A 56,541-nucleotide genomic window follows, 5' to 3' on the forward strand; every position below is an offset into this window, starting at 1 on the left:
GAGGGTATCCTTTGAAAAAAACATCGATTAAGAGTAACTCAAGAGTGATGAAAAATAAAAGCTCTAGTACAAATGATAATTATAATAGTATTCATAAAATTAGAAAAAAAATTGAAGATATATTGTTAGAACGAGAAGAAAAAAAACTTTGGGATTTATAAGGTAAGTAGTTATATGAGAAAACCAGTAAGAAAGAAATCGATCAAAAAAACGCAGAAAAACAACTTCGAAGAACGATTTTCTATGATGGTAAAAGAATACCAAGAAGCTAAAGAAACGCTAGAATCTATGGAAGAAGGTTCAAAAGAATATATGGTTCAAAATAAGTTATGCGATAAATTATTTTCAAATGCTGAACGATACATTAATAAAAACTAACCATTTGAAATAGTTTCTTTTACTCTATATCAAATTTACCCAAACTTTTTCTAATAATAATTACGATCTATCTTACCTCATTTGGTATCGTGTCTTCAGTGTTACATTGTGTTGAACATAGAGTTGGCTTTGTTACTAATTTATAAAGAAGGGTTGTTGCCTCATCAGTGCAGGTTACTTAATCGGCGGGGTCTACCACGTTTGTCTTGCTTCCAGTTAGTTATTTAATAACCGGAGGTTAATGAGTGTAGTCGATCACAGAGTAGCTTCTTGATTGAGATCCATCAATTTAAATAACAAAGTCTTGCGATACTTACAATAATTAATAATGTGCTAATTTAACTAGTGCCGTTACTCACTTTTGTCTATTTTATGCTGACCTATGTAGTATCATCGTCTCTTTCATAGTCAGCATGGATAAGGTGCGAAATTTAGTTAACCATCAAAATAGGATTATATATGAGTAAGCTATCCAAACCGATACAAAAGCAGAAAAAACCTGTTCTTAATCCGAAAGGAAAAAGGGCTAAGGAACAAAAGAAGTGGGATAAGGAATGGTGATTGTGAGTTCAAGAAACCTTTCTGAACTTATAAATACGACACTCCTCATACATTCTGAAAAACTGAGTAACTTGGACAGAGATATGCTTTCAGGTTTACTCGATCAACTTAACCGTAAACAGGCTTTGACAGACAAACAAATTAAACTGTGTCAAAGGCTAATACGAAAAACTAATCAAGCCTGTGTATTTATTGATACATCTCAAACGAACTTTGATTGTTAGGCAATATCAGTTTTCAATGTTATCAAGCCAGCTTTCATCTAACGTTAATCGAGTTAGGACTTGATCCATTAAATCTTTGATTTCAATTTGGTCAGTCCCCTTTGGCGCATGATGCTCTGCCGAGCGTTTAGCGTTGGTTAGGTTTTTCATAAATATCGTTTCTTTATCTATCACGGTATGTTTCTCGTTGAAGTAAGTAACCAGGTAGGGTGGCATAGTGTTATTCCTTCTGTGGAGGAATGATGATATGAGGCTTTCAATATAGCATTTTTTCAGTGCTACTTCTTTGAGATAAGAAAAAGTGAGACTTTTCTAACATTTCTTATACTATCGGCTTAATAGCAACATAAAAAAGATGGCTAAATAGTTCTACTAATTATGGCAGTAGGTGACGAATATTTTCAAGGCAAGCGAGCACCTCTTGCTTATCATATGAAGTATCTGCTTTTTCACTTGTACTTTGTCTGACGACTAAATTGACGGGCAGCACCTCAGAGATTGTTCCCTCTGGTTTTTCCATTTGACTGAGCATTAATTTAACGGCTTTACGGCCCAACTTGTCGAAGTCTTGTTTGATCGTGGTTAAAGGCGGTGAAAAATATTGACTGTCCTGAATACCATCAAACCCAATGACAGAAACCGTCTTTGGCACATTGATGCCTGCTTCAGACAGAGCGCATAAAACACCGAGTGCCATTTGATCATTGGCGACTAGCACCGCATTAAAGTCTATACCTTTTAGAACAAGGTCTTTAATCGCTTTGTGGCCACTGGCTGCTTGCCAATCACCTTCATAACAAGCAACTTCTTTGGCTCCATGTTTTTGGAGTTGTGTTTGCCACGCGTCGTAACGAATTTTAGAGGCGGTCGATTCAGATGGGCCAGAAATACACACGAAGGAATCGCGTTTTTGTTCAATCAAATGTAATACCGCTAAGTTTGCTCCTGTATGATGATCACACCTAACATGATTGACAGGGGTCCCTTCAGGAACATCAATGAATACCAATGTTAGTTGACTGAACTGCTCAATCAGACACTGTGCGATGTCTTGATTTACGGGGGCGTTGATAATAATAGCATCGACTTGTTGTGCAATAAGCTCTCGAATCGCATCGCGAAATTCATCAATAGAGTTGTTTGCTAGCACGGTTAACGCTGTCCCGTAGCCCATCTCATGCGCTTGGTTACGAATTCCGTTGGCAATCAGAGCCACACCGTGCAGAGAGATATCCAAGGAAACAATACCGATGATCCGAGACTTAGCTCGACTCAGCATTTGTGCACCTTTGTTTGGTACATAGCCAAGCTTTTTTATCGCATCGTTGACGCGTTTTCGCGTTGCTTCCGCGACGTTATCTGCGCCATTGGTTACGCGGGATACGGTTTGAGTTGAGACCCCAGCTAACCGCGCAACATCTTTAAACGTGACTGCCACTGCATTCTCCTATCCAGATTTGCTATTCATTCTACCATATTCATTCAAATTTCCTCGTGATTAATGTCGTAAAAACATAAAAAAATGTTTCCGAAAACACAAGATCGACCACACAAAAAATACCTCTTTAACATGATTGGAGTCACATTTGTTAGGCTTTTTTGTCGTAATAAAGCTGAATGTGCGCATCATTATTTATAGATTAAATGTTTGCGAAAACAGAGAAGCAGAATGCAAAAATTTGTTCACTTAAAGTCTAAGAATCACAGCATGATCATTAAAGTGGATCGTGTTCCTGAAATCCTTCATTGGGGAGCGAAAATAGCTCAGATTGACCCTGATTTAATCCTCTCGACCGAGCGGCCTATTTCTCAGGCTCGTCTTGATGTCGACGTGCCGTTATCACTATGCCCAGAGCTTGGTAGTGGTCACTTTAATGCGCCTGGTATTGAAGGACACCGAAATGGCGATAATTGGGCGCCCGTGTTCATAACCCAATCTATTGAGCAAAATGATGGTAGTGCAACATTTATACTTCAAGACGACATCGCTGGGCTTGAGTTGGTCATTGAGCTGCACCTTGATTTCAATAGCGACGTGGTGCAAAAACGCATCTCAATAAAGAACATCGCGTCAAGCGAGTATTGTTTAGATAAGCTTTCTTCCACTTTACCATTACCTAATCATGCCAACGAATTAATGACATTTCACGGACGTTGGTGTCATGAATTTCAAACTCAACGCTTGCGCTTTGAACATGGTGGCTTTATGCAAGAAAACCGCCGTGGCCGAACCTCTCATGAAAATTTCCCTGGTCTGTTCGCTGGCACGAATGGCTTTGGCGAGCAATTGGGTCACGTATGGGGCTTTCATCTTGGTTGGAGTGGTAATCATCAACTGCGCGCTGATGTTCGTAGTGATGGTCGCCGCTTTGTTCAAGCCGGCGAGTTGTTACTCTCTGGTGAAAAGCGTTTAAAAAGTGGTGAGACATACCAGTCCCCGTGGCTTTACGCAACATACAGCAACTCGGGTTTGAACGGTATTTCACAACGATTCCATGAGTTTGTTCGCACCAATATTATCCAGTTTCCAAGCAGTAAACCCCGCCCGGTTCACTTAAACACATGGGAAGGTATCTATTTTGATCATAACCCTGAGTACATCATGCAGATGGCAACCGAAGCCGCTGAGATGGGGGTCGAGCGCTTCATTATTGATGATGGTTGGTTCGTTGGTCGTGATGGCGAACGTGCCGCGCTTGGTGACTGGTATTTGGATGAAACGAAGTACCCAAATGGTCTTGAACCAGTGATTGAGCACGTAAACAACAAAGGTATGGAATTTGGTCTTTGGGTTGAACCCGAGATGGTCAGCCAAGACTCAAATCTATATCGCCAACACCCCGATTGGGTGTTGAGTCTGCAAGGCTACCACCAGCCTTCAGGTCGTTGGCAATACGTGTTGGATTTGCAAAACAAAGATTGCTTCAACTACCTGTTTGATCGTTTGAATGACTTACTAACTCGCTACAACATTGGCTACCTAAAGTGGGATATGAACCGTGAACTGGTGCAGCCAGGTCATCAAGGTAAGCCAGCTGTACATGGTCAAACTAAAGCGCTTTATCGTCTGTTAGATGAACTTTATGCGGCACATCCTGAGGTCGAGATTGAGTCTTGTTCTTCAGGTGGTGGTCGTATTGATTTTGAAATCCTTAAACGCACTCATCGCTTCTGGGCTTCTGATTGTAACGATGCGCTAGAACGTCAAGCTATTCAGCGCGGTATGAGTTATTTCTTTCCGCCTGAAGTAATGGGTGCACACATTGGCCCTGCGGAATGTCATTCAACTAACCGTCGCCATGCCATCAATATGCGTGGAGTGACGGCGTTAAGTGGTCACATGGGCGTTGAACTCGATCCAGTAAAAGAGAGTGCTGAAGAAAAACAAGCCTTCGCCCATTATATTCAATTGCACAAACAGTATCGCGACTTGCTTCACTCTGGGCGTGCTTTCCGTATTGACCCAGCAGATCATAGCCAGAACATCTATGGTGTTGAAAACGGGAAAGAAATGCTGATTACGGTCTGCCAGTTGGCCATGCCAAATCACGCGCTACCATCTCCACTTCGGGTGAGTTGTGCGGATGAAAAGGCCAGTTACGAAATCAAGATTGTGGAAATGCCACAGACCAGTTTTCAATTGATGAAACAACGTCCGAAATGGCTAGACAAAACTCTGACTCTAAGTGGTGATAACTTAAAAGAAATTGGGGTGACACTCCCGATCCTCGATCCCGAATCAGCGCTTATTGTTCATCTTAAAAAACGTTAAACCTCTACCTGCCTCCTCTAGCGACCAGTTTCAACTTACGTTGTTCCTGATAAAACACTCCTATACTCGCTAGAGGGGCACCCTACAACCAACAAGCAAGTTGAATTGCTTAACTTGTTAAGGAAACAAAATGTCTATTACAGTATTACTTTCGTTTTTGCTGTTTACGGGCTTTGTTGTGGTGTTCACTTACAGCAAAGTTAAAAATGATAAACACACCTCTCAAGATGGTTTCTTCCTTGGAGGACGAAGTTTGACGGGCGGACTGATTGCCAGCTCGCTAATTCTTACCAATTTGAGTGCAACCAGTTTTGTCGGTATGAGTGCTCAAGCCTACACCCACAATATGAGTGTGATGGGGTGGGAAGTTGCCTCTGGCGTTACTCTGGTTGTCATTGCGCTGCTGCTTGTACCGCGTTACCTCAAGCAAGGTATCACCACCATTCCAGATTTCTTAGAAAGCCGTTATGACATGTCGGTGAAGAAGTTCGTTACTTTGTTGTTCTTGTGTCAATACGTCATCAACATTCTTCCTACTACTCTTTACGCTGGCGCAGTGGTACTAGGCGAAATCTTCGATGTACAAGGTTTATTGGGTATTTCTGAATTTAGCTCCATCGCACTGATCTCTGCCACGATAGGTTTGTTAGGTTTCTTTTACGCTATTTATGGTGGTCTAAAAGCTGTCGTTATTGCTGATACCTTCAATGGTGTAGGATTGATTCTTGGTGGCCTAATGATCCCTGTATTTGGCCTGATGGCATTAGGCGGCGGTAACTTTATAGAAGGTTTGGACGTGTTGCTCACTGCCGCACCAGAGAAGCTGCAATCCGTAGGTAAAGAAACGGATCCACTGCCATTTTCTACTCTGTTCACGGGCCTATTATTGGTGAACTTGTATTATTGGGGCACCGACCAATCCATCATTCAGCGTGCGCTTGGCGCAAAGAACCTGAAAGAAGGTCAAAAGGGTGTCATTCTCGCAGGTGCAATTAAGGTTATCTCTCCATTATTCCTTATCATTCCCGGCATCATTGCCTTCCACATGTTTGGCTCTGATGCAGGTAATCCCGACACAATGTATACGCGCTTAGTGAATGAAGTGTTACCCAAGCCTCTTGTTGGCTTCTTTGTTGCGGTTATGTTTGGTGCCATATTAAGTACGTTTAATGGTGTGTTAAACAGTTCTACGACACTATTTGCATTGAACGTTTATAAGCCATTATTTGGTAAAGATAAGTCCGATGAAGAGTTAGTCGGTAAGGGGCGCCTATTCGGAGTCATCATTGCCATTATCTCTGTTTGTATTGCACCGTTTATCCTATATGCACCAGAAGGTTTATTCCAATATTTACAAATGGTTGCTGGCTTTTTCAGTGTGCCTATCTTCACCATTGTGTTCGTTGGTTACATTTCAAAACGTGTACCAGCTATTGCAGCCAAAGTTGCACTAACGATTTTTGTGAGCTCCTATGCTGCGATGCAATTGATCTTTGACACCCCAATCCACTTCTTACATCAATTAGCGATTTTATTTGTAGTTTGTACTTTACTGATGTTTGCGATTGGTCATTTTATGCCACGTGATACGGATTATGTGATGCCAGTTAATGAAAGCATCGATGTGACGCCATGGTCTTTCCGCTTTGAGGCGTCCGCAGTCATTCTCTATATGGTGCTAGGTGCATATGTAATGTTTTCGGACGTAGGTTTTGTTTCAAACGACCCAACGGTCATGCAAGTGTATGGTTTTTGCGGTGTTATCTTAATGCTTGGTGTGACCTTTAACTATTTATTGAAACGTAGGAAAAGCAAACAGGTAACCAAGCTGAATGATATGTACATGCCGTAATCAAACCACACTAATTATTTAATCATTAAAAACGGACAGCAAGTAGATAGATCGGTATGCCCGAATATGCGCATGATGCGGGTATACCTGATCTAGAGATTTTTACGTTGAAAGGTGGAAAAGTATTTATGGCAGTTCTTGTCACAGGCGGAATGGGGTATATCGGTAGTCACACATGTGTGCAGATGATCAAAGCTGGTATGGAACCAATCATCGTAGACAACCTATGTAATTCCAAAATAGAGGTATTAAATCGTATAGAGGCACTAACAGGGCAGCAACCAGCTTTCTATCAAGGCGACATTCGAGATGAAGACTTTTTAGACTCAGTATTTAATAAACATGATATTCAAGCTGTGATTCATTTTGCAGGTCTAAAAGCCGTTGGCGAATCCGTTATAAAACCATTGGAGTATTACGATAATAACGTTAATGGTTCATTGGTGTTGGTGCACAGTATGCGCAAAGCGGGTGTAAAAAGCATTGTATTTAGCTCATCTGCAACGGTTTATGGTGATCCTAAGGTTGTGCCTATTACGGAAGAGTCACCAACAGGTGCAACCACTAACCCTTATGGTCGCAGTAAATACATGGTGGAAGAGTGTTTGAGTGACCTGTTTCAAGCTGAACAGGATTGGAGTGTGACTTTGTTACGTTACTTCAACCCCGTTGGTGCACACCCGTCGGGCACCATGGGCGAAGATCCACAGGGGATCCCAAACAATTTAATGCCGTTCATCGCTCAAGTCGCGGTTGGTCGTCGAGAAAAATTGTCGGTATTCGGTAGCGACTACTCCACACCGGATGGCACTGGTGTTCGTGACTACATCCACGTAATGGATTTGGCTGACGGCCATATCGCAGCCCTGAAATCGGTCGGCGAAAAGGCCGGCTTGCACGTGTACAACTTAGGCACGGGCAAAGGTTCGAGCGTACTTGAAATGGTCGAAGCGTTCTCAACGGCATGTGGTCATCCAATCCCTTACGAGCTTTGTCCTCGTCGCCCTGGAGACATTGCAGAATGTTGGGCCAGTACGGAAAAAGCACAAAGAGAGCTCGGTTGGAAAGCTACCCGCAGCATTGCTGAAATGACGGCAGATACGTGGAATTGGCAATCGAGTAATCCTGACGGGTATTAATGTACTCGAAACTTCTTTTAAACAAATTGATGAGTTTGGTGTGTGCCAAATCGAAGACAGACTAAAAAAGATGAGCAAGTAATATGTCAAATGTTGAATTCAATCCAATAGATCACCCACATCGCCGTTACAATCCATTAACCGGGCAGTGGGTTTTGGTCTCTCCTCATCGTGCTAAACGTCCTTGGAGTGGGGCTGATGAGAAACCAGAGATTAACGAACAACCAAGCTACGATGAGAAGTGCTTCCTTTGTCCAACTAATGCGCGTATTTCAGGGGATGTTAACCCAGATTACCAAGGTACATACGTATTCCAAAATGATTTTGCAGCATTGGTGGTGGACTCACCAGATGCACCTAAGTCAGATAATCCGCTATTCAAATCTCAGGGTGTGCGTGGTTTGAGCCGCGTCATCTGTTTCTCGCCTGATCACAGCAAAACCTTACCGGAATTGCCAGTTGATAAAATTCGCGGCGTGATTGATACATGGAATGATCAAATCGAAGAGTTAGGCAAAGACTACATTTGGGTTCAAGCATTCGAAAATAAAGGCGAAACCATGGGTTGTTCTCAGCCTCACCCACACGGTCAAATCTGGGCGAACAGCTTCTTACCAAACGAAATTGAGCGCAAAGAGCGCAACTTAAAAGCGTATTACCAAGAACATGGCAGCAACTTGCTGGTGGACTACGTGCAAGCTGAACTTAAAGACGGTTCACGTACAGTGGTTGAAACTGAATATTGGATTGCCGTTGTACCGTACTGGGCTGCATGGCCGTTCGAAACCATGCTTCTTCCGAAAGTACACATACGCCGCATGAGTGAGCTAACCGATGAACAACGTGATGACCTTGCAGTTGCTATCAAAAAGCTGACGAGTCGCTACGACAATTTATTCCAATGTTCTTTTCCTTACTCGATGGGTTGGCACTATGCACCATTCTTTGAAGAAGGCACCGATATCAACCATTGGCAATTACATGCGCTGTTCTACCCACCATTACTTCGTAGTGCCACGGTTCGCAAGTTCATGGTGGGTTATGAAATGCTCGCAGAAAATCAACGAGACCTAACAGCGGAGCAGGCTGCACAACGTTTACGCGATTTAAGTGATGTGCATTATAAAGAGTCATAAACTCTCGAGAACTATTGATAGCGAACAAAATGGGGAGTACCACCTTGCGATGAAACATGAGGCTCAAAGTACTTCCCCAACACCAAATTTATATCTTAAGAGAACGCCACCTATGTCTGATTTAATCCAAAATGTTGAAAGCTCTTTTGAAGAATTGCTGGGCTATGCACCGAGCCATATTATTCAAGCTCCTGGCCGTGTAAACCTCATTGGTGAGCATACTGACTACAACGATGGTTTTGTGCTGCCATGCGCAATCAATTACCAAACGATAGTCGCTGCTGCGAAACGTGAAGACACTCTAGTACGTGTGGTATCCGTGGATTATGGTAATGCAATTGATGAGTTCGATATCAGTCAAGAGATTGTATTCCAATCTAACCAAATGTGGGCGAACTATATTCGCGGGGTGGTCAAAAGTCTGCTTTCTCGCGGTTACCAATTTACTGGAGCGGATATTGCGGTTAGTGGTAATGTTCCGCAAGGAGCAGGTTTAAGCTCATCGGCTGCATTGGAAGTGGTGATAGGGCAAACGTTTAAAGTACTGTTTAATCTGGAAATCAGCCAAGCAGAAATAGCCCTAAATGGTCAGCAAGCAGAGAACGAATTCGTTGGCTGTAACTGCGGTATCATGGACCAAATGATTTCGGCAGAAGGTCGTGAAAACCACGCCATATTATTGGATTGTCGTAGTTTAGAAACCGAGGCGGTCCCGATGCCAGAGGACATCGCGGTTGTGATAATCAACTCGAACAAAAAACGTGGCTTGGTAGACAGCGAATACAACACGCGCCGTAAGCAGTGTGAAGAAGCGGCACGCACCTTTGGTGTGGCAGCGTTACGTGATGTTACCATTGAGCAGTTTGACGAAAAAGTGTCTGAGCTGGATGACATGGTTGCGAAGCGAGCTCGCCACGTGATCACAGAAAATGACCGCACTGTTAAAGCGGCGCAAGCACTTCGTGCGCACGACATAAAGCGTATGGGCGAACTCATGGCGGAGTCACATGCGTCAATGCGTGATGACTTTGAAATCACAGTTAAAGAAATCGATACTTTAGTTGAAATTGTGAAAGATACGATTGGTGACCAAGGTGGTGTGCGAATGACTGGCGGTGGTTTTGGTGGTTGTGTTGTTGCTCTGGTTCCTATGCATTTAGTCGAAAATCTAAAACTCGCCGTTAAAAATAAATACGAATCTGCAACTGGCCTTAAGGAGGATATATACGTCTGTAGAGCAACCGATGGCGCTGGAGTCCTTAAAGGAAAATAAGCTACAGGGCTGTTCATCTTATTTGTATGCTCGCTCAAAAGCATATGGAATATGCTGACATAGCAGAAAGGAGACGAGTCAAGTAACTGAAATTGGACTTAGCTGATTTTTTAGTTAGTCGTTTTTATTTTTACTCTGTTGTTTCTTAACCTTACATTTTCAAATGGCCTCAGGTGCTCCTAGAGGCCTTTTTTCTGAGCTTTAGGCTCGTATACTTTGATGCTCTCAAGGCTTTAATATCCATAAAAATAATCAATCCTAATGGATATCTCTTGACCAGATTTTGAAGATAGCCATATGAGGATATTTAATAACATAAAATTATAAAAGTATCTCATAGCCGAAGGTGTACCAATGTATAAGTCTTATGGCATCTCGAGTTATCTTTTAGCATAACAACAATAAGACTTGATCTTAACGCCTTTGTGACCAGGACTGAAGGCTGTTGCGGTATTGACACAGGAGCGATGTAACCGCTTGGTTTTATCCTTGGTGATGGACTCTTTTATGGCGGTTAAACTCACGGCTTATTTTCTTGCCCTATGAACTAAATAGGACTGCGTCTACTTATTTCCTTTCCCAACTCATTACAGAGTGGTGCGTTGTGCTGATGGCGGAAACTCATACGTAGTCTTTGTCATTAAGACATCTGCACAGCAATTCTTCTACTCATATGAATTTTCTTCATATTAAGAGTGAGAAAATATAACTTTCACTTACATCATATTGTGATTGAATTGCCATATGGATTTTAGCAGTATGGAAGTCTAAATGATGAATCTTACAATATTGGATGGGGGCATGGGGCGCGAGCTAAAACGCATAGGCGCACCGTTTTCTCAACCTCACTGGAGTGCCCAAGCACTTATCGAATCCCCACAACATGTTACGCAAGCGCATCAGGGTTTTATTGATGCAGGAGCACAAATCATTACCGTCAACAGCTATGCCTGTGTTCCGTTTCATCTAGGTGAAGATTTGTATGCCGAGCAGGGACGCGAGCTGGCAGAGAAAGCCGCGAAAATTGCTCGTGATGTCGTGACCGTGTCACAAAAAGAAGTGCTTGTTGCCGGAGCGATACCTCCTGCCTTTGGTTCTTATAGACCTGATTTATTTGAAGAAAAGCGTGCTTACGACATCAATGTGACTCTATTTGAAGCGCAAGAGCCACATGTAGACATTTGGTTGGCGGAAACCGTTGCAAGCCTTGGTGAAGCGCGAGTGATCAGCAAAGTTCTGTCTAAAAGCGACAAGCCAGTTTACATCTCGTTCACGTTAGAAGATGAAGTCAGCGAAGTCTCGCATCTGCGCTCTGGTGAGCTTGTCACTGACGCCGTTGAGGCGCTTCTTGATACTAATGCGACCGGTATTTTTTTCAATTGCTCAATTCCTGAAGTGATTGAACAAGCGATCAAAGATGTGAATCAAGTGCTGAGACGAACAGGGAAAACGTTAACTATTGGTGTCTACGCAAACAGCTTTGCACCAATTAAAGCGAATCACCAAGCGAATGAGTCATACCAAGGGCTTAGAAACTTCTCTCCAGCAGAATATCTAGAATACGCTAAAAAGTGGTATCGTTTAGGGGCGAGTATCATTGGTGGCTGTTGTGGCATTGAGCCTAGTCATATTGAAGAACTCACAGCATGGAGAGACAGCCTTGAAGAATCTTAATCTCGGACTCACCATTCCTGCGATTGGCACTGTCCTGCTCATTTTACTTGTCTCTTCGATGTTCCCTGAGCAGTCTCAAGCTATGGCGAACAACGCAATGACGTTTGTGACTGATTGGTTTGGCTGGTTGGTGCAAATCTGCAGTCTTACTCTTGTTGGCTTTCTACTGTGGTTAGCGTTTTCCAAGTACGGTGACATTCGATTAGGGGAAGGAAAGCCTGAGTATTCGAACTTCTCTTTTGGCGGTATGATCTTTACGGCTGGTGTTGGTGCATCGCTCATTTATTGGGGGATTGGAGAACCGATGTACTACCTGCAATCTCCACCGCTATTTGCCGAAGCGAACAGCTACACTGCAGCGGCGTGGTCAGTCACTTATTCAATGTTCCACTGGGGAATTACAGGGTGGGCGATCTACTGTTTCCCTGCGATTCCTTTTGCTTACGCTTTCTATGTACAAAAACGCCGTACATTGAAGCTCTCCACACTGTGTGAACCCGTATTGGGTAAGAATCCAATCGTGGGCAAATGCGTCGACCTTTTGGCCATCTTCGGAACACTCGCGGCCTTTGCTAGTTCATTAGCGTTAACCGTTACTCTGCTTAGTACAGGAGCAGCAGAGTTATTTGGGATAGATAATAATTTGTTGCTTCAAGGCTGCATCATTTTCTTGTTCGTATTGGTTTTATTCGCAGTGACGCTGGTGGGCTTCAACAAAGGCATCAGTAATGTATCCGATTTCACGGTCATCACTGCGATTATCTTTGCCTTATTTGTGCTGTTTTCATCAAACGCACAATTTGTGCTGAACAACGTGACGGATTCACTCGGTGTCATGCTCGATAGTTTCTTCCGCATGTCTCTTTGGACAGACCCGGTGCAAAAGAGTGGTTTCCCTCAAGCATGGACTCAATATTATTGGTTCTGGTACTACGCGTACCTAATCATGATGGGGTTGTTTATTACGCGCATATCGAGAGGCCGCACTATCCGTGAAGTCATCTTGTATACCATCTCTATGGGCGCTCTGGGATGCGCATTCTTTATCTCAATCTTTGGGGGCTATGCGGTTTGGGCGCAGTTATTAGGTGGTTATCCCGTTCAAGAGTGGATGAGCAATGGTGGATTGACGTTTGCCGTCGTCTCGTTGATCAAAACCTTGCCAGCGAACAATGTGGTTCTTGCGGTCTTTTTGGTGATTCAGTTCTTCTTGATGTTGACTACGATGTCGAGCGCTAGCGTGGCCACCTCGATGCTGACTACGAATCAGCTGTCCCTAAACGGAGACCCAGATAACAAGGTCAAATTGATGTGGGCAGGGGCGATCGCACTTATCAGCTTTAGCGTATTCCTCACGGGTGGTGGTATCAATACCATTAAATCCTTGTGCGTGGTCGCGGGACTACCGATGATGTTTATCTACGGAATTTTGGTTAAACAACTCATGATGGAACTGAAAGGTAAGGCAGCTTCGCAAGCAGAGTCGGAAGCCTCTGTGGAAGCACAAGAACTGATTGCTTAACCTTAAATAACAAACCCTCTTCATGTTTAAATTTGAAGCGTGTTACCTTTTTCTTCGTAGAGAAATCTCAATAATGTTTATAAGATTGTGCCTGAATTTCATTACGTTAGTGAATGGGTAAAGTTAGTTAAGTTTTATTTATCTACTACTTCATGTTATTGCCTTGAAGGTTGATGAGGTATCTAAGGGTGTTATAACGCAGAATCGACTTCTTTCTCATAACGGTTAGTTGAACTACTATTTGTACATTATTTTGTACCAGATGGAGTTCAGTATGAGTCGTATTCATTTCGATCAAGACATTCAACCGTTGTCTGAGTTTCGCGCAGGTGTAGCTTCTTACATCAAACAAATCAATGAGACTCGCCGTCCATTGGTAATTACACAACGTGGCAAAGGTGTTGCTGTTGTTCTTGATGTTGCAGAGTATGAAGCAATGCAAGAGAAAATCGAATTGCTGGAAGAAATGCGTACAGCGGAAGCTCAGTTAGCTTCAGGTCTTGGCGTTTCCAATGATGATGCGCGTGCTCAAGTTTTGGGGCGCATTAAAAAATGAAAGTAATTTGGTCTCCATTAGCGCTTCAAAAGTTAGGCGATACAGCGGAGTTCATTTCTTTGGATAACCCATCTGCAGCAGAAAAGTGGGTCAACGAAGTTTTGATAAAAGTGAACTACTTGGCAGTATGCCTGAAGTGGGGCGCTTTGTTCCTGAAATGTCTCATACGAATTATCGTGAAATTATCTTTGGTCACTATCGTATTATCCACAGCTTAAGTCATGAAATCCGCGTACTAACAGTTCGTAATTGTCGTCAAATGCTGTCGGAATATGATGTGTAAAACTGCGTTTTAACAAAGCATTTAAGAGTGATTCCCAACGCTTGGCATTTTTAGTTTGGATCAAGTTTAGTGTTTACTGCGTCCAAGTTAAGTGTCGTGGTTGCGTGGCTCACCACTTAGCGCGGCGTTATATGCCCGTAATAAGAAAATCGATAGCAGAGATGATCTCGTCTCTAAAAGTGCTTAGATTGCTTACAGGCTCTCTTAGAATTTTGGTTGGTACACTTGCCATTTGATGCGTCAGAATTACGAAGTCACCTTCATCAATATGGATTACGGGACATAGATGACTAGGTGCTTTTTTCTCTAACAACTCAGTAGGCGTCAACGGAATAACTAACCGAGTGTTCAATGTATCCAGCAATCCACTTTGAACGTCAACAAAGTATGGGTATGCGGTTGCTGTGTTTTTATCGTTGTTTTTGTATAGCGAGAATTGTGACATTAGAATACTCGGTAAGAATCAGAAAATAGTCCATGATTTTCAGTTAGCTCGTTACAAGCATTAATGCCCTCAGCATTTTGCTTTAACCATTCAGTCTTAAGGCGTTGACGTACTTCTTTTTCAAGTGCCTTTTCCATTGTTGCCGAAAGGTTTATATTTAACCGTTTAGCCTCCGCAAGTAACTCACTGTTTAAGCTTAAGTTTGTAGCTTTCTTTGGTGCTTGCGTACTATATGCATTTCTCATAATAGTAACCTGTGCGTATTGTGTGTGCGCATAAATTATAGGCGCACACACAAGCATATAACAAGCATTTCGGACTGCTCACTCCATAAAGGCTCAATTAATCAGGTCTTTTTGTTTACATATTGTAAACTTAGTGTGACTGTCGTATAGTGTTTACATGATGTAAACAAGAGTTAGGAAATGCACGTAATTAAACGAGAGCCTTTTGAAACGGCAAAGCGACTATATCCGCAATGTGCCGAGGCACTAGACTCAACTTTCAAAACGCTAAAAGCAACAAAAGCAAAAAGACCAGAACAACTCAAACAACTTTTTCCGTCATTGGATAACTTTAAATACGTAGACAAGTGGTATGTCATCGACATTGGCGGCGGTTCATTAAGGTTAATCGCCTTTATCGAATTTACAGGTGGGAAATGCTTCGTTAAATACATCGTTACCCACGCAGAATACGACAAGATAGCAGACCAACACAGAACAAAGGGGAAAAGGGGGTAAGCATGAACATTCAAGCTCTAAAAACCCTATCAAATGAAATTCACACAGCGATGCCTTGGTTACAAGGCATCCGTGACCATGAGCAATATTTAGAGCTTATGGAACTCATGGATACGCTAGTAGAAGACTACGAGGAAAACCATGTCTTGATTGACTTGCTATTCCCTGTACTTGAACGCTACGAGGAAGAATCAGAACACTTCCAAGAGTTTAACGCGCACATTGATAGCCTAGATACTGGTATCGCCACTCTTCGCGTTCTCATCGACCAATACCGCCTAACTCTAAGTGATTTACCTGAGATTGGTGGCAAGTCGCTAGTATCGCTAATCCTAAGCGGTAAACGCCAACTAACCGTTGGACACATTAAAGCGCTATCGGAACGTTTCGGCGTACCAAAGCATATGTTTATTTAGCAGAACACCACCAGCAAGGACACATCATGAATAAAGGCATCGACTTAGACCGAATCTTAAATACCATGAAGAGAATGAGCCCGGAAAAGCTAGAGAAAACCTTTGAAGACTTTGAACTGGTTAAGGCGAGAGAAGCCGCCAAGGAAGCCGACGAACAGGCAAAAGAATCTGGTATCGAGCGCATCACGTTGTTCTTTGTTGGTGGTCAAACTGCCCTACTGGCTAAGCCAAACTCGATGACGCAAGCTTGGCTATTTAATCTGTACGGCAATGGCACGATCACCATTCCAGAGGAAGCTATGGTTAACTTTGAGGTAAGAAGTCATTTTGGCGAACTGCATCGCTTTTCTATGGAGTATAACGAGCTGACTTACTGGAACGACTTGATTGATAGCAAGATGGCCCAAGAGCTTGCAGAGTTTCTTGAGTTACCAATGGTGTGAGTAGAATAAAGTTTCGTTACTAAGTAATAAGGACTCATAACGATTAGAATATCACACCAAAAAGGCAGCGTTCATGTCGATACGCTGCCTTTTCCAAAACATTTATGCTCTATTGTTGGTTAGCACTAGAGCTAATTAACTTCATTTAGATAAGAGTTTTCCTTACCTATATAGCTATCCGTTATTTTGCAATCTAATACCCAGCGCCTCTCATTAACCTATTGATTAACAATTGAACTGTAATTGGAAAGATTGCATGATAGGAGTATGAAAGACAGCTAAAACCCGTATAGAAAGCGTTATTTCCGCAACGGATCTCTCAGGCTGAATGTACGTGATTGTAGCCTAAGAGTGAAAGTGGCGGGGTAATAGGGTGGAAAAGCGGCGAAAAGGGCGAATATTGGTCATTTCCATGCTAGCCTTAAAGCGCTTTAAGCGCACCTTAATATGGCGCAGCAATTAAAGAGTGACGCTAAAGCGATTTAAGGTAGTGAGCTGCCAAATACTTCGGCTTCGATTTTTGCCTGCATGCCGAAAATTTCTCGTCATATCAAAAGATTAGGCGTAAACATAGCCGACTTTAGTTGCGGAATAACAAGACGTTCAAGGCGATTCGAAACGCATTGGGGTTTTAGTGCCCAAATAGGCACGGATTTATCAGAGTTTATTTTAGGTTAGGGTGCATGTGCGTCTCTCACACCTTAACTGCGCGTTAGGATTTAGGAGTTAAAATGGACTTTGCTGTTCCAGAAATCGTTCAAAATAACCCGATGGTATTTGGTTTTTGCCTTACGCTATCATTGCTAGGCGCAACCATCAAAATGGTCACCGCTTTAATTAGCTTCTATGAGGAAGTTGTAATAAAGCGATATTTTAATAGATTAGCGTCGCTAAGTGAGTGTATTCCAGAGAAAACTAAAACGAGTGAGTATCTTCTAAGGTTAAAAGAAAATGAAGTTTTCCGTTTAGCCTCTGGAATAAGGGTTTCTCCAGAAAAAAGCGAGATGTTGATTGATGTCTATATGCGTGGTTTAGCTGATAATAGGGAGCTAAAGCGAATTCAACGTTTTATGAAACCTATTCAAGGTAAAATACATATCGAAACTGATTTTATTGATAAAGTGCAAATACTTTACTCTTTTTGTGCAGCAATGTTTCTCTTTCTGTTCGCAGTTATTCTTGGGGCTCCGTCTTTCTTTTCAGAAAATAGTGCTGATGCTGTTGCTGGTATCTTTATTATGCTAGCTATGACCTTAACTGCTGCTGTCGTGGGCTCTGATTTTAGAACATACCGAACACTAAAGCGCATAAGAAAGAGGTTAATAGAACTAGAAATGGTATCCAATGCCCAAGCAAAGCTATTTTGGAGCGTGCCTTGGCATAAATCCTAACAAACTGTTTAAGAGTGATTCGCAACGCATGGCACTTTTACTATGCGTTGAATTTAGTGTTTAAGGTGGTATACGGCGGCATCGGTATTGCGTTGCTCACACCTTAACAGGGCGTTATAGCTCAAATAGCAAGGAGGAAATATTTGAATCAATTAGTAGTTTCATTAATAGTAATTTTGATGCCTGGAATTATAGCGACCATAATCTGTGATAAATTGACTAATCACTCGAAGTGGGATTCTTTCAAGTTTGGCTTATATGCTTTAACTTTGGGGATGGCTTGTTATGCATTATTACAGGTTTGTGTTTATATAGTTAATGTTTGGTCCGCTACTACGTTTAGCATGGACTCAATTCAATGGTCTAACTTGAAAATCTGGTCTAGTGCATTGAATGGTGGTACAGGTCTTGAGCCGTGGGAAATCTGTATTGCTGTTCTATTTTCAATCCCAGTTTCATTTTTTGCTTCATGGCTTATTAACTTTAAGTTGTTCAACAAAGTTGCACAGGCATTACGAGTTTCCAATAAATTTGGTGATGAAAACTTGTACTCTTATTATTTGAACGCTCAAGAGATCGATTGGGTTTATGTTCGAGATAAAGAAAACGGTTTTACTTATCAAGGCAGGGTTGTTTCGCATTCAGAAACAGAAGCGTTACAAGAACTTGTTCTATCTGAGGTCTCTGTATTTACCTATGACGACTCTGCACATTGCTATGATGTTCCAACCATGTACATATCAAGAGAAATTGGTAAGCTTGTAATAGAAGCTATACCTGATGAGATCCTAGGAGAAGTCAATGAGTGACAATCAAAAGCGTCCTATCAACGAGGGCTATTCGCGTAATATTCAAAAAGGCAATAATAAGCCAAATAGTACAAGCAACATAAAACCGACGAAAGCACCTCCTACACCGAAGCCCAAGTCAAATTAGAGCTATAACAATCTGTTTAAGAGTGATTCGCAACGCGTGGCATTTTTGCTATGCGTTGCGTTTTGTGTTTAAGGTGGTATGCGGGAGCTTCAGTATTGCGTTGCTCACACCTTAACAGGGCGTTATGTTTAGGAAGGAGTGTTAATTTGAGAACAGAGTTATGCGAACTTACTGGAATGTTAGAAAGATTGGTTAGAGACTCAATCTTAAGCGTTTCTGGGCATGAATGGGATGAGGATTTTATTACATTAAACCTACTTAGAGACCTAAGAAATGGTTTATCGAGCACTTCTTTAGTTGGTAAAGATCTGAGAAGCAGTATCAGTTGGCAAATTTACAAGTTAAAAGGAACTCACGAAAATAATTTCGGAGACGTTGCGTTAGCTGTCAATATTAACTATCGAGATGGATCTTCGTTAAACGGTTCAGCTTTCCTTGAAGCTAAAAAACGTGATTGGCGAAAAACAACCTTTGGTGCCATGAGAATCCCTCAGGCTAAAAAAATACTAAAGAATGCGCCTAGAGCGCAATATCTCCTTTATGATTACGAAGATATCACTAGTTTTTTGAACGGCTCGCTATATTCAGAAGAGCTTGATTACCATTATCGTCATAGAATGGATGTTGTCCCGCATGCTCCAGTGACAAGAGCAGTCTGCGTACCTCTTAATCTAGCGGTCGCCACCGGAGATAAAGACACTATATTGTACCGTCATGGTCTTCCCTTATCATTGATGCTATCAACTAGGTATTTTCAGGGCTTAGACTTGGAGTTTGACGATACATCGAATCAAGTAGCAACAGGCTTCTTAAAAAAATTTGGTCTTCCTAAGTTTGTTGTCAAAATTGATATCAGAGACTCTAATTCTGATGGCAATGATAGTGATTTGCGCATCAATACCCAAGAATATCAGCTGGTTGAATAAACATAACAAGAGACTATGGCGTCAATAGTTAATTTTTGAGGCTATCTGTATCCCACATAACACCATCTCTTAGCATTGAATTTAAGATAACAACCATCTTTCTCATGCAGGCAACAATGGCAACTTTTTCGGTTTTCCTGCCGTAAGTAGTCGTTCATAAGTTGCTTTGAAAACAGGGTTGCATTGGATAGCCGACATCATCGCCATATACATAACGGTCCTAACTTGAGACCGCCCTCCTTGTATCAGCCGCTTACCTTTAAAGCGGCCACTTTCTCTTGTTATTGGTGCGACACCAATGAGAGAAGAAGCTTGTTTGTTAGTGATAAAGCCCAACTCGGGTACATTACTAATTAGGGAGGCAGTAAGGACTTTGCCAACACCAGGCATGCTTTGGAGAATAGTATTTTCGGCTTGATACTCAGGACAGCTCTCAATCAGTTTCGCTATCTTTGCTTCTACTTTTTCCATCTGATTTTTCAGGGCGGTAAGGATAGGGGTAATCGTAGACGAGATATTCTTAGGTAATATTTGTAGTCGGTTTCTTTCCATGGTTTGCATGGTGAGTAGTTGGTTACGCCTTGTGACTAAGTCACTCATAAGACGTATGTTTTCACTTTTTAGTTTGGTCAGTTCGGGCTGAACACGTTCGGCATAATGTGCGATGAGAGCGGCATCTAAACGGTCGTTCTTAGCTCGTTGACCAATGGCACCAGCAAACCTTTTAATACGTAGTGGGTTGGCAATAACATAAGGTAATTTGGCTTTGTCACAGGCGAGTATAAAAGGCATTTCTAATCGACCTGTAGCTTCGATGACGACACGTTGAGGTTTGTGTTTCTTAATGGTTTTTATGGCATCGCTGATGCCTTTTCGGTGTTCGGGACAGTGAAGTAAATATCGAGTGGGCGGATGTAGATGTCTAATTGTTACTTACCAGTATCAACGCCGACATTAATGTTTTGAAGTGTGTTTGTATTCATAATAAGCTAACTCTTGCTTGCAAATGCGGGCTCGAGACCCAGAAGACTATTCGAGTGTGGTGCTTGGAGTTCTATCAGGCGTTCGTACTTGTTACCGGTCTCTCAATTGAGGAGCCATCGTTCAATCGAACTACCCGATAGAAGAACTTTAGTTGCAGCTAAAGTCTGGGTCTCACCTTACCCGATTGGAGTACTTATTATCCATACAAGCAATTTAAGAGGGATTCACAACGCTTGGCACTTTTGCTTCTACTTCAAATTTAGTGTTTATGGCACAATGCTTTAGGTAAGGTGGTAGCGTTGTTCACCCCTTAATTGGGCGTTAGCCTTACAGGAGGAAGTCTTGAGTTACGGAATCACATCAAGAGATTATCTACAGAGAGCTAAAACGCTTCGAGCTAAGAATGATATTGCTGCGTTATTCTATGCTGCGTTCGAATTAAGGTGTGGAATTGAAGTGAGGATGAAGGAGTATCTTGAAGCTCAACGACATATTTCGGAAAAAAAGAAAAAGGGCTGGAAAATTGCTGAGCTGGCAAGAAACATCGAAGATACTTTTCGTTTAGGTGAAAAGAAGGCCATTATTCAAATTGTTGATGCATCTACTCAAGTGCCAGTATTGTTTGCTAGTTATACTCCTGTAAGAAAAAAATCCCATAAAGTTGCACAAAAGTTGGGAAACTATATGCACTGCGCTAAGCAATACTACAGTGAAAATAATCCACACTGGGATCATGTAAGGGGACTTGTTGATGAGGGGATTGCTGAGTTACAGTTTTCAACTTCAGGTAATTTGTTAGGCCCACCAATGAAACATCCAAAAACTGGTGAGGTTCAAATGTCTCTAGAAAACAATCAAGAAAAACATGGTTACTTGCAATCTTCCCCTAATATTTTGTTTAGAGTCGATTACGAGTAAGGCTAACAAAGCATTTAAGAGTGATTCGCAACGCTTGGCAGTTTCGCTTCGCTCAAGTATAGCCAAGCGCTGCTCACACCTTAATGCGGCGTTATGTGAATTGGAGAAATTGACTATATGAAGAAGTTTATCGCTATATTTATAGCTCTCTTTTGTCTAGCCTCGATTGGTGCTCAAGCTAATGATCATCAGTTAAAAACAGCATATGATAATCATCAAAGTGATGTTCAAGTTCAAGGCTCAGGCACAGTAATTCGCTTGCTACGTGATGACAACGAAGGAAGTAGGCATCAAAAGTTTATTTTAAAGTTGGACAGTAAACAGACCTTACTTGTTGCTCACAATATTGATTTGGCTCCTAGAATTCCAAACCTAAAAGTGGGCGATCGAGTTCAGTTTTACGGTGAATATGAATGGAATAAAAAAGGTGGTGTTATGCACTGGACACACCATGACCCAAACAATAGACACCCGCACGGTTGGTTAAAGCACAAAGGTAAGATGTACGAGTAAAAATTCACATAACAAAGCATTCAAGAGTGATTCGCAACGCTTGCCAGTTTCGCTTCGCTCAAGTATAGCCAAGCGCCGCTCACACCTTAATGCGGCGTTAGTTTCCTTATCAATATCGCATGTTCAATTTACTGTACAAGTAGAGTGGTGACGACTATACTTGTTCCATTAAACGTACATGTGGAGGTTCTTATGAGAATCGTATCTTTTACTGAAGCTAGAAATAGTCTTAAAGCTGTTTTAGACGGTGTAGTTAATGATGCTGATACTACAGTTATTACACGCCGTGATTCTGAAGATGCAGTGGTTATGTCTTTAGACTACTACAATAGCCTTATGGAGACAGTTCACTTACTACGCTCTCCTCAAAACGCTGAACACCTAAATCGTTCGATTGCACAGTACCGTGCCGGTAAAACAACAGCACAAGAGTTAATTGATGAGTAGTAGTCAACGTTTACTGTCGTGGACTGATGACGCTTGGGATGACTACCTGTATTGGCAAACTCAAGACAAGAAAACACTCAAGCGCATCAATAAACTCATCAATGATGTTAAACGCTCTCCATTTGAGGGCATCGGCAAACCAGAGCCGTTAAAAGAGAACTTATCTGGTTTTTGGTCTCGCCGTATTGATGACACTAATAGGCTTGTTTACGCAGTCGATGATCAAGCGATAACGATAATTTCGTGTCGTTACCACTACTAAATCAGGTTTAGCGATCTGGCATCTAACAAACATTTAAGAGGGATTCGCAACGCGTGGCATTTTCACTATGCGTTGAGTTTAGTGATTAAGGTGGCTTGCGGAAGCTTCGGTATTACGTTGCTCACTACTTAACGCGGCGTTAGCCGTCATGGAGCTTGCTATACTAAAAGTGATAGAATAGTATCACTTTAGTATTCCTTTGGAGCCGCTCTCATGAAAGTAGAACTAGTTACATCACTTAAACGTCAAGCAACTAAAATCCTCGCCGATCTCCACGACACCAAAGAACCAGTGTTAATTACTGAACATGGTAAGCCATCGGCATATCTGGTTGATGTTGATGATTACGAGTTTATGCAAAATCGCTTGGCGATTCTGGAGGGGATTGCACGAGGTGAACGTGCATTAGCTGACGGTAAAGTGGTGAGTCACGATGACGCCAAGGACAAAATGTCAAAATGGCTGAAATAATCTGGACTGAGCCAGCGTTATCTGACCTCAATGATATCGCTGAATATATCGCACTTGAAAATATCGTAGCTGCAAAACAATTGGTTCAAGCGATCTTTTCTAAAGTCGAGCGCTTAGAGGCTTTCCCTGAATCGGGTCGCATTCCGCCTGAACTAGCACATCTAAGTTATCGTGAAGTTGTAGTTAATCCATGCCGTATTTTCTATAAACAAGACGGCGATAAAGTATTTATTCTGTTTGTTATGCGTGCTGAGAGAGACTTACGTAAGTTCCTATTGAGCAAGCAATAACCTTTGGGAATGAGCGGCTAACTGCTCAAGAGGGATTCGCAACGCATGGCATTTTAACTATGCGTTTGTTTCAGTGGTTAAGGTGGTATGGGAAGCTTAGGTATTGCGTGCCTCACACCTTAACAAGGCGTTATGTGTTTTGGCGAAAGTCTCAAACTTTAGATGAGCATGTCTGTTAATCTTGGTGTCGGCAACAATAAACTATCAAGGACTGATTTAATGTTTAATTGGACAAATCCTAAGCAAATCGATCTCACTCAACCATATCTGTACTTCATTAAGATCTCTGCTGAACAAAAGGAGTTTCGTTATATTGGTAAAGCTTCGAATAAAGCGAGACTGAATGAGTACAAATCTAACGTGGTAAAGATTCTCGAAGGAAAGTCTCGACGACCGGTGTTAAAAAGAGATGGCTCTCTTCAATCACAAGGTAACTTGAAATACAGATACGTTCACCTTGTGTTAGCTAATGCTCAAAAAAGGGGCTGGGATATAGAGCATTACCCAATTGAAAATGTAGCTAAGCAAGACCTAAATTCCCGAGAGTTAACACTTATAGATGAGTTTGAGTGCAATATGAATGATGGCTCAACTTGGTTAATTGAACAATTTTCTGAACTATCAGAGCAATTGCTACAAACAGTACGCACATAACAACTATTTAAGAGAAATTCGCAACGCGTGGCGTTGCAATTAGTGTTTAAGGTGGTGTACGTGCACCTCATCATCTCAACAGGGCGTTAGCAGAATAGGATAGAAACGACAGTAATGGAATACTTGGATAGATTAATTAGAACCTGTGAAACAGCTAAAGCAGCCAAACCTAAATCTGATTTTAGGGTTTCTAGCTTTAATGAAATTCCAGACCTTGATAAAGGGATTTATATCATCAAAGAGGTTGGCGGATGCGCAGATAGTACGTTTGAATCATTCGTAGATTTTAAGCGGAAAAAGCTTAAAGCATGTAGCAAAGTAAATACCCCATCACATGTTCTATATGTCGGTTCCTCAACTACTGGTTTACGAAAAAGGTTAAGACAACATCTGATTTATTGTCCTGACAAAACGTACTCATTACACATGTATAAATGGTTCGATGGTAATTATGAGGTTCGAATTCTTGAATATGATGTTCCAATAGAGATCCTTCAGCTCATTGAAGATGCAATATCATATGATTTGAAGCCTGCTTTTGGTAAGCAAGGTGGAAACAATAAATAGGATCGCTTTGATAAATCTGCTAACAAACTGTTCGAGATGGCTTCGTAACGCTTGGCGCTTTCACCCCAAGCCAGTTTAGTGTTTATGGCACAATTGTTTAACTAAGGTATTAGCGTCGTTGATACCTTAACAGGGCATTATGATCCACAAGATAGCGAACATCAGAAGTAAGTAGTTTGTACTAAATTACGGTATTATGTGTAATTAACCAAAATGTAGCTACTTATGAACATACCCACCTTTTCTACACCGACTTATCCCTCAAAAATATCTTGCTCTAACTGTAAAGCATGCTGTTGCCGACTGGAGGTAATGATCATTTCTGATACGGGAGTACCAGAACAGTATATAAAACGTGATCAGTATGGTAGTGAGTCAATGCTGCGTCTAAGTGATGGTTGGTGTGCTGCTTTAGATAGAGACAGTTTAATGTGCAAAATTTATGAAAATCGTCCTTGGATATGTCGCGAGTTTGAAATGGCTTCAGATGAATGTTTGGATGAGCGAGATAAGTTCATGTAAATGATATTGCTAAGGTTTGTTTTGTTCGTAAAATCAATCGCTCAAGAATGATTCGGCACACGCGGCAATTTCATATGCGTTTGATGTTTATAATTAAGGTGCTGCAATATTACGTTACTTACTCTTAAAATTGGGTTCGAGCTCAATCCAGTAAAATAAAGCTTTAGAAGCAGATAGCATTTCTTACTACTCGCTACTTGAGGAACGAGAAATGAGCTAACCTGTAAAAGATTATGTTTTTTTACATCGAGACTACTTACATGCTGGATTACGAGATAGACGAAGCTTGGTAACAAGTTTCGCTTGCTTGAATATGAGACAGCTCAACCTAATACACTTGAATTTTAAGAGTAAAGGTATCTTGAAGTTGTGAACTTTATATGTTCGCTAAGTCTGAATTAAGTTACAACGAACCTAAAGTAAATGACACATTAAATTGATCGAGTCAGTTGACCTTATGCACCTCAGTTCTATTTCTACCGTTATGTTTTGCCTGGTAAAGCGCATCATCAGCACCTTTAAGAATAGCGTTGATCGGTTCTCTTTCTGCAAACCATTGAGACATGCCGATAGAAATAGTCACGTGACCTACAACATCAAACTCGTTTGAATCAATGGCTTTTCGGATTCTCTCAGCAACGTATTCAGCTTGACGTATGTCAGTTTTAACTAAAAAGACCATAAACTCCTCTCCGCCAGAGCGGCAGACAATATCCATCTCTCTCGCCTGAGCCTTGATAATATTTGCCACACTGACAAGTAAGGCATCACCGGCATCATGGCCAAAGGTATCATTGACTTTTTTGAAATAGTCAACATCCAGAGCGAGTACAGAAAATGGAGTGTTTTGTATACGCAAGTTATCAATGGCTTTATCTAAACCTCGACGGTTTAACAGCCCAGTCATTGAATCCGTTAAAGTATCGATATGCAGTTGGTCAATGGTGTTGGATACAATGTTGAATGCGCTGAGAAATGAACACTTTAGATGTGAAGCTTCAAAATACCAAGGTTTAACTTCATTTAAGTCTCGTATAGCAGAAGTACGGTTTTCAAAGCTTTTGACTACATTAGCTAGCTGCCACAACGGTTTTGAGATAAAAGCCGCAGATATCCAAATAACTAAAAGCGTGATGGCTCCAATTGGAAAAGTTTCTACAAGCACATCCCACATTTGGTCGTTAAGTACAGAAAAAGTTAAGCCTTCTGATTTCTGTGCAACTATCCCCCAACCTGAAGCATTAACTGGTGCGTACCCAGTAAGCATATCAATACCCTTGGAGTTAATGATGGCTTTACCACCTTTATTTCCCTGAATAACATCATTTATCGCGTCATTATTAACAATGACTTCTCCCACTCTTTGCCGATCAGGGTGATAGATCAATGTCTGATTCTTATCCACAACGTAGAGGTATGACCCATCTCTATAGCTATGTTGCCCAAGTATGCTCATTAACATGTTCTTCTTATCGAGATAAATAGAGCCACTGACATATCCTAAATACTCTTTTTGTTCGGAGAAAATAGGGTGGGAAATACTTATCAGATAATTACCTGCAGGAGATACGAAGGGATCAGTCACGATTGGAGACTTAGCTTTCAATGATTGTAGCGAACTTTCACTTGTTAATTGGACACCTTTCACTTGTATTGCTTCAGGTGAAACGGCAACAATAATTCCCTTCGCATTGACGATGACTACAGAGTTAAAGGCATTGGTTTGGAGCCTCAACCGATCCACTTCTTGTTGCAACTCATCTGTATCTCGCACCTTGCTTCTAAGCATAAGTGCGCTGTACTCCAATTGTGATAGTGCTGATTCAATGAAAGTGTCCGTCATTCTGGCCATTTTTTCAGCATAAACACGATTGGATTCAATGGTGTTAGTGACAGTTAGTTCACGTTGAACATGATATATGGAGTAAAAAGCGTTTAGAAGGGTGACCATCATACTAAAGATGCTTAAAAATAGTATCAGTTGTCTTAAATTTAACTTATCTCTCAGCCGCTTTGATTCACCCAGGTATTCCATAAATTAAGTCATCCATTGGTCTATTAAAAGTGATTCTACTCGTAACTGTAAATCGATTAAATCCAGTTTGAACAGATTTGACAGTTCAGCCATGTTTGATATGCAACTTCCTTATTATCTTATATATTTCTTGAAACTCATATAAGCAACATAGATGGTAAACATACAGCAACTAAGCTCTAGACCTGAACAATATTAGGATGGGGGCAATTAGAGGTTCTTGTTACGACGAAACGTCAACTTAATCCGTAAAAGCATGTGTTTAATATGTTGTTTTGAAAATCTAATTGATATATTGCTAGCTTGATATGCAATGTGGTGATAGTTTACTTATTTAAGTATGCTCTTAACCTTGGGCAGTACACGAGTATTTTGTGGTTTATATGAAAAAAAACTTTCTCAGCTCCGCTAAGCTCGTTTTGTCCTACTTTGCATTCGCGTCAATGTGGGTATTGTTCTCAGACAAAGCGGTAGAGCTCCTATCTAACAATCAACAAGTATACACCTCGGTTCAGTCACTAAAAGGAATGCTATTTGTTGTGATCACCTCTTTCTTGCTATGGGGGCTGATAAAAAAGAACAACAGGTATATTGAACGAGCCAATGACATTGACTATGTAACCGGTTTACATAGCCCCTACGTCTTTTTTCGCTATTTGGAACAAAAGTTTCGTAATACAAAAAAGGATGAACATTATGTTTTATTTCTTCTCGATATAGACAATTTTAAGCCCGTTTCCGACCGAATCGGTTTTGTAAAGAGTAATCTGTTTCTAAAAGATATCGCACAATCGATTAACTCTTCTACCGTTTCTCCACTTTTCTCTTCAAGGGTGCATTCTGATGGATTTGCTTGTTTGATTCGTATGGAAAGCGAAAGTCAAGTTGATATGCACTTAGCACTTATTCAAAGGCAGTTTAAGCAGAACTCAAAACGTCATGGTATTGATTTGACATGCTCCATCGGTGTTGCGCTTTATCCATTTGATGGGGAAAGTGTAAAGCAGCTCATGTCGTCAGCTAAATATGCACTTGCTCAAGCAAAGATCACGAAAAACACTATCCGCTACCACGACAAAGAGCTCGCTAAACATGAGCTCCAGAGACAACAGATGACTTCAGACTTACGTAACGCAATACGAGAAGGCCAAATACAGATTGTATTTCAACCAAAGTATTGCCTTAAAGATAAGAGAGTCGCTGGAGTTGAAGTGCTCTCTCGATGGAAACACCCCGAATATGGAGATATATCTCCTGCAGTATTTATCACACTGGCAGAAGAGAACAATCTCTGCAGTGCTCTAACAGAACTAGTCCTCAAGCAAGCATCAAAGCAACTTAGAGAAACGCAGCTTCTAGGACGAGCCATTCAAGAGGTATCAGTGAACCTTTCTGCTACTGAGCTAAATAGCATTGAAGATATGCATCGTATCGAAAATTACTTAAAAAAAGACCTTGATTTTGCACAATACCTCTGCTTAGAAATAACAGAGACAGCAACGTTAAACGATGTTGAACAATGCGCAAGTTTAGTCAAGGAACTCAAGAAATCTGGTGTGAGGTTCTCTATTGATGACTTCGGTGTTGGCTATACCTCATTTGCAATATTCAATAAGTTGGATGTCGATGAAATAAAAATAGATCGAAGCTTCATTAAAAACATCGCTATTGATTATCGCTCAAGAGCGATCACTTCCGGCATAGTCAACATCGCAAAGGGATTTGGTATTCAAGTCGTTGCTGAAGGGGTAGAGACCCTTGAACAGTTGTGTGTTCTAGAAGAGTTAGATTGTGAGCTAGTTCAAGGGTTCTATTTAAGTCGTCCAATCCCCATTGCTTTATTGGATAGAAAATTAAATAACATCGCAAATGTTATGTATTAAGATGTTGTATTCCCCTCTCTGCTCTTTCGCAGGGAGCACCCTAGCCATTAAAGATGGTGCTGCATTATGTGGTGAATTTTCTACTTAAGTAATTTGTTAAAATCACGCATTGGTATGCAGATATAAATCACGCCCACATTCGCTGTGCCATAGCCAACGGCTTTATGTACGTACCACCACACGGTTCGTAATCCCTCGGCGTTTTCTTCATCCCATTCCAGTACACTACCAACAGGAACATGGTGCGAAGCAATACGCAGCATTAGCGGCTCTAAGGACTCGCCAAGGTTTTCGTCGCCATCGTCCATCATGAAAAAGTTCTCTTGCTCATCTGGACAAGCTAATAAAGCCACCAGCTCTGGCTCACGATAAGTAAGCGTGTCTTGGTTGGTTTCTAGCTCTAGCACTGACTCGCTTTGGTAATTATCATCCGTTGGTTCCAGTTCTGGCTCAATAGGACGATACAGGGACGCTTCAAAGTGATCAGGTGATAGTTTGATGGCCTTAATCCAATCATCCCTTAAAACACGGTTAAAGGGCACATGGCCTTGGTATCGAGCCTTTCTTACTACAGGTTTAACTGCGTCACTCATTTGATGATTCTCTCTAATCTGCTTGGTGTTACGTTCATCATTTTTGCGAAGTTGGTCAGAGCTTCACTCTTAGTCTTTCCTTGCAGCTTGTAGCCGTCATGGAAGTTCTGGAAGCCGACCTTAATCATATCGATATAACCTTTCTTCTCGTTGGACTCCTTACGCAGTTTGCGCGCTTGGCGCTTGATGGTTTCGCTTTCCCGTTTCTGTTTGGCGATCTGTTTTTCCACTGCTTTCTGAGCGCGTAGATACTTCGCGTGTTCGCGCGTAGCGGCGGCCTTATCCACCACCGTTTTACGGTTACGTGCGGCAGCTTTCTTCTCGTTCTCGTTGAGCAAGTACGTTTTGTTATCTGAGCCAAAACCAACACGGCGCGCTTGCTGTTTCATTTGGTTGGCCAAGATGCGTTGCCATGCCAGCGATTGCAGCATGGTTGCCGCCTTGAGAACGTGTTTACATGCCACACCGGACAATTCAGGGTTTCGGATTTTCGGGAAAGCAAACTCTTTAGGCGGCGCTATGCAGTAGTTACCCATAGTGGCCAAGTATCGATACCAATACTGGTGACGGCCACAGTCGCAATCAAAGGAAATACGGCCAGCACACGCCAATTGCACCGCTTGGTTGTAATCCCCATTAGGCGGTTCGTGTAGTAGTTCATCCCACTGCTCAAAACGCACCTTTACTCGGTGTTCTTCATGTCGAGACACGCTTGATGCTCGGACACGAATAAGCGCGATATTGTTCTTAATACCGATCAACGTGGCCTTGTGAATGCCTGTACCGTCATCGACACGGTTGTTTGCACGGTCTACGTCGATTTGACGCGAGTTCTTCACCAAAAAGGCGTAGGTGATACCCGCTGTCTTGCTGTCATAGACCTCTTTGTGTCGCTGGCGAGCCTTGTCGAACTTGATCAGGTCTTCTTTGGTAAACCGTTGCCCTTTAGCCTTTTCGCCTAGCGCTTTTAATGCCTTATTAGTTGGCTTGGCCAGCGTTGAGGCGGTCAGCGTTCGCTTGGCATTACGGCGGTTTCTCTTTTGCGCCTGTTCAATCTTGTTGAATAGCTGGTTGAACTGCTTTTCATTGAGGCCAAGGCTGGCAAATGAGCCGTTATCCCGTTTCTCCGCTTCAAACTTCTTCGGCATAAGTTACAGTCCCATTTCGTCCATGAATTGACGCATGGAACGACGCACCCAAGATGCTGGTGGAAGCTTGATGGTTTCGCCAACAGGTAGCGGATTCATTGGGTCGTCTACGTCACAGACCAGACTAACCAACCAATCAAGCTCAACCGTGGCGTAAGCTCTGTAAGAGACGAGATCCGCACGATAAACCTCATCAAGTCGAATGGTGTACTCAAAGAGATCGGTATTGCCCGAACGGTTGACGTATTCCATGACGATGGCAAAGAAATGCGCCCGTAGAATATCGTCCTCGATGTTCTCTGCTGAGAGGCGGGATAACTTACTCATAGTCGCCTCCCATACGATACTTACCGTCTGCGATTAGCCCTGTTTTAGCCTTGAACAGTCCCATTGCGCGCGAGGCCATTTCCGGCTCTTTCTTGGGCTTGCGTAACATGCCAAACAAGCTCTTAAGCGTTACCGTGTCGCTAAGGTTGTCTTGTGTGGCCGCATAGACCACAAACATAAGCGCGTAGGTATCAGGGCGCAGTTCTGACCAGTCGATGTTGTACATTGGCTTGCCATCTGTTCCCCGTACTTCTTCCACGATGGACGGCGACACTTCATAGCGGCCACCAGCATTAGACGGGTAGGTGATAGCATTTAGGGATGAGAGATAGTTATAGGCTTCCATTGCCGACACAATGATCGGTCTGCCTTTTGCGTCCAGTTCGGACAGGCGAACGGCGCGCCCATACTTCGAAAAGTAGGGCGTAACCTCGTCCACCAGCACAATAAAACCGCCTTTTTTGAGCTTTTCTAACTTCTCGGGCAAAGTCAGCTTAAGGCTCATCAATGAGCGCTCTAATTGTTGGCATTCGATGATATGGAGTTGACCATCATTCACACCAGCAAGCATAAGCCGTGGCTGGCCAGATGATAGAGTAAGTACAGCTATGCGCATTCGTGCCATGTTGTGACCTCTAAGTGCGCTTTTTAAGATGAGGAGTCTTGGTCATTTTAACACCATCAACCAAGCTTTTTAGCCCTATTAATAGTATTTATATTAATTAATGCTCGGAATATCGTGGTGATAATAACACAAGGATAATACATACGCATGCGACGTTCCATTGATTGTTTTTGCTTCTCTCGTTGTCTTTGAAGTTTCTCTGCTATTGTCAAAGCCATTAAAAACACCTACTATTTGCTTGCTCTTGTTTCACATTTGCTGGTGGAACATGAAAAGGCTGGTAACTCGAATTTGCTGATTCGAACTGTTTGCTAAGGCCAGCCGCAAAAAAACCGCGTTTATTCGCGGTTTTTTTGTACCTATCAAAAGTAAATCTCAATCAAAACCCGATGGCATGGCTTGCCTTCATCGTTACGCATCCGTTACCCCAGCTGACGATCTTCATGAGCTTACCCTCGTAGTCCCAAGGCTGATTTCGAGTTAAACACTCTTTGGCTCGTTTAAGCGCTGGCGAGTCAACTAAAAGATAAACGGCTTTGCGAGGTTTCACGCAGCATTCTCCGTAGCAATGTTTGAGGAAGTGATCATAGATAGTGAACGTTCGGCAAACTTAAGCTCTGCTTTGCGCACATCAATGTCGCGTTCTACATGCAGTGTGAAGTTGTCACAGAACACACCTTTCTCTTTCTGGTGCGCGTTCAACTTCTCTTTGAGTTGAGTGATTTCTTGATTGAGTTTTTCAATGTACGACTTGAAGTAAGTCTCGCTGCCGATTTCCAGCATCACTGATGCCGGACTACGAATGATAGACAGGATATCGCATGTAGATTCGTTGCGTAAAAGGTTCAGAACACGTTCGCCGCCTTGAGTTATGCTGTATTTTTTGCGATCTGGTTTACCGTCTTGCGCTTCAATTTCGTGAGACACTAACCCCTTTTCCGTCATGCGACCGAGTTCGCGGTACACTTGCTGGTGGCTGGCTTGCCATGCGCCTGATTCAGGCATTGTTCGGTTTGTTAGGTCATAGCCTGTTTGTGTTCTCTGCTCAAGAATTGCTAGAAGTAGATTACCCAAATTCATAGTTAGTTACCTTTTGTTATTGATGCCAAATTTCACCCGTATCCTCGTCAATAAATCCATGACATAAATACTCTCTACTTGTTGAGTAATGCGTAAGTCTTCCCTTTAACGCCTTTTTGTTGCGGTTATGCCAATGCTCGTATCCGGCAGTAAACGCATATTTGTTGTTGTAGTCTGCATAATGCAGATCTGAGCCATTGCGAGCCTCATTAACTCCCGCCGACCAACTTGCTAGAAAATCATCACGCTCATTGAGTTTGACGGCTTGGCGCTCATCATCATGCCCCCTAATAACGTGATAATTCCTAGCCCTTGCATGCGGTCAATGATGGTAGTCTCGAAAAATCCAATGTAGATTTCATCGTGCGGGATAAGCTCTACTTGTTGTGCCATTTCGTAGACCGTTCCATCTAGTGGTAGCGCTTCCATTAGCTCTATGATTAGGCTCAATTGGTTTTTGGAACTGCCATTGGTCAGTGCCTTGTCTAGTTGTCTAACCACATCTGCACACATGGAAAAGCGAGGCATTTCATTTCGTATCGCTTTTTCGTCTGCGTCCTCAATAAAGGCTTTCTCCTCATCTACACTCCCTAACACCTAACTCACACACACGTTCGCTACCGCGACAGCGGCGCGGTTAATGGCCATCGACACCGTTGCTCCGTGGTTAGACAGGACAATAGTGCCTTTGCTGGCATTGAACGTTTTTACGGTCATTTTCTACAAAGAATTAAGTGTGTTCGGAATGGGTTGGTGAGACTACCATATCAAAAATAATATATGCAATAACTAATTTAGCCCTTAATATCAAAAAAATATACATTGATATAAATTTTCATGTTCGGAATAAAAAGGATTACCATAATCCTGGGGTGGGATTAGATTACGCTCAATCGGAGCCGTTTAAGAAATGAATTTAATTCATAAATTTTTCGGTAAAACCCATTAATTAACCCTGGTATAGTGCTAATGCAGAGAGGCACATACGCCCACCAGATAAAGCGATTTTTCACTGACATCAAGCTACGTGTTGGTCATATTTGTGAGATGAAAGCGACAGCAAGTAGCAGTGTTAAGTTTTGGGGTTCACTCTGTGCTTATTTTGATGAGATTACTTACAAAGCCAAAGAAAGCTACACAGATATTGATTCCCAATATCAATTTTTAACTTATCTAGCTGATACGGTTTACTTGATCGAGAAAGAGGGCATTGATTGTGATGTCACCAATCAGTCATTGGTTTTGGATGATGATCAAACGCAAGCAACTCGCGACCAACAGCTACGCAATATCAGCCACCTTTTGAAGATGACAAAGCAGTATGCAGAACAGTTTTAACGATGCTGACGATCTACCCATTGGACGAATTTATTAAGGCAAATTTCCGAATTAATTCGTAGTTTGCCAGGATACACGACGTTGTCTTAAAGATGAACGCCAACGGTGATAGAAATATCAAAAGGAGATCAAGTTAAATAAATATGACTTTGTTTGAGCTTATCACCCCTAGAGATTTACGCACTTTCTACGCCCTCAATCTCCAAGTGGCTATGGAGTGGCCTGTTCGCTATCAAGCAGTTATGGCGCGATTTAAGTGGATGAAAGCAAAGCACCTTGTTTAGATGTTATTTCACAAAGCTAGATACGAAGAACGATTGTAAATCACTTTTGGACAAAATAAGCTACAGCTTTCGCTAAATTAGCATTTAACTGATAACCTGAGGCATTTCAAATGCCTCAGGTTAACTGGCCAAACTCCCAGTAGCATAGATCAAACAACTCTCGGGCTGTATCCAAAATCAGAACAAGCTGTTGACGCAAGCATGCTTCGAAGCCAAATCTAGTAATAGTGTTCATAGAGTTGAACCCAATTCGCACTTAGGCTCCGAGAAGCAGCCGCTTACAATCTTCTTCAATGGCTTTATCAATCGCATCATTATCTTGAGCATCAAACAGGACTATCTGAAGCTCTTTTAAGGCCAAATGCCCAAATCGGATCCAAGCTACCAGGTTGGTCCTCAAAAAGAACTCCACAATTAAGCCGCCTGAGCGCAATGCGGCATCTGCTGCGTCAATGGTACAAAGTGTTCCATGGCTTACCAACAACATGCGGCGAAGTTCAGGGGTTGAGCCCTTTGGTATACACTCCTTCCAAGGCTTATTATGCAACACATGTTGATTGACAGCCCAGCTTAACCGAGTGAGTAACTCGGAGATAAGCACTGGTATAGCCATTGCAGCACCGTGTCTAAGATCGTATCCCTGCTCAAACACCTTGCTAAACACAATTGCTAGGGTTTGCTTGTTGATAACCTCTTTGCCTTTCTTAACGTTGCCTGTTTTCACTTCAAAAGCACCGAAGTTCATTAACTGCGTGAGGTTGTAGAAAGGCACCGGCACACCCGAGCCTCGCCCATAGTCAGCTTGCTTACGATCTATACCAGAAGAGCCAGAAACGTCTGACATGATGTGCCCAAACCAATTAGCAACACCGGCGAATATCTTTGCAACAAAGTTATGCCCTACCAGCTCAAACTCTTCCGTTTCGATAGTGATTATCTGGCCTTCACTAACAAATGAGGAGGTATTCGTGAACTGATTCAGAATTGAAAAAAACAGCCCGACAATATCGGGGCTATGACTGAGGCTTTTTAGATGATGGTTCTTAGTGGACAGGTTCTTAACCTTGCCACCAGTGCCGTTTCTCTCTCCATTGGTAGTTGCTTGATCGTAGTTAACTTTAAACTTGCGCTCTAAGAATCCTATTGCACTACTCGTTCTGTTGGCATCACCTCTTGGCCCCTGCCAACCAAGCATTGAAGCAAACTTCTCAACTGCACCCTCAGCAACGTTATCGGCAACTTTGGTAAGTGGGCCTGTAGTGGGAGTACCAACGAATAACACATCGACTAAACCCGCAATAGCCCCGCAAGTCCCCGCTATCATGTAGTCCATGGAATCGCATTGCGCAGGCTTTGAGAAAAACGAGTCTCGAAACTCGCGTTGCGCCTCTGCTAACTGCTGCTGAGACATCACACATCGCAACCCTTGATAGTCTACCTGTATCAGGTTTCTCTCTATATAGGCATCGAGTTGCCTCATATATTCTTCTTCAGAAGTACAGCTATCAACTTCAACAAAATCTAGGGTTTGCAGTGTCCCAATGCTCGCTGTCAACTCCACTTCTATCCCAACAAGAAATGCATCCATATCAACATGGTTGGTATCAAGCCCCTCGCTTGGTTCTGTGCCACACCAACTTAAGAGCTCGTCCGCGTTATCAATCAATCCACTCAGCAAATCATCACCCTCACAGAGCAAGTCATCAACCAGTTCCAACGATGAGCGCATATCAACAAGATGCGCTTGAGCGTTAGATAACTGATGGTTTGCTGCAGTTAGCGTCTTTATGTTCTGCTCGAGAATATCCTTATCTTTCGGCACATTAGGCTCCTGTTAGCTACGCAGCTTGCCTAAAGCAGCTTTGCCCAAGGCCTTAGATTTTGCACCGAGCATATTGCTCATATCGAAGTAGCCAATAGCTTCAAATATCTGTGCTAATTGCTCTAGTGCCTTCACTGAAATTCCTTGCTTAAGCGTCAGAACACCCTCTTCAGCTCCCTCTTCACACTCGTAATGAGACAGCACGGGCTCTTGAAGCTTTTTCTTTGATGGCTCTGATGTAAGCTCGAGAAAACTAGCTTTATCTAGCTCGATGGGACATTTTGACCGAAGTTCACTGGCTTGATATTCATTGCTCTTGTTCTCAAGGTGCTTACCCGACTTGATAAGCATGGTTAGCTGCTGCTGCTTCGCTGCTAACTTGTGGATTACCTCATTCTGATTCAGTGACTTACTGATTAGCTCATTCATTTTCTCAGTAACAAAATTGATGTCTTCCATTAAAACTGAAATGGTCTTTTGAGTGTGTTGAACGGCTTTGGTAAGCAAAAAAGCGCGATGTTTGTGCTTGTCCAGTTTGTCTGCACCCGTAAGTTTCTTCATGCCGTGATAGGCACCCACGCCAATCAAAACCGCAGCACCAATGCCCGTTACCATGCTTGAAAAACCGAGAACACCACCAACGCCAAGAGCTGACAAGCCGGAGGTTAAACCTGCAGCCGACAAACCCATAACCGACCCCGACATATATACAGCAGCAATCGGAGCACCAACAGCGGCAACGCTTTGAGCTAACTGCTTCGTTTTCTGCTCAAGCATACTGTCGTCGATGTGATCATCTAAAATTAGCTGGTCATTTTTGACGGCTTCGACCATAACATCGAGTTTTTCGTCAGATATCCCGAGCTTCGTTTTTAGCTCTTGAAGGTGAGGGCTGTTTTTTGCTTCGTCAACAGTTCCTTGTCCTCCGAAGGCAAATATACCAATGAGGTCTTTCATCAACGTCAGGCAAAGCGCTTCATATTGCGTGTCGGAGATCTCTGCTTTGATAGTGCTCAATAGCTCATCAGCGCTGATGGTGTTTTGATGATCCAACATGTACGAACGAACATCTAAGCGCTTCTCAGGGTTGAGCTCAACACGAGTAATCAAGGACAAAATCTCTGCGGTTTCCTTCGCATCAATCTCATTGTCATTAGCAAAGGCGAGATTGATAGCGACTTTACAGTATGCGGCCTTAACCGTTTCACTCATATCTGATAACAGCACGACCTGCTCTTGCTCTTCAAAGTCCTCAAACTCCGAGATTAACTGCGTAAGAAAATCAGCAAGTCCCTGGTAGTGCCCTTTTAGATCACTCCAGTCGATCATGAGCTCCTCATCATCCCCATAAGTGATGAGTAAGTACCCGATTTCTTTGGTTTTATCTTTTTTCGTTACGGTTTTCTGTACATATTCGGCAGAGTGCATTGACTCGAACTTGATACACTGAGCCGCTTCAAATGGCCCTTTCACATACAAAGATTCACCCGTAACAAGAAAGCCATCTTTCCCATTGTTGAACACAGTCATGTCGAACAACGCTACGACCAGATTAGGATCGAGATCTAGCTTGTAGCTAGCAATGGCATTATCCAACTTCTTTTCAAGCTTTTCATCGGTGAAAGGGGCGATAGCAAGGCGCTTATGAAGAACAGCTTGTTTGAGCTGAGACTTAATAAATCCATTTACATCGACTGACATTTTCTATTATTCCTAGAAGACTGAGAAAGTACCAACATATCAGAATAGGTCTAGAAATATGGTTAACAGTCTGTTAAACAAGAACTTTTCTATAAAACATGTTAAGCGCATCACGATCCCACGTGGCGCGTAATATGAGCAATGTATAGTGGATTTGCCCACATAGTTAGATAAGGAAAGGTAATCAAAATTACGATGATTACAACAAAGTTCAACCCTACTCTAGCTCATTTCGAGGCATTTCTGTGTTACACATCCCGTCAGCACACCTTGGGCATAAACATTTTAGAAATAGCAGCATACCTATGTGATCGCTGCCACTGTGTAGTATGAATCTTTATTACTCTCTCACAGTATTACGTGACGTTTAAAATCACATTTGGAAGCGATGATGGTGTTGCTTCTGGCCAGGTCCAAGAATACGAAAAATACTGAAAATTGGCTCGAGACATTCATGACGTTCGCCACCTAATGTTGATCTTACGAAGTGACCTAAGCGCTTTACTTGGACTGATGTGGTTTGCACTGGCAAAAGCAAGACAAAAACACCCTAAAGCGCATCAATAGGTTGATTAATGACGTTAAACGTTCCCTTTTGAGGGGATAGGGAAGCCTGAGTCACTAAAGGAGAACCTGTCAGGATTTTGGTCGCGCCGTATTGATGATACGAACAGGTTGGTCTATGCCGTGGATAATCAGGCGATAACCATTATTTCATGCCGCTATCATTATTAGGCAATCTAAACATCAAAAATAGAAACATCAAAATAATAGGTACCAAAAGAAATGCGGAAAATTGCTTGTCTACTACCGTCGTTACTGTTTGGTTGTGTCGCTGTTTAGGGACAATCTTATAACATCGATATTGCAAATGAGGACTATGTACAGGTTAACTATGATTCGTCAATGACCAATTACAAGGCCATGCTAAGCGAATTTACCACGCATTGCGCCAAGTAAGACAAGGATTACGTCAATGAAAGTACGATTACAAACGGTTGGGAAATTACTATGGCCGTTTATCGCTGCGTTGAGAAGAGAGAGAACAGTTAACCATTAAGCCACCAGCACAGTGGCTTTTTTGTGCCAAATTGATAGTATAGTATAGGCACAATTGTACACATAAATGGAGTGCAGAGAGAGTTCAATGAGCATTTATGAGTTCACCTTAAACATCGGCAACATCAATATCACGAACGACAACGATCTACTTGATGTGTCACGCAAACTATACGAGGGCGCTTGTTCTGACGCTGTGGTAATGTCTGTTGATGAAATGCTGTATATCGAATTTGAACGAGAGGCAGGAACGTTCGTTCAAGCGGTTACACAAGCAATTAAGGACGTAGAATCGGTCGAGGGCTACGATTTACAAGTTATCTCGATTGAGGGCGACCTTGTGAGTTTGGGCGAAGCTGCGGAGTTCACCGGGGTTAAGAAGAGCACACTAGCAAAATACAAAAAGGGTACATTTGGCGGCGGTGGCTTCCCTGTGCCAGTACGAAAGGCTTCAAAGAAAGATCCTCTTTGGAGACTTAGCGACATAGCAGATTGGCTATACAAAAAAAACAAGGTAGCAATGGAGCTAGTAGAACGCGCTCGTCTGATGGATGTAATTAACCATCATCTAGAGACCAGATTGATGAAGAATAGCGATAAGTACGCAAACCTATTCATCAATATCCAAACTAACCTAATAATTCCCATAAAGTCATAAAGTCATAAAGTCTCAGCTGCCATCAGCGTATAGTTGGTAGCTTCTTTATGCGTATCGTAATTGCTTAAAAGGAGGATCAATAATTGAAAGACTATGATTTTTCAATAGTGGCTAAGTTTCAAGACAACATGAATGCAGACTCGCTTTGCAAGCCATCTAATGCGATCAAAGAGTTTAACCCATCCGATTACTTAACCGATCAACAGACTATCCAAGCCTATATTGATGAAGCAGCAAGCACTGGTGAACCAGCGATAATCGCCGATGCCTTAGCAGTTGTTTCACAAGTTAAGGGTATGGACAACACCTTACACCCGCGCGACAACCCTTCTTTATCGTCACTTATCGGGCTGGCCAACGTTCTAGGCATATCAGTTCGATTAGGTATCAACATTAAATAACTTATTCCAGTAGTTCGGTTGGGCCGAATTACTGAAATAGTGCCCCGTCAGGAATCTAGTCAATTTAGTTTCACTTCTTACAGAACAGAAACTAACCCGCCAATTACCGGCTGCGACATCGCCTACAAGAAAAAACGGCGCGACAAGATTGATGATCTGAGCAAGGTTTTCGACAGAGCGTTTAGAGAAAGTAATGGACAAGTTCAGTCTCGTCCAAGAAATGGAACAAACTGCTCAAGAAGATTAGGATTAGTCGGATAATGAGTCAGTTATCAACGTTTTACTGTGTTCTTTACCGGTGTCCACAAGGCACTACGGGTAAAGCTTAATCCGTTACCTGACATTTGGTTAATGTAGTGAGGTAGCAGACTACTTCACCGAGCTATTTCGCCTTTCAATGGTGTTTGGATTGAGCTATTAGAATGGTCTTGTTGATGAGCAAATGGCTCAAAAACTGGCGATGTTCGTTAACGTACCACTCCAGAGTCAATAGTTATTATTGATAAGATAAAATACGTTAAGAAAAATTAATTATGAGTTTGGCTTTCAAAAATTTTATTTTTATTTCTTAATTTAAACCAAATTTTCTTTCTACCATTATTCTTCAAAATAAAACCTCCAAAACCACACCACTTTGGCCACTTGTTATTCTTTGAAGTAGGTCAATTTTTGATTTTTGACTATTTGATTTTTTCTTTTTACTGATTTTTTTATTATTAGATACATTTATTAAATCAATGATTTTATTAGACATACAATGCCCCTTACTTAATGATTAGGGTGTACTGAACATGCGTTATTTTATGATATAGAATGAAGGGAGCTTACAGAGAAACTTATTAAGGATGACGCTGGGAAAACTGACTTTATACTTTTTTATCTGAAACAACTATTGATCAGAGCTACTACTTCCTTACCACTGGATTACAAGCGATAAGGAAGCTAAGTTTTGTAAGACTATTACAACGTCGTTACATTTTCTGCTTGAAGCCCTTTAGGACCTTTACCTACGGTAAAAGAAACCTTGTCGCCTTCAATAAGTTTTTTAAATCCATCCCCAACGATGTTGCGGAAGTGAACGAATAGGTCGTCGCCGTTATTTTGAGAAATGAAACCGAAGCCTTTAGCTTCATTAAACCACTTTACTGTACCAATTACTTGATTAGACATATTATGCCCCTTATATAAATTAAAATTAAGGTGCACTGAACATAAGTATTATTTTAAGGATATAGAATTAAGGGAGATACAGAGAAAAACTTGCTAGGGATGACACTGGAAAACTTACTTTATATTTTTTATCTTCAAACAACTCTTCGTCAGAGCAAAATCAACTATACACGTTTCAAAAATTAAAGATAGCTTTATTTTCTATTTTTATACTAATAATGCACGTTACAGACCCCGAAAGCGCGCCATATGAGCCGCTATAGAATGCTTTAAGCAACATTTTGACACCCAAGAGGAGCATTGTTCCTTATCATCCTACTATAATCATAGAGCAACCTATATGAGTTAAAAAGCCGTTTTCTGTACTCGGTCTATCGTACTGATTTTTTCATATTAGGTCGTTTCAGTCTTCAAGGTGTTAAAGTTGGTATACTAAAACTAAATTATTATAAATGAGCGCAAACATGAAACAAAAGAACTACAACAAACTTAACGATGAAGAGTTAGAGTTTGTTAATGACAAGGTCGCAGCCTTACTCCTAACAAGTCCTAGGAGTGCTCGTTTGTTGCTCTGGATAATGGTGAGTCTTTCAATTGTGATGGTTGGTTGGGCATCTTTTTCTGAGATAGATAAAGTCATTGTCGGTTTAGGGAAAGTCATTCCTTCCTCACAGGTTCAAGTTATACAAAACTTGGAAGGCGGGTTAATTAAAGAAATTTTAGTAAAAGAAGGTCAATTAGTCGAAAAAGGTCAACCATTAATTCTCATCGATGACACGCTCTTTCTTTCAGATTTTCGTGAGCATGAACAACAAGTCGCTAACTTGAGTGCATCTGTATTACAATTGACAGCCTCGATAAATAGCGTTCAAGTTAACAATGACTTTGACATTAAAGATTGGCGACAAAATGTCACACTAAACTATGACCAGCTAATGTTCCCATCATTTTTAGAAGAAACTCAACCTGAACTAATCCTACGTCAAAAAGCTGAGTATCTAGAAAACTTAAATAATATACGCAACCAGCTATCAGTGATTGATCAGCAAGTCATACAGAAACAACAGGATTTGATTGAAATAAAAGCACGAGTAGAAAACTTACGTAGGAGTTATCAATATGCAAAAAAGGAACTGGATATTACCAAACCTCTAGCTGACGAAGGTATAGTTCCACGCATTGAATTACTTAAATTACAACGACAAGCCAATGATAGCAGGCGTGAAATGACATCTAGCAAGCTTAAAATTCCCGTATTAGAGTCATTAATTCAAGAGTTCATGCTTAAACGAATAGAGGTCGCGCTACAATTCCGATCTGAACAACAAGAAAAACTTAATAGCACCCAAGATCAACTATCTTCTTTGGTAAAGTCTACAGTTAACTTAGAAGATAAAGTCAATAGAACCGTGGTTTACTCACCAGTAACGGGAAAAATTAAAACGTTGAGCATAAATACAGTTGGTGGAGTTATTCAACCAGGTATGGATATCGTTGAAATTGTGCCAACCGAAGACGCTCTACTGATAGAGGCAAAAATAGCACCAAAAGATATTGCATTTTTACGTCCTGAGTTACCTGTTATTGTCAAGCTTACCGCTTATGATTTTAGTAAGTACGGTGGTTTAAAAGGGGAGTTAGAACACATTAGTGCAGACACAATCCAGGATGAAGAAGGTAACGACTTTTATGTAGTACGTATACGTACTGATAAAACTAATCTCGGTGATAAAGATCTACCAATCATTCCAGGAATGACAACATCAGTTGACATAATAACCGGAAAGAGGACCATTTTAGAATACTTAATGGGGCCAATTCTAAATACAAAAACTACAGCCGATGATTAACTTATACTGTGTTCAAAAATCGATATGTCCGTTATCATTGAAAATGTTTAACTTCCTATGAAATCGGAGCATCTCGTGTGACATCTATTCTGCCAGAGGGGGGAAGCTTAACTTGATAACTTTTCGGATAAAAATGGAAATGCTCATTGAAGGTGGTTCAATAAGGCGTCTTCTAATTGTTGGTTTGCTTTGATTTCCCGTATTACCCCATTTACTTGAGCATCAATGTCTACGAGCGTGCTAAGTCCAATAATACTGTTATCTTTCGTGTTTTGAATAATATTGATAATACTTGAATTTATAAAGTCTGAACTTATTATATTAGGATTTTGAGACGAAGGCATTTTGGGTGAATCTATAGAATCATCTCCAATAATATTGCCTTCACCAAATTGTATGATGTTAACAATACCCTGGTTGAAAACATCTCCACTTTGATTTTCACTATTTGCGCTAATGTTTTTTAAATTACCATTTTCAATTACTAAGTTGGCAATATTTGTGTTCAAAATATCATCGCCATTTATAGTCGTAGTAATGCTTAATCCAATATTAATAATATACTCGTCCGTAATTTGGAAACCACCTCGATATTCTTCTAAAGATGAATTTGAAAGAGGAGTAAGTTCTTGCAGGCCAACATCTTTAGCATTCACATTAAAATGAGGTATTAGCATACAAAGCACTAACAAAAATTTATTGTAGTTCATAATGCAGGCCTTTCAGGTTGTTAAGTTCTTAAAGTTATTTAAAACAATGTTATATTAATTTTCACCGGAAACTGGGAGAGTAATGCTAAATACCCCCAAGGAATCTCTAGACACACCTGTTTTTAATGGTGATCTTTGATATACGGTGAAATTATCATTGGTAATAAAGCTAGACCGTCCCATTTCCGCTTCGTTACGGACCAGCAACACAATTCCTTGGTAATATTTTTCAAACTCATCCAGTTTCATTATCATACTTCCTCTAGAAGGGTCTCCTAGAATAACTGAGTGATTGTTTATACCTCTGATTACAACAAAATGCATATACCCATCGAAATTAACGAGAGTGATCCCAGGGACGCCGACTTCTTTAATTTTCTCCAGTCCAACTTGAAAGCCATCAGAACGTAACCCTATGGAATCTAAGTAAAACTTCATATCCAACAAAGAAAAACCTTTCTCCTTGATTTTTTCTTTATCACCTTTTTCAAACATGCTTTTGAAAATATCTTGTTCAGATGACTCTGTTGCATAATGAAAAGTGAGGGAGAGAAGCCAGAGCGGCAGAGCCACAACTGAAGTCATACTGTTGGCGAAAAACATCACCAAACACTATTTCTTTGTAACTTTTAACGGGAACAGAGTAATGTGCTCGGTAAGGTAACAGTTCTAATGAAATGGCTGATGTTGAATAAACGAGCATCAGCCAAATTAAGTTATTTAATACTTTCATATTGTTTACTTGAGTGTCAGGTTAACGACGGTAGAGTTCTGGATTAAAACGTTGTTTCCACTGTTCTGAATTACGTTGGATATACCCGAACTGTCTGCGAACGCTCCACTTGATAGTATATTGTTACCACTCACGGTGTTTAAACGCGACATTATCTGACGAAATACCATTGATATCTGATTCTGCATAAACCAAGTCGAGTTCAACATTTTGTCCACCTCTTGATTCATTCATGATATCCAAGCTAACTTCTCCGCCAGATAATGCAATGTCATCAGCGAGTGCAGTGCAGGCAACTATCATACTCAAAGTACAGATTGCCAAACGCATCGCTTTCTCCTACTAGTCGGTTACTCACCCCCAGTAAACACACTTGCATTAGTTGTAACAGATTGTTGTACAAGTGAATTTGAACCAGCATTTGACCAACGGTAGTAATACCAGCTGCACCACCAAGACCACCAAGGGTGTTCATGTTTTCAACTCGAACTCGAGTATCATCCGCGTTAGTTGCATAAATAACTGATGCACCTGTAACACCACCCATTAGGCTTGAGCTCGCAACAACCATATCTGTATCCATATGGACTTGATTGAAGCTATCAACATTTGTTGAGCTCGAGTCACTTTGATAGTTACTATTGTCGTTAAAGCTGTTCGAGTTTGTTGTGCTTGAATCAGCGTAGCTACGGTTATCACTCTGGTTACGGTTGTCGCTTTGATTACGATTATCGCTGTTATCGTTAAAGCTACTGTTGATACTAGAGTCACTGTTGTCGTTGTTGCTACGTCTTACAGTAGTACTAGAGTCGCTGTTGTCGTTGTGGCTTCTATTTGTGTTAGTACTAGAGTCACTACTATCACTATTTAGGCTCACATCAAGATCAGCACTGGTACTGTTGTCGTTAGCGTTAGACGTACTATTGTCGTTGTGGCTTTGAGCTGTGTTAGTGCTCGAGTTTGAGTTGTCGCTGTTGTTATTAAAGCTGTCATCAACACCAAGAGTTGCACTGTTGTCAGTGTCGCTGTTGTCGTTGAAGCTATGACCAATACCTAGTGACGCACTATTATCGCTGTTGTCGTTGAAGCTATCACCAACACCGAGAGATGCGCTATTGTCACTGTTATCGTTGAAGCTGCCAGATAAACCAATATCGGTATTAGCGCTGTCAGTCCATTGCATGTTGTCATCTCCATCATCGATCTCATTCGCGATTAGAGAGCCACTAAATAAAATTGCTGACATTGCTAAAGCAAGCCCTGTTTTGTTGAGAGTCATAACAATTACTCCATTTCCTGTCATAGTAGTAGTTCGGATTAAAAATTTTTCAGCTTCCTTCAAATGTTGTGGGAAGCGATGAAATTATAAGAAAGGATCAGTGAAAGCTGTTCTCATGATTGAGAATAATTCAGGCTAGAAAGGAGTATTTAGGTGCGTCTCTTTAGTAGATTAAAGAAAAAAACAGCATAATCATAATGTTATTTTTTGTATTTACTTTAAGTGCTCATCAAGTATGAAATGAAGATAATATAAAGAAGTAATTCGTTCTATTGCATTGTTCAGATCATTCATCCTTTATTGATAAAGGTATCCTATCCAACAATCACCTTTATTATTTAATGTTTAAAATCATTAACTTATAATAATTAAAACTTAAAAGGTATGAGATAAAATATAGCAGGTTCATACTTTTTAAGTCTTTTTCGGTACTAAAATCCAATGTGATATCATTCTGAAGTGCTAAATTTTCTACTTAAAATTAAGATAAATTCTCTTTGCTATCCCTATTTAATTTTCTATGGGGGTAGTGAAACGAGTAAGTTAATGTGGTAGGAACATGGATGATCAGCTCTTTTTATTCGTCATTATTGGTATCGATGACACTGGAAACAAAAAAGCCCCTGGAATTCTGGATCGTCACCAAGAGTCAAAAACAAGTTACAGGACTCATTAAGCACTCAAAAGAACAAGAATTGCTGTTAGCACCCAAGTTCGCCACCGGAGATGGCGAACTTGGCTTCTGAAAAGTCATGGCTAAGTGCGGGCCGCAAGCTACAGTAGCGTAAGTGACAAATATGCTTAGCAAGGTACCCAAAAGCGTGCTACCACGGATGAAGGATGCATTACAAGATATCTTGGATGGCAGAGATCTCTACCTTCCTAAAGCGCCTCTAAGCCAATAGAATCCATGTTCGCCACAGTATGTTTGAGTACGAACAAGACGAAGAACTGTGGGACCAGAAAGACTACGTTGATGATGACCTACAAGTTAATACGCAGTGCAGAAATGAAGTAGTGCCGTCTACAACAGTTGTGTCCTCCTGACGGATGTTGTAAAGGATTTTAGCTTTATTAGTGGAGTGAAAGGAATGGAAACTCATCAACAGGCTACTGTACGCTCTCCATACATTATCTTTGACAATAGTTATTCCTATAATCCACACTTACTGTACCTCCATTTTACAAATTAAAAGGTACTCGTACTGTTAACTGAAAGTCGGGAGTGTCTTCTGTAAGACCAGCTTGAGCACTAACATTGATAGATGAGCGTTCACTAAAGGCATAGTTTATACCAAAAGTTAATGCATCTAATTGAAGCAACTTAGCATCATCTGCCGATCTGCCATTTACTTTGCTTTTTAAAATAGTTTTATGACTAAGCCCTAAAGAGAATGAAAGATCAGGATTCACCGCAAAGCCCATTCCCCCAGAAAGAGAAATAGTGTCCCCAAGATCAACATCAGCTTTTGTATCGCCAACTGTAACAGTATCTTCTAAGTTATAAATGTAACTTAAACTAGCGAACAAAACCGCAGGATCAACAGGGTGAATAAGAGATAAATTAGGCTCAAAACTCCAAAAACCCGAGCCAGTAGGGACATCACTAAATGCGTTGCTTCCATCTTCAATAGAAACATCATAAGGCGATCGTCCTGTATCCGACTTGACTCTAAGGCCACCTACCCAGTATGGCGCAGATTCAAAGTTAAACTGGTGCCTCAATGCGAACTCTACATCACCAAGCCCTCCACCATCCACCGTTGTGTTTACGACTTCACTGTTTGAACCATCTTGAATGGGACGCGTAGAAACTTGGTCATTACGATATACATATGGCACTCTAACTTCTAACTCTGTGGCGTTTGTTAAACCATACCGAGCAGTTAAGCCAACGGTTACTGTAGTCCTATCCGAATCACTCACTTCAATTCGCCCAATAATCAGAGTTGGTAAGACTGTATACCCAACAACAGATACTTTGTTTGAAGAGTTCTGTGTATAGCTTAAAGACGAATCAAATGACCATTTACCTTTAGGTGTGAGAACGCCTGGACGCTCAATAACATCACCAGCAGTTTGGGCGCGTTGAGGAATATCATCTCCTTCAGCGCCATATGCATTTCCCACAATGAATAAACTACAAAGATAGGTACCCAGTAAAGCCTTCCGTAACATCGCATCTTTCCTTTTGCTGATGATCGTACCCAAGTAATCTCAGGCAATAGCTTGAGGTGAAGCCACTAGCTTATAAACAATTAGAATAGATTCTATGTTTTCGCAATATTATTAATAAAATAAATTGCTTACAAACGCGATTCCAACAACGCCCCCATAGTTCTTTGCTGATTTGGTTGCGTATTTCGATAGCTATATGTAACATGTAGCCAAATGGAAAGAGGTTACAGTGTAACAATTTTTTATATTTATAACTAATGCGACAGATTGATAGTCTTTAGGTCATCATAACCGCAACCAAGCACCAGCTTGATTGCCTTTTTTCTGAACCCTTTTTTCATTAATTCTCTTACCTTTGGTTTAAGGTCATTCGGAATTGGGGTTCGGGAAAATTCCTGTTGTCGAAGCTTAAATTCGTTTACTCGTAAGTTCGCGTTCATTAGAGCCTTACACATAATTTCCCCTCCCTTTATTCTGCCTTTGGTTTTAATGAAATGCCTGTTGTGTACTCTTTCGCTTCGTCGTGGAACGTTCTTAAGTAGTGGTCAGTCACGGCAACACTAGAGTGACCAAGCGCGTCCTTAATCACTTTCAAAGAAGCTTTCTTTTCAAGCAGTAGCATGGCGTACATTTTTCGCATCGAGTGTGTTGATAGCTGATATGGCAATCTCAACTCCATTGCTATGCGCTTATACGCTCGGTTGATATACTGGATGCTGATCGCATTGCCCTTTTTGGCCAAGTGGTGATTAGATTGAAACATCAACTCATTATGGCCATTGTGTAAGTAGATACGTTTAATTAGTTCTTCCAGTTCGGCATTAACGTGAATGGTGATTCGAGCGGCCTCTTTAGCGGCTTTTTCGCTCTTACCTCGGGCCATACGGCCTTTAAAACCTTTTGATTGAACAATGTTAAATGAAGACCGGATCACGCCATTTATCATCACATCGCTGAATTTTAGCTTCGAAATGTCGCAATAACGTAAACCTGTACGAACCTCCATTTCAATCATCATAGAGATAAGTGGGTTAATGTCATCCATTAAACGGATTATTTTTTCCAACTCGTCTAAGTCACGCGCAGGGAAAGCAGCCATTAGATCAACTCCACGTGATTAGCATTAACCGTTTTAAACTCGCCACCAACGAACACTTGAATTTGTAGGGTTCGAGATAACAAGCTAAATCCCAAGAATAAGCCTAGTTCGCCATCGACACGCACGAAGTCGTGGTGAACAGGTAAGCGGCCAAAGTGATTGATCATCTTGGTTTGTGCTTGGATGCTTTGAGCTTCTTTAATTGTGTTTATGGCAAAGCGAAGTTGAGAGCGAATCTTTAGCGCATTATTACCTTTTCGAGCCTTGCTGATCGTGCCTTGCACACAAGGGAAACCGTAGAAATTGCGAATGATGGCGGCGGCTTGTTCTTGGCCTCCACATTCATTAATTAGCTCATCCAAAGAGATAAGAATAAGGTCGTGGTGGCGCTCTTGGATGGCACTGCGTTTACTCGCCCACTCATCCGAAAGCGACACCAATTCATTTTTTTTAAACATTTTTTCTGATCCTTTTTTGGCAAAATGCCAGTGTTTGCCCGGAATACAATATATTCCAAAGGAATATCTTTTTCAACTATGTTCGGAATACTTAAATTAAAAGCACGAAGGGTTCCAGAAGTGACCGACTAATCAACTTTTGACAAATAACGCAATAGCGCTCAAAACACCACCAGCAAGAAGTCATTTTTTATCAATATTCCTATGGAATATTTAGGTTCATTCACACAAAATGCCAGGATTAGAAAGCAATCTTAGATATTTGATAAGTTGTTGTTTTTATTGGACTTTATGTCTTTTTTCGTCGATGGCCAGCGACAAAACATTGGATAAGTTAGTTTCAGTTCTGTCTAGAACTGAAACTAAAAGAGGTTTTTTGAAACTCGCTACGACAATTACCCGTCTTTGGAAATATAATGACGGTGTTACGTCGTCACGCGAAACGAACAAATATGCATATCCTCAATTATTATGCGGTATAGGTCACGTTCTCAAAACCTAACTGCTAGTAACGATATGTTTGCATTATTTTGCATATCTAGACAATCAAAGATCACAGTCTCATAATACTCCGCGAACATCAGCTCGGCTGGCGAGAATCCCCTAAACTCTTTCCAAATCAGAGCTATATACGTATTGGCTATCCAGTCAATTGGCTTAAGAGATATAGATATGCACTGCACGTTGAATCAATTAATTCCAATCGAAATACTAGACAAATGTGACCTGTCCCTAGATGTATTTAGCAGCTCGTTCCTCGATGACGCGACCGACATTTGCATGATGCATCTTATCCAATCGCATCCGAACGCACTATGCAATTCATCCATTAATCGTGATGACGTATTAAACTTCGTTCGAGATCACTTCTTCGCTTAAAAAGCAACACTTATAACGTTCTTCTGTTCGTTTTTTATTTAATTCCGAACACAAAAACGGTATGCTACGCATTAAGGATAAAGGTAGGGTTTTTCGTTACTCGCATACGCTCAGGGATGGAGTGTAACCTTTATCCTCCAATGTAATTTGGAGCAACCGTTCACCATGATTAATAAAAAAAATACTGAAATTAAAGATTTAAAAGCTATTGATATAGAAACACTTAATCAATTACTTGCAAACAAACAAACGGCAGATGCGCGCCTAAAACGTGCCTTGAAGCACCGCGCGACTTTTTCCGAACAAATAGATGGCAAAGAAGATAGTGGACTATTCAATGATCGCATCGTAGCTGTAGTAAAACGCGGTAATCCAACCACTCGTTTACTTGAGTATATTGAGGCCGCGAAATCAGCCAATAAAGAGCTTTTAGAGCGCGCACCTCAATACTTCAACAGCTCATCTAACTCATTTAAAGAGACGACCGTAATTGAGAACGTCCGTCGCGTTAACATCACAATTAATAAAGCAGCTAGCAGCCAGAAAGTCACTGGCGCACGTCTAGCCAAAAGACTTGAAGCATACCTACGCGACCTCGACCGTAAACTCTCCTACGATCTTCCAGAAGATGAGAAAGAACAGCTCACTAACAATAAAAACACTGCATTGAATGAATTGAAATACTTCAAAGACAATGCAGACGTTGAGTTTAGAAAGCGCGGTCAAGAACACAATGACATTGTAGCTATCATCCATACCTATGATGGCAACAATGGTGGCATTTCTCGCGTAGCTAAAAAGGTTCACGTTAACGCTGGTGGCCTTGTTCTAATTAGGCATCGCTCTTGTAAAGATCACGATGTGCTAATCACGAACAACACCACTGAGGGACGTTCGATATTCGATGAAGCGAATGCTTTTAAGTCGGTACTGTACCCTAACGCTAATATGTATATAGAAAGCGAAGTTGACGCTATTCGTGAAGCCAGAAAAGAGCTTAGAAGCAAGAACGAAAGCAAAGCACGTTCGCAGTTCGATGGATTAGTGAACTAAGGTTTTAAGCTAAATTATTGTTGTTCCGCTTTGATTGGTGATTTGGTGGCGATATTTAACGGTATCGCCACCTTTTCATATTACTTTTATATGTTGGCACCAACGGAATTAAGCATCGTCCGATTCAAGCGCTTCCAGTACCCATTGTTCTACTGAACTGCGAGACTCTAGCATGCTCTCTGTTACTTCCATTTCGTGCGGCACATAATCTACCAATTGAGAAAAACAGTATGTATCCCAACGGTCAGGTGATGGGATGTTCATTTTCTCTTTCATCATCGGTTTTGGCATCATTACCCATTGGCCTGACTCGTTGATTGCACAAGGTATTTTACTGCCTTGTTCTGCCGTCTTGACGTTCTTATCTATCTGCATGCGGCCTTGGTTTATCGCATCCCGAGCCATAACATTGGCATACGCACGCTGGTTAAAGAAACGCTGCTTATCGCTGGTGGAGTGCATCTTCTTACCCCAACGAATGCGCTGTACGCGCCGTCCGTAGCGTTCTAAGCAAGTCGCCGTGTCATAACCTACACCGTCACTATCCACCGCTATCGTGATGTTTGGGTACAAGTCCTCACTACACTCTGCATGGATAATGTCAGCGAACCGAACCGGATCGACCGTGCTTGGTTGTTCAAGCAATTTCACGCTCTTAACGATGCGCTCCATGCGTTGACCCCAAACCTTGCAGATATTGAGTATCGAGCGGTCACGACCATTACCCACGTCCACCAGCGCAGCCCAACCCCAACCATCGGGCATATCGAGGTTGAGCCTTGCGCTTTTGTCCAGTGCATCCCGACTAAGCAGCATGCCAGCAATGGAACTTGGGAACTCTCCACGTACTTTAATCAGGTATTCCGGTGCCTCTCGACCGCCATACTCCAATCGCTTATCGAGGATAAATTCCACGGTTACGAACGGCGATTCCTCGGAGTTAAGCCGGATGGCTCGCCATCGACCACTAGGCTCGGCTAATCGGTGATGCGTATCGTAGAAATAGCCGCTAGGGCGCGTTGGCTGGCTCAATAGCAGCATTCGGTTATCTTTCTCGGTCAATGCACCCGCTAACACACCAAAAGCCTTGTCAGAGACGCCTGACGCCTCATCGACAATGACAAACAAGTGTTTAGCGTGTTCACCCGCTAGCGCTTCCTCGTTACCAATACGGCACGATTTAGCACTGGTTTGCCAGATACCTTTTGCTGAGTTTTCAAAAAAGGCTGTCTCGGTAATGGTGAAGTATTGCTGTAACCAACCATGCTTTTGTAAGAGCGTGTTCCAGTTGGATTTTAGGTACTTCCATACACCGATTTGTACCTGTCTCGCGTTGTTCGCCACCAGCACAATACGCGCATTGGGGAAACAGAGCATGAAAGCAATGATCATGATACTGGTCATGTCTGACTTGCCTGTACCGTGGCCAGAGCTGACAGTCGTTCGCGCACCAATACGCTGAGCACTATCAATGATTTTGCGCTGCTGCCAGCTCGGCTTCTTACCGACTAGCTCAACAGCGAGGCGTTTCCAGTCATAGCGATACCGCTTAACTAGGGCAGGGTAACGGGGATCTTGTGTTACGCTCTTTATTCGTCTAGCCACCAAGTACCTCGAAGCTGTCTACATCGTCAAACTCCGACACTCCCTCGTTATCGAGGTCATCATAGGCTTGCTCTTTAGCGGCTTCGTTTTGTATTTGGGATGGGGATAGGGTAGGTTCTACGCCGTTCTCTAGGTCTTCGGCTTCTTTGATTCGTCGGTTTACTTCTTCTTTGCGCGCAGGTAGCCAGTTATCTTGCTGCTCAATCTGCTCTAACGTGTAGTCATCAAACAGCTCATCCAGCTCTTGCTCACTGATACCAGTGTCGTCTACTTCTGGCTCTAGGTTCGCTAGTTCTACCTTAGCTTCATGCAATAGCGTTGCTGGTGGACGTGCGCCTAACTTCTCGATTTGCTGACACGTCTCTAAGGCTGTCCAGTTGTTCTTAGTGCGCAGAGAAAGCATTTCTATTACTAGGCTGGTTTCTTCCGCTGGCAGTAAGTGTGGCATCATCAATTCAGCGTATTCCTGTTTACGCAAATCGATGTAGCGCTTGGCCTCTTGTTTGGCCATCGTGGAAATACTCAATTCCAGTTCACGCAATCTGGTGCCATAGCCAAAGATGAGACGGTCACGCATGGCGTTTATGTCTACTGGCTGGTTTTCGTCATCGAGCGGAATGTCTCCGCTTTCTTCCATTTCATCGATCTCTTTAAGGCGTTTAGCTAACGTCTCATTCATTCGGTAATACTGCGAACGGGCAATAATCAGTTCGTTGCAAACCGAAAGCGGATCGGTATCCATGAGAATATCCATGATTTCGCCAGTAATACCCGCACTACGGGCATAACCACCATGCACAACAGGGCGACCCACTTGAGCACTGGAATACTGCGAAAGTCCCTCAACTGATCGCGGCTTGCGCAGTGATCCAATACCCCCTGTTTTCGCGCGATCGCCTTGCGCACTTTGCGCTTGCGCAGTTGCCCCCGCTTCTTTGGACTTTGATTTATCAGCTCTTTTTTTCTTCTTGTCGTTTTTCGCTTCTTGAAATTTCGCTAATTGCTCATCGTAAAGATCAAATAATCGATCAAACTCGGGCAGCGATCGCATGGAATTAAACTGGCGGCGCAATGTCGCACCATTCACCCCTTTATCTTTCGCAAAAGCGGCCATCGTGAGCGTTGGGTTTTGAGCGCCACGCACGAGAAATTCTTTCAAAAGGGAATGCCAGTCATTGCCCTGACTGGTCTTTTTCGCTTTGATTTTTGGCATAACGGACGGTTGGAACTTGCCGCCCGTTTTGGCTGGCCGTTTTATATATCGCTTAGCGGTGCCGTACTTCAATCCGTTGGCTTCGCAATACTCGGCCAGCGTCAAAGTCGGCTGCTTCTCTAACTGCTCCCAAAACTGCTGTTGGTGAGCCTGATAGTCAATCTTGCCGGACACGGTTAAACCCCATTCATTTTGTTACGTTCGGAATAATACAGAGTTCAAACAGGTGACAACAACACGAACTAGGCCAGTTAAAAAATAATTTAATTGTCAATAATGTTTTAAAGACAAAATTTGATAACGCGACATTAAATAGTATTTACAGTAACGATTTTCTGCATATAATCATGGCCAGCTAGTGAGTAACGCTACTCATGTACAATTGATTCTGCGGCACGATATAGTAATTGGCTGCGTTATCTCACTAGCCACCTTCCCCCATACCCAAGACAACGCGCTACGTGACGAAAGGAATACCCCCTTGAAAGCACCCGAGCGCATCAAATTCAGACACAAAGCCAAAACCAAAGCACGACAAGCCATGTTTAGAACCCGCCAACGGGAAAAGGGATTAACGCTACTTCAAGTGCGAATTTCACGCCTTGCTCACGCAAAAGCATGCGAACAATGCGAACAGAACGGAATTACCCTGACCGAGCTGTATCAGTTGGCCATCAACAACACTGATCCAAACCAACTACCAGAAAAGCACCCCGAAGTAATCGAGGGCGACCTAGTAGGGGCACGACAAATCAGTCCTTGGATTGACCCCGAAGTTGCAGAGACGTTTGAGAAATTGGCCACCAACTACCGCAATCGAACCATAGCGATGAGTGCCATCGTCTATGCGTATTGCGCTCGATGCGAAGCTGAATGAGCCGAACTGGACACGCTTGGGGCGCACTGTGCTTTGCGCCCGTTCCTCTCGCCTTAATGGCAGACACAACACCACTGCATTCAATCCTGGCATTTCTTGGTTGCTTAAGCGGTTCGAGCGCACCGGACTGGCTTGAATTTGACAGAATCCCGCACCGAACTTACACCCACATCCTTTCGATATGGCTCGCTGTAACGGTTTATGGCTATCATTTAGCGATAGGGGGCACATTAATACCCATTGAGGCGTTAAAAGCCACCAGCACGATTCTAGGTGCGATTCTGTGTGGATTTGGATGCGGTTGTGTGTCGCATTGGCTTGGGGATGTGTTAAACCGCCAACCAGTGCCGATTTTTACCCCATTTGATAGGTACTGTTTGAATCTATTCGCTTCGGGGAGCCACCAGCGAATCACATGCGTATTCATTTTCTCGGTAGCGTGTATTTTAGTTGGTTTTTTACGGCCTTTATAATTCCGAATAGACTTTTTAAAAATGATGTTTTTAACATAAGAAAAGGCCACATTTTACCGTGGCCTTTTGATTTTGAGGAGTTGTCAATAACAGGTAATTCAATAACCAATCAATTGGCCATCTATATTTTGGAGTATCCACGTCCATTTTCTTGCGAGCGAGGTAAATATAGAACACTAAAAATGCCTCTTCAATAGGTTGAAACACGACACATAAAAAGAGCCAGTATTTCTACCAGCTCTTTTGCAAACCTTCTTTGAATCACTCGCCGAAGCTGTACGCTTCACACGAAAACAAGGCAATTATATTGATACTTACCTCGAAAAATCAAGAAAAAAGCGCCAATGGAATAACCAAAGGCGCTTGAGCACAGTTGTCTAAGATTTTTAAAGGAAAACACGGTCGTCACAATGGTAACTATTTAACTCGCGTATACATAAATTTATCCGTTCGGAATGCTAGTTTCAAGTATTTTTTACCTAGCTACTCGCCTAGCTCTTTACTAGAAACACTGGCTAGCTCATCACTATGTGCCGTGTGGGCATTTAAGCCATTCAATAGCTCTGCCTCTGTAAACAATGAGCGTTTCTTTTTGTTCTTAGTCGCCTTGGGAACTGTTTTACCTTTCTTTTGTGCTTGAGTACGCATGCTTCACCTTTTGTAGTGCATCGCTTTGTTAATACTATGCTCTTTACTCCACTCAATCTAGCTG

58 protein-coding genes and 5 pseudogenes (1 of these 63 cut by a window edge) are annotated in these 56,541 nt (G+C 41.9%); 35 read left to right on the forward strand and 28 right to left on the reverse strand.

The annotated features are described in order from the left end of the window. The first annotated feature begins 174 nt into the window (after positions 1–174). Positions 175–378 carry a hypothetical protein gene (locus J4N43_RS24110; protein WP_054579159.1) on the forward strand — a complete coding sequence of 68 codons (204 nt, stop codon included), beginning with the start codon at positions 175–177 and terminating at the stop codon, positions 376–378. Positions 379–1,169: 791 nt separating this feature from the next. Here the strand turns inward: J4N43_RS24110 and J4N43_RS24115 are convergent. Together J4N43_RS24115 and J4N43_RS24120 are read right to left on the reverse strand one after the other, a co-directional pair. Further along, a complete protein-coding gene (locus J4N43_RS24115) occupies positions 1,170–1,379 on the reverse strand; it encodes a hypothetical protein (RefSeq protein ID WP_017634146.1) in 210 nt (69 codons plus the stop codon). Positions 1,380–1,539: 160 nt separating this feature from the next. Further along, complete coding sequence (locus J4N43_RS24120) at positions 1,540–2,601, reverse strand: LacI family DNA-binding transcriptional regulator (protein WP_252094235.1); 1,062 nt, start codon at positions 2,599–2,601, stop codon at positions 1,540–1,542. A 231-nt stretch (positions 2,602–2,832) separates the two neighbouring features. Here J4N43_RS24120 and J4N43_RS24125 point away from each other — a divergent pair, with 231 nt between their 5' ends. The 9 genes and pseudogenes from J4N43_RS24125 (at position 2,833) to J4N43_RS24165 (ending at position 14,370) form a co-directional block, all read left to right on the forward strand. Continuing rightward, positions 2,833–4,935 (forward strand): alpha-galactosidase, encoded by a 2,103-nt coding sequence (locus J4N43_RS24125; RefSeq protein ID WP_252094236.1) that lies wholly within the window; start codon positions 2,833–2,835, stop codon positions 4,933–4,935. 130 nt (positions 4,936–5,065) lie between these two features. Further along, positions 5,066–6,787, forward strand: coding sequence for a solute:sodium symporter family transporter (locus J4N43_RS24130; protein WP_017634143.1), 1,722 nt, complete (start codon positions 5,066–5,068; stop codon positions 6,785–6,787). A 128-nt stretch (positions 6,788–6,915) separates the two neighbouring features. Next, a complete protein-coding gene (galE, locus tag J4N43_RS24135) occupies positions 6,916–7,926 on the forward strand; it encodes a UDP-glucose 4-epimerase GalE (protein ID WP_053307373.1) in 1,011 nt (336 codons plus the stop codon). Positions 7,927–8,009: 83 nt separating this feature from the next. Further along, positions 8,010–9,062 (forward strand): UDP-glucose--hexose-1-phosphate uridylyltransferase, encoded by a 1,053-nt coding sequence (locus J4N43_RS24140; protein WP_017634141.1) that lies wholly within the window; start codon positions 8,010–8,012, stop codon positions 9,060–9,062. Positions 9,063–9,174: 112 nt separating this feature from the next. Further along, positions 9,175–10,335, forward strand: coding sequence for a galactokinase (gene galK / locus J4N43_RS24145; RefSeq protein ID WP_017634140.1), 1,161 nt, complete (start codon positions 9,175–9,177; stop codon positions 10,333–10,335). A 771-nt stretch (positions 10,336–11,106) separates the two neighbouring features. Further along, a complete protein-coding gene (locus tag J4N43_RS24150; protein ID WP_252094207.1) occupies positions 11,107–12,009 on the forward strand; it encodes a homocysteine S-methyltransferase family protein in 903 nt (300 codons plus the stop codon). Continuing rightward, positions 11,996–13,531 (forward strand): BCCT family transporter, encoded by a 1,536-nt coding sequence (locus J4N43_RS24155; protein WP_252094208.1) that lies wholly within the window; start codon positions 11,996–11,998, stop codon positions 13,529–13,531. The genes J4N43_RS24150 and J4N43_RS24155 overlap by 14 nt, the downstream gene beginning before the upstream one ends. A gap of 274 nt (positions 13,532–13,805) precedes the next feature. Next, complete coding sequence (locus tag J4N43_RS24160) at positions 13,806–14,087, forward strand: type II toxin-antitoxin system Phd/YefM family antitoxin (RefSeq protein WP_000086647.1); 282 nt, start codon at positions 13,806–13,808, stop codon at positions 14,085–14,087. Further along, positions 14,084–14,370: pseudogene (locus J4N43_RS24165) on the forward strand (type II toxin-antitoxin system RelE/ParE family toxin). Before J4N43_RS24160 ends, J4N43_RS24165 begins: the two are co-directional and overlap by 4 nt. A 127-nt stretch (positions 14,371–14,497) precedes the next feature. On the opposite strand, the gene J4N43_RS24170 reads toward J4N43_RS24165, so the two are convergent. Beyond that, on the reverse strand, positions 14,498–14,815 hold the full coding sequence (locus J4N43_RS24170; RefSeq protein WP_017634137.1) for a CcdB family protein: 318 nt from the start codon (positions 14,813–14,815) through the stop codon (positions 14,498–14,500). Continuing rightward, positions 14,815–15,060 (reverse strand): type II toxin-antitoxin system CcdA family antitoxin, encoded by a 246-nt coding sequence (locus J4N43_RS24175; RefSeq protein ID WP_054579197.1) that lies wholly within the window; start codon positions 15,058–15,060, stop codon positions 14,815–14,817. The genes J4N43_RS24170 and J4N43_RS24175 overlap by 1 nt, the downstream gene beginning before the upstream one ends. Before the next feature lie 180 nt (positions 15,061–15,240). Between J4N43_RS24175 and J4N43_RS24180 the strand changes: the two genes are divergently transcribed. The 6 genes from J4N43_RS24180 (at position 15,241) to J4N43_RS24215 (ending at position 19,670) form a co-directional block, all read left to right on the forward strand. After that, a complete protein-coding gene (locus J4N43_RS24180) occupies positions 15,241–15,558 on the forward strand; it encodes a type II toxin-antitoxin system HigB family toxin (RefSeq protein ID WP_252094209.1) in 318 nt (105 codons plus the stop codon). Positions 15,559–15,560: 2 nt separating this feature from the next. Then, positions 15,561–15,974: a helix-turn-helix domain-containing protein gene (locus tag J4N43_RS24185; RefSeq protein WP_025998577.1), complete on the forward strand. Its 414-nt coding sequence runs from the start codon at positions 15,561–15,563 to the stop codon at positions 15,972–15,974. A gap of 26 nt (positions 15,975–16,000) precedes the next feature. Next, positions 16,001–16,417, forward strand: coding sequence for a hypothetical protein (locus J4N43_RS24190; protein WP_252094210.1), 417 nt, complete (start codon positions 16,001–16,003; stop codon positions 16,415–16,417). Positions 16,418–17,148: 731 nt separating this feature from the next. Then, a complete protein-coding gene (locus J4N43_RS24195) occupies positions 17,149–17,808 on the forward strand; it encodes a hypothetical protein (protein WP_252094211.1) in 660 nt (219 codons plus the stop codon). Positions 17,809–17,951: 143 nt separating this feature from the next. After that, on the forward strand, positions 17,952–18,617 hold the full coding sequence (locus tag J4N43_RS24205) for a DUF6338 family protein (protein WP_252094212.1): 666 nt from the start codon (positions 17,952–17,954) through the stop codon (positions 18,615–18,617). A 273-nt stretch (positions 18,618–18,890) separates the two neighbouring features. Then, complete coding sequence (locus tag J4N43_RS24215; RefSeq protein WP_252094213.1) at positions 18,891–19,670, forward strand: hypothetical protein; 780 nt, start codon at positions 18,891–18,893, stop codon at positions 19,668–19,670. A 28-nt stretch (positions 19,671–19,698) separates the two neighbouring features. Here the strand turns inward: J4N43_RS24215 and J4N43_RS24220 are convergent. After that, positions 19,699–20,653: pseudogene (locus J4N43_RS24220) on the reverse strand (IS110 family RNA-guided transposase). 343 nt (positions 20,654–20,996) lie between these two features. On the opposite strand from J4N43_RS24220, the gene J4N43_RS24225 reads away from it, so the two are divergent. From J4N43_RS24225 to J4N43_RS24275, 9 genes are all read left to right on the forward strand, one after another. Continuing rightward, a complete protein-coding gene (locus tag J4N43_RS24225) occupies positions 20,997–21,572 on the forward strand; it encodes a hypothetical protein (protein ID WP_252094214.1) in 576 nt (191 codons plus the stop codon). A gap of 117 nt (positions 21,573–21,689) precedes the next feature. Next, positions 21,690–22,085, forward strand: a complete 396-nt coding sequence (locus J4N43_RS24230; protein ID WP_252094215.1) for a DUF3465 domain-containing protein — start codon at positions 21,690–21,692, stop codon at positions 22,083–22,085. 192 nt (positions 22,086–22,277) lie between these two features. Further along, entirely contained in the window at positions 22,278–22,532 is a 255-nt protein-coding gene (locus J4N43_RS24235; RefSeq protein ID WP_017634119.1) for a type II toxin-antitoxin system Phd/YefM family antitoxin, read from the forward strand. Continuing rightward, entirely contained in the window at positions 22,525–22,794 is a 270-nt protein-coding gene (locus J4N43_RS24240; protein WP_005464459.1) for a Txe/YoeB family addiction module toxin, read from the forward strand. The genes J4N43_RS24235 and J4N43_RS24240 overlap by 8 nt, the downstream gene beginning before the upstream one ends. Positions 22,795–23,007: 213 nt before the next feature. Continuing rightward, complete coding sequence (locus tag J4N43_RS24250) at positions 23,008–23,265, forward strand: type II toxin-antitoxin system Phd/YefM family antitoxin (protein WP_017634117.1); 258 nt, start codon at positions 23,008–23,010, stop codon at positions 23,263–23,265. After that, positions 23,253–23,555: a type II toxin-antitoxin system RelE/ParE family toxin gene (locus tag J4N43_RS24255; protein ID WP_136976192.1), complete on the forward strand. Its 303-nt coding sequence runs from the start codon at positions 23,253–23,255 to the stop codon at positions 23,553–23,555. The genes J4N43_RS24250 and J4N43_RS24255 overlap by 13 nt, the downstream gene beginning before the upstream one ends. 219 nt (positions 23,556–23,774) lie before the next feature. Beyond that, positions 23,775–24,209: a hypothetical protein gene (locus J4N43_RS24265; RefSeq protein WP_017634115.1), complete on the forward strand. Its 435-nt coding sequence runs from the start codon at positions 23,775–23,777 to the stop codon at positions 24,207–24,209. A 114-nt stretch (positions 24,210–24,323) separates the two neighbouring features. Further along, positions 24,324–24,776 (forward strand): GIY-YIG nuclease family protein, encoded by a 453-nt coding sequence (locus J4N43_RS24270; protein ID WP_054579183.1) that lies wholly within the window; start codon positions 24,324–24,326, stop codon positions 24,774–24,776. 225 nt (positions 24,777–25,001) lie between these two features. Further along, positions 25,002–25,298, forward strand: coding sequence for a YkgJ family cysteine cluster protein (locus J4N43_RS24275; protein WP_053307322.1), 297 nt, complete (start codon positions 25,002–25,004; stop codon positions 25,296–25,298). Between the two features lie 445 nt (positions 25,299–25,743). Here J4N43_RS24275 and J4N43_RS24280 read toward each other — a convergent pair whose 3' ends face one another. Further along, positions 25,744–27,333, reverse strand: coding sequence for a sensor domain-containing diguanylate cyclase (locus J4N43_RS24280; protein ID WP_017634112.1), 1,590 nt, complete (start codon positions 27,331–27,333; stop codon positions 25,744–25,746). Positions 27,334–27,716: 383 nt separating this feature from the next. On the opposite strand from J4N43_RS24280, the gene J4N43_RS24285 reads away from it, so the two are divergent. After that, positions 27,717–29,216, forward strand: coding sequence for a putative bifunctional diguanylate cyclase/phosphodiesterase (locus J4N43_RS24285; protein ID WP_017634111.1), 1,500 nt, complete (start codon positions 27,717–27,719; stop codon positions 29,214–29,216). An 80-nt stretch (positions 29,217–29,296) separates the two neighbouring features. Here J4N43_RS24285 and J4N43_RS24290 read toward each other — a convergent pair whose 3' ends face one another. From J4N43_RS24290 to J4N43_RS24320, 7 genes are all read right to left on the reverse strand, one after another. Beyond that, positions 29,297–29,809: a hypothetical protein gene (locus J4N43_RS24290; protein ID WP_017634110.1), complete on the reverse strand. Its 513-nt coding sequence runs from the start codon at positions 29,807–29,809 to the stop codon at positions 29,297–29,299. Further along, positions 29,806–30,957, reverse strand: coding sequence for a phage tail protein (locus J4N43_RS24295; protein ID WP_170890862.1), 1,152 nt, complete (start codon positions 30,955–30,957; stop codon positions 29,806–29,808). The genes J4N43_RS24290 and J4N43_RS24295 overlap by 4 nt, the downstream gene beginning before the upstream one ends. Positions 30,958–30,960: 3 nt before the next feature. Beyond that, positions 30,961–31,284 carry a hypothetical protein gene (locus J4N43_RS24300; RefSeq protein ID WP_024703879.1) on the reverse strand — a complete coding sequence of 108 codons (324 nt, stop codon included), beginning with the start codon at positions 31,282–31,284 and terminating at the stop codon, positions 30,961–30,963. After that, positions 31,277–31,909 (reverse strand): hypothetical protein, encoded by a 633-nt coding sequence (locus J4N43_RS24305; protein WP_054579188.1) that lies wholly within the window; start codon positions 31,907–31,909, stop codon positions 31,277–31,279. Before J4N43_RS24305 ends, J4N43_RS24300 begins: the two co-directional genes overlap by 8 nt. A gap of 379 nt (positions 31,910–32,288) precedes the next feature. Beyond that, positions 32,289–32,459, reverse strand: coding sequence for a hypothetical protein (locus J4N43_RS24310; protein WP_155486354.1), 171 nt, complete (start codon positions 32,457–32,459; stop codon positions 32,289–32,291). Then, the gene (locus J4N43_RS24315; protein ID WP_017634104.1) at positions 32,456–32,989 is read right to left on the reverse strand and encodes a PadR family transcriptional regulator; all 534 of its coding nucleotides are present in this window, start codon (positions 32,987–32,989) and stop codon (positions 32,456–32,458) included. Before J4N43_RS24315 ends, J4N43_RS24310 begins: the two co-directional genes overlap by 4 nt. Before the next feature lie 231 nt (positions 32,990–33,220). Further along, the gene (locus tag J4N43_RS24320; RefSeq protein ID WP_213867176.1) at positions 33,221–33,586 is read right to left on the reverse strand and encodes a hypothetical protein; all 366 of its coding nucleotides are present in this window, start codon (positions 33,584–33,586) and stop codon (positions 33,221–33,223) included. 372 nt (positions 33,587–33,958) lie between these two features. Between J4N43_RS24320 and J4N43_RS24325 the strand changes: the two genes are divergently transcribed. Continuing rightward, a complete protein-coding gene (locus J4N43_RS24325) occupies positions 33,959–34,327 on the forward strand; it encodes a hypothetical protein (RefSeq protein ID WP_213867177.1) in 369 nt (122 codons plus the stop codon). A gap of 540 nt (positions 34,328–34,867) precedes the next feature. Here J4N43_RS24325 and J4N43_RS24330 read toward each other — a convergent pair. Together J4N43_RS24330 and J4N43_RS24335 are read right to left on the reverse strand one after the other, a co-directional pair. Continuing rightward, on the reverse strand, positions 34,868–36,433 hold the full coding sequence (locus J4N43_RS24330; protein ID WP_213867178.1) for a hypothetical protein: 1,566 nt from the start codon (positions 36,431–36,433) through the stop codon (positions 34,868–34,870). 12 nt (positions 36,434–36,445) lie between these two features. Further along, positions 36,446–38,134: a hypothetical protein gene (locus tag J4N43_RS24335; protein WP_213867179.1), complete on the reverse strand. Its 1,689-nt coding sequence runs from the start codon at positions 38,132–38,134 to the stop codon at positions 36,446–36,448. Positions 38,135–38,654: 520 nt separating this feature from the next. Between J4N43_RS24335 and J4N43_RS24340 the strand changes: the two are divergent. The 3 genes and pseudogenes from J4N43_RS24340 to J4N43_RS24350 all read left to right on the forward strand — a co-directional run bounded on the left by J4N43_RS24340 (position 38,655) and on the right by J4N43_RS24350 (position 40,252). Continuing rightward, positions 38,655–38,869 (forward strand): annotated as a pseudogene (locus J4N43_RS24340) (Txe/YoeB family addiction module toxin). A gap of 412 nt (positions 38,870–39,281) precedes the next feature. Continuing rightward, positions 39,282–39,851, forward strand: a complete 570-nt coding sequence (locus J4N43_RS24345) for a helix-turn-helix transcriptional regulator (protein ID WP_017634097.1) — start codon at positions 39,282–39,284, stop codon at positions 39,849–39,851. An 83-nt stretch (positions 39,852–39,934) separates the two neighbouring features. Then, on the forward strand, positions 39,935–40,252 hold the full coding sequence (locus tag J4N43_RS24350) for a helix-turn-helix domain-containing transcriptional regulator (protein WP_053307329.1): 318 nt from the start codon (positions 39,935–39,937) through the stop codon (positions 40,250–40,252). A 604-nt stretch (positions 40,253–40,856) separates the two neighbouring features. Here J4N43_RS24350 and J4N43_RS24355 read toward each other — a convergent pair. Together J4N43_RS24355 and J4N43_RS24360 are read right to left on the reverse strand one after the other, a co-directional pair. Next, a complete protein-coding gene (locus J4N43_RS24355) occupies positions 40,857–41,006 on the reverse strand; it encodes a hypothetical protein (RefSeq protein ID WP_017634095.1) in 150 nt (49 codons plus the stop codon). 206 nt (positions 41,007–41,212) lie between these two features. After that, complete coding sequence (locus tag J4N43_RS24360) at positions 41,213–41,422, reverse strand: cold-shock protein (RefSeq protein WP_017634094.1); 210 nt, start codon at positions 41,420–41,422, stop codon at positions 41,213–41,215. Between the two features lie 464 nt (positions 41,423–41,886). On the opposite strand from J4N43_RS24360, the gene J4N43_RS24365 reads away from it, so the two are divergent. Next, a complete protein-coding gene (locus J4N43_RS24365) occupies positions 41,887–43,272 on the forward strand; it encodes an HlyD family type I secretion periplasmic adaptor subunit (RefSeq protein WP_234499467.1) in 1,386 nt (461 codons plus the stop codon). A 143-nt stretch (positions 43,273–43,415) separates the two neighbouring features. Here J4N43_RS24365 and J4N43_RS24370 read toward each other — a convergent pair whose 3' ends face one another. The 4 genes and pseudogenes from J4N43_RS24370 to J4N43_RS24385 all read right to left on the reverse strand — a co-directional run bounded on the left by J4N43_RS24370 (position 43,416) and on the right by J4N43_RS24385 (position 45,994). Beyond that, positions 43,416–43,982 carry a hypothetical protein gene (locus tag J4N43_RS24370; protein WP_064376472.1) on the reverse strand — a complete coding sequence of 189 codons (567 nt, stop codon included), beginning with the start codon at positions 43,980–43,982 and terminating at the stop codon, positions 43,416–43,418. Positions 43,983–44,036: 54 nt separating this feature from the next. Further along, positions 44,037–44,585: a C39 family peptidase gene (locus J4N43_RS24375; protein WP_503064189.1), complete on the reverse strand. Its 549-nt coding sequence runs from the start codon at positions 44,583–44,585 to the stop codon at positions 44,037–44,039. A 135-nt stretch (positions 44,586–44,720) separates the two neighbouring features. Continuing rightward, a pseudogene (locus tag J4N43_RS24380) lies at positions 44,721–45,045 on the reverse strand (carbon storage regulator). Beyond that, complete coding sequence (locus J4N43_RS24385; protein ID WP_353505862.1) at positions 44,990–45,994, reverse strand: dentin sialophosphoprotein; 1,005 nt, start codon at positions 45,992–45,994, stop codon at positions 44,990–44,992. The pseudogene J4N43_RS24380 and the gene J4N43_RS24385 overlap by 56 nt, the downstream one beginning before the upstream one ends. Before the next feature lie 547 nt (positions 45,995–46,541). Between J4N43_RS24385 and J4N43_RS24390 the strand changes: the two are divergent. Then, positions 46,542–47,112, forward strand: a pseudogene (locus J4N43_RS24390) (transposase); the annotation flags it as partial. Positions 47,113–47,176: 64 nt separating this feature from the next. Here J4N43_RS24390 and J4N43_RS24395 read toward each other — a convergent pair. From J4N43_RS24395 to J4N43_RS24405, 3 genes are all read right to left on the reverse strand, one after another. Next, positions 47,177–48,172 carry a transporter gene (locus tag J4N43_RS24395; protein WP_054579104.1) on the reverse strand — a complete coding sequence of 332 codons (996 nt, stop codon included), beginning with the start codon at positions 48,170–48,172 and terminating at the stop codon, positions 47,177–47,179. A gap of 469 nt (positions 48,173–48,641) precedes the next feature. Then, positions 48,642–49,271, reverse strand: coding sequence for a tyrosine-type recombinase/integrase (locus J4N43_RS24400; protein WP_053307330.1), 630 nt, complete (start codon positions 49,269–49,271; stop codon positions 48,642–48,644). Further along, positions 49,271–49,729, reverse strand: a complete 459-nt coding sequence (locus J4N43_RS24405; RefSeq protein WP_054577250.1) for a hypothetical protein — start codon at positions 49,727–49,729, stop codon at positions 49,271–49,273. Before J4N43_RS24405 ends, J4N43_RS24400 begins: the two co-directional genes overlap by 1 nt. Before the next feature lie 1,044 nt (positions 49,730–50,773). Between J4N43_RS24405 and J4N43_RS24410 the strand changes: the two genes are divergently transcribed. Beyond that, on the forward strand, positions 50,774–51,661 hold the full coding sequence (locus J4N43_RS24410) for a hypothetical protein (RefSeq protein WP_017634088.1): 888 nt from the start codon (positions 50,774–50,776) through the stop codon (positions 51,659–51,661). Between the two features lie 108 nt (positions 51,662–51,769). Here the strand turns inward: J4N43_RS24410 and J4N43_RS24415 are convergent, their stop codons facing one another. Further along, entirely contained in the window at positions 51,770–53,266 is a 1,497-nt protein-coding gene (locus tag J4N43_RS24415) for a terminase (protein ID WP_252094216.1), read from the reverse strand. Next, on the reverse strand, positions 53,259–54,653 hold the full coding sequence (locus J4N43_RS24420; protein ID WP_252094217.1) for a hypothetical protein: 1,395 nt from the start codon (positions 54,651–54,653) through the stop codon (positions 53,259–53,261). Before J4N43_RS24420 ends, J4N43_RS24415 begins: the two co-directional genes overlap by 8 nt. Positions 54,654–54,960: 307 nt before the next feature. Between J4N43_RS24420 and J4N43_RS24425 the strand changes: the two genes are divergently transcribed. Both J4N43_RS24425 and J4N43_RS24430 read left to right on the forward strand, forming a co-directional pair. Next, on the forward strand, positions 54,961–55,356 hold the full coding sequence (locus tag J4N43_RS24425) for a hypothetical protein (protein WP_054579108.1): 396 nt from the start codon (positions 54,961–54,963) through the stop codon (positions 55,354–55,356). Then, the gene (locus J4N43_RS24430; RefSeq protein WP_155486347.1) at positions 55,353–55,829 is read left to right on the forward strand and encodes a metal-dependent hydrolase; all 477 of its coding nucleotides are present in this window, start codon (positions 55,353–55,355) and stop codon (positions 55,827–55,829) included. Before J4N43_RS24425 ends, J4N43_RS24430 begins: the two co-directional genes overlap by 4 nt. 483 nt (positions 55,830–56,312) lie before the next feature. Here the strand turns inward: J4N43_RS24430 and J4N43_RS24435 are convergent, their stop codons facing one another. Together J4N43_RS24435 and J4N43_RS24440 are read right to left on the reverse strand one after the other, a co-directional pair. Continuing rightward, on the reverse strand, positions 56,313–56,477 hold the full coding sequence (locus tag J4N43_RS24435; protein WP_170894064.1) for a hypothetical protein: 165 nt from the start codon (positions 56,475–56,477) through the stop codon (positions 56,313–56,315). 57 nt (positions 56,478–56,534) lie between these two features. Beyond that, positions 56,535–56,541, reverse strand: partial view of a hypothetical protein gene (locus J4N43_RS24440; protein WP_017634083.1) — the 3' end only. The gene runs 155 nt beyond the window's last position; 7 of the gene's 162 nt are visible here — the last part of the coding sequence; its start codon lies off the right edge, out of view; the stop codon is at positions 56,535–56,537.

The organism is Vibrio sp. SCSIO 43009, assembly GCF_023716525.1.
Classification (GTDB): domain Bacteria; phylum Pseudomonadota; class Gammaproteobacteria; order Enterobacterales; family Vibrionaceae; genus Vibrio; species Vibrio alginolyticus.

What these genes read in the sequence shown, in the direction of transcription:
- J4N43_RS24175 (WP_054579197.1), bottom strand. Translation starts at nt 15,060, where the DNA reads ATGAGAAATGCATATAGTACGCAAGCACCAAAGAAAGCTACAAACTTA.
- galK (WP_017634140.1), top strand. Translation starts at nt 9,175, where the DNA reads ATGTCTGATTTAATCCAAAATGTTGAAAGCTCTTTTGAAGAATTGCTG.
- J4N43_RS24410 (WP_017634088.1), top strand. Translation starts at nt 50,774, where the DNA reads ATGATTAATAAAAAAAATACTGAAATTAAAGATTTAAAAGCTATTGAT.
- J4N43_RS24185 (WP_025998577.1), top strand. Translation starts at nt 15,561, where the DNA reads ATGAACATTCAAGCTCTAAAAACCCTATCAAATGAAATTCACACAGCG.
- J4N43_RS24115 (WP_017634146.1), bottom strand. Translation starts at nt 1,379, where the DNA reads ATGCCACCCTACCTGGTTACTTACTTCAACGAGAAACATACCGTGATA.
- J4N43_RS24290 (WP_017634110.1), bottom strand. Translation starts at nt 29,809, where the DNA reads ATGAGTGACGCAGTTAAACCTGTAGTAAGAAAGGCTCGATACCAAGGC.
- J4N43_RS24295 (WP_170890862.1), bottom strand. Translation starts at nt 30,957, where the DNA reads ATGCCGAAGAAGTTTGAAGCGGAGAAACGGGATAACGGCTCATTTGCC.
- J4N43_RS24230 (WP_252094215.1), top strand. Translation starts at nt 21,690, where the DNA reads ATGAAGAAGTTTATCGCTATATTTATAGCTCTCTTTTGTCTAGCCTCG.
- J4N43_RS24130 (WP_017634143.1), top strand. Translation starts at nt 5,066, where the DNA reads ATGTCTATTACAGTATTACTTTCGTTTTTGCTGTTTACGGGCTTTGTT.
- J4N43_RS24405 (WP_054577250.1), bottom strand. Translation starts at nt 49,729, where the DNA reads ATGTTTAAAAAAAATGAATTGGTGTCGCTTTCGGATGAGTGGGCGAGT.
- J4N43_RS24360 (WP_017634094.1), bottom strand. Translation starts at nt 41,422, where the DNA reads ATGTCTAATCAAGTAATTGGTACAGTAAAGTGGTTTAATGAAGCTAAA.
- J4N43_RS24355 (WP_017634095.1), bottom strand. Translation starts at nt 41,006, where the DNA reads ATGTCTAATAAAATCATTGATTTAATAAATGTATCTAATAATAAAAAA.
- galE (WP_053307373.1), top strand. Translation starts at nt 6,916, where the DNA reads ATGGCAGTTCTTGTCACAGGCGGAATGGGGTATATCGGTAGTCACACA.
- J4N43_RS24325 (WP_213867177.1), top strand. Translation starts at nt 33,959, where the DNA reads ATGCAGAGAGGCACATACGCCCACCAGATAAAGCGATTTTTCACTGAC.
- J4N43_RS24125 (WP_252094236.1), top strand. Translation starts at nt 2,833, where the DNA reads ATGCAAAAATTTGTTCACTTAAAGTCTAAGAATCACAGCATGATCATT.
- J4N43_RS24195 (WP_252094211.1), top strand. Translation starts at nt 17,149, where the DNA reads ATGGACTTTGCTGTTCCAGAAATCGTTCAAAATAACCCGATGGTATTT.
- J4N43_RS24150 (WP_252094207.1), top strand. Translation starts at nt 11,107, where the DNA reads ATGATGAATCTTACAATATTGGATGGGGGCATGGGGCGCGAGCTAAAA.
- J4N43_RS24240 (WP_005464459.1), top strand. Translation starts at nt 22,525, where the DNA reads ATGAGTAGTAGTCAACGTTTACTGTCGTGGACTGATGACGCTTGGGAT.
- J4N43_RS24160 (WP_000086647.1), top strand. Translation starts at nt 13,806, where the DNA reads ATGAGTCGTATTCATTTCGATCAAGACATTCAACCGTTGTCTGAGTTT.
- J4N43_RS24370 (WP_064376472.1), bottom strand. Translation starts at nt 43,982, where the DNA reads ATGAACTACAATAAATTTTTGTTAGTGCTTTGTATGCTAATACCTCAT.
- J4N43_RS24435 (WP_170894064.1), bottom strand. Translation starts at nt 56,477, where the DNA reads ATGCGTACTCAAGCACAAAAGAAAGGTAAAACAGTTCCCAAGGCGACT.
- J4N43_RS24280 (WP_017634112.1), bottom strand. Translation starts at nt 27,333, where the DNA reads ATGGAATACCTGGGTGAATCAAAGCGGCTGAGAGATAAGTTAAATTTA.
- J4N43_RS24180 (WP_252094209.1), top strand. Translation starts at nt 15,241, where the DNA reads ATGCACGTAATTAAACGAGAGCCTTTTGAAACGGCAAAGCGACTATAT.
- J4N43_RS24365 (WP_234499467.1), top strand. Translation starts at nt 41,887, where the DNA reads ATGAAACAAAAGAACTACAACAAACTTAACGATGAAGAGTTAGAGTTT.
- J4N43_RS24265 (WP_017634115.1), top strand. Translation starts at nt 23,775, where the DNA reads ATGTTTAATTGGACAAATCCTAAGCAAATCGATCTCACTCAACCATAT.
- J4N43_RS24345 (WP_017634097.1), top strand. Translation starts at nt 39,282, where the DNA reads ATGAGCATTTATGAGTTCACCTTAAACATCGGCAACATCAATATCACG.
- J4N43_RS24300 (WP_024703879.1), bottom strand. Translation starts at nt 31,284, where the DNA reads ATGAGTAAGTTATCCCGCCTCTCAGCAGAGAACATCGAGGACGATATT.
- J4N43_RS24250 (WP_017634117.1), top strand. Translation starts at nt 23,008, where the DNA reads ATGAAAGTAGAACTAGTTACATCACTTAAACGTCAAGCAACTAAAATC.
- J4N43_RS24430 (WP_155486347.1), top strand. Translation starts at nt 55,353, where the DNA reads ATGAGCCGAACTGGACACGCTTGGGGCGCACTGTGCTTTGCGCCCGTT.
- J4N43_RS24255 (WP_136976192.1), top strand. Translation starts at nt 23,253, where the DNA reads ATGGCTGAAATAATCTGGACTGAGCCAGCGTTATCTGACCTCAATGAT.
- J4N43_RS24270 (WP_054579183.1), top strand. Translation starts at nt 24,324, where the DNA reads ATGGAATACTTGGATAGATTAATTAGAACCTGTGAAACAGCTAAAGCA.
- J4N43_RS24285 (WP_017634111.1), top strand. Translation starts at nt 27,717, where the DNA reads ATGAAAAAAAACTTTCTCAGCTCCGCTAAGCTCGTTTTGTCCTACTTT.
- J4N43_RS24305 (WP_054579188.1), bottom strand. Translation starts at nt 31,909, where the DNA reads ATGGCACGAATGCGCATAGCTGTACTTACTCTATCATCTGGCCAGCCA.
- J4N43_RS24110 (WP_054579159.1), top strand. Translation starts at nt 175, where the DNA reads ATGAGAAAACCAGTAAGAAAGAAATCGATCAAAAAAACGCAGAAAAAC.
- J4N43_RS24395 (WP_054579104.1), bottom strand. Translation starts at nt 48,172, where the DNA reads ATGTTACGGAAGGCTTTACTGGGTACCTATCTTTGTAGTTTATTCATT.
- J4N43_RS24235 (WP_017634119.1), top strand. Translation starts at nt 22,278, where the DNA reads ATGAGAATCGTATCTTTTACTGAAGCTAGAAATAGTCTTAAAGCTGTT.
- J4N43_RS24385 (WP_353505862.1), bottom strand. Translation starts at nt 45,994, where the DNA reads ATGACTCTCAACAAAACAGGGCTTGCTTTAGCAATGTCAGCAATTTTA.
- J4N43_RS24315 (WP_017634104.1), bottom strand. Translation starts at nt 32,989, where the DNA reads ATGAATTTGGGTAATCTACTTCTAGCAATTCTTGAGCAGAGAACACAA.
- J4N43_RS24190 (WP_252094210.1), top strand. Translation starts at nt 16,001, where the DNA reads ATGAATAAAGGCATCGACTTAGACCGAATCTTAAATACCATGAAGAGA.
- J4N43_RS24335 (WP_213867179.1), bottom strand. Translation starts at nt 38,134, where the DNA reads ATGTCAGTCGATGTAAATGGATTTATTAAGTCTCAGCTCAAACAAGCT.
- J4N43_RS24140 (WP_017634141.1), top strand. Translation starts at nt 8,010, where the DNA reads ATGTCAAATGTTGAATTCAATCCAATAGATCACCCACATCGCCGTTAC.
- J4N43_RS24170 (WP_017634137.1), bottom strand. Translation starts at nt 14,815, where the DNA reads ATGTCACAATTCTCGCTATACAAAAACAACGATAAAAACACAGCAACC.
- J4N43_RS24400 (WP_053307330.1), bottom strand. Translation starts at nt 49,271, where the DNA reads ATGGCTGCTTTCCCTGCGCGTGACTTAGACGAGTTGGAAAAAATAATC.
- J4N43_RS24275 (WP_053307322.1), top strand. Translation starts at nt 25,002, where the DNA reads ATGAACATACCCACCTTTTCTACACCGACTTATCCCTCAAAAATATCT.
- J4N43_RS24375 (WP_503064189.1), bottom strand. Translation starts at nt 44,585, where the DNA reads ATGTTTTTCGCCAACAGTATGACTTCAGTTGTGGCTCTGCCGCTCTGG.